Origin of the sequence: Aequorivita marina (assembly GCF_031631895.2) — a bacterium.
GTDB lineage: Bacteria > Bacteroidota > Bacteroidia > Flavobacteriales > Flavobacteriaceae > Aequorivita > Aequorivita marina.
The window spans coordinates 115,344-172,253 of sequence record NZ_JAVMBW020000004.1 but is presented as its reverse complement, the minus strand read 5'-3'; the positions used below and the strand labels follow the sequence as shown (position 1 = coordinate 172,253).

Genomic DNA, 56,910 nt, shown 5'->3' with positions numbered 1-56,910 from the left:
AAAAAGATACCCGTATTCGCGGGCAATAGCTATGAAGAAATATACAGATACAGGCAAAAAAGATACGCGTTCAGGTTTCGGTGACGGCCTTACCGAACTTGGCAAGAAAAACAAAGATGTTGTGGCACTTTGCGCAGACCTTACCGGATCGCTAAAAATGGGCGATTTTAAAGAAAACCATCCGGAGCGATTTTTTCAAGTGGGAATTGCTGAAGCGAACATGATAGGCATGGCAGCAGGAATGACCATAGGCGGAAAAATTCCGTTTACCGGAACCTTTGCTAACTTTTCTACAGGACGCGTTTACGATCAAATTAGACAAAGTGTTGCTTACAGCGGCAAGAACGTGAAGATTTGCGCCTCGCATGCAGGATTAACTTTAGGAGAAGATGGTGCAACTCACCAAATACTTGAAGACATCGGGCTAATGAAAATGCTGCCGGGAATGACCGTAATCAATACGTGCGATTACAATCAAACAAAAGCAGCAACCCTTGCAATTGCCGATTTTGACGGTCCGGTTTACCTTCGCTTTGGAAGACCAAAAGTTGCCAATTTTACACCAACCGATCAAAATTTTCAAATAGGAAAAGCAGTTCAGCTTCAGGAAGGCACCGATGTTACTATTGTTGCCACAGGCCATTTGGTATGGGAAGCATTACAAGCAGCTGAAACCTTAAATGAAAACGGAATAACCGCAGATGTAATAAACATTCACACCATAAAGCCCCTGGACGATGAAGCCATTATCAACAGTGTTAAAAAAACCGGTTGCATCGTTACTGCCGAAGAGCACAACTTCCTAGGCGGCCTGGGAGAAAGCGTGGCTCGATTATTAGCTACCCAGCATCCAAGCCCGCAGGAGTTTATTGCTACACAAGACACTTTTGGCGAGTCTGGCACGCCAGAGCAATTAATGGATAAGTACGGATTAAACGCCGCTGCAATTGTTAGTGCTGTTAAAAAAGTAATTGCGCGTAAGTAGGCTGCAAGACCTTAAACTGCTAAGTATAAAAAAGCCCCGTTCAGTCTGAACGGGGCTTTTTTGTAGTCTATATAATTTCAGAATACTTCTTAGATGGTATCATCTAAGTAATCAGGAATACCGTTATTGTTTGTATCTGGAAAGAAAATCTCGCCATCAATTATTTCAATTTCAAATTTTGTAAGTCGGCCGTCGCCATCATCATCGTCATCCAAGTAATTTGGTCTCCCATCACCATCTGTATCATCATCCATCAAATATTGATTATCATTCAGATCTTCCATATATGAAGGAATTCCATCGCCGTCGTGATCTGCAACTTCAGAGGCAAACAACTGAAACGAAAAAATAAGTTGTTCGTAGGCACCTAAATTTCCGGCAGGTGGATACTGATAGTAACCCAATCCAGATGGAATAAATACTGCCCCAATTCCAAAGTTTTCAAAAGAGAGGGTTCCATCGGGATTCTCTATAATATTTCCAGCTCCCTTAAACTCAATTAAAGCTTGTTGAAGTCCTCTAATTATACCAGGTGTAGCCTCAGAGTCAACCAAGCTAAACCTCACGGGAATTACCGAGCTATCAAATAAATCCAGGTTCAACAATCTACCGTCATAGGTATTGGTAGTGTAATCTGAAAAATGAGGGCGCTCCCCTTCACCTTCTCTAACTTTAAGATAGTAGAGTTTATACGTAACATCCATGTTATTAACATCCATTACTTCCTTAGAGGTAACTTGCTCTATCAAGGGAGTTTTATCAGCGTTGTCGCCTGCAATGGTGTCAAATACTATTTTAAAGTTATCTGGATCAGTCTGATATTCATCGTAATTATAAAAATGTGTTTCCAGAAATTCCTCAATCTCGGCCTGTGCACGGATTGCTTCTTCACCACGATCTCTTGGTGGCGGAGGTGGTGGTGGTCCATCATCATCCTTTTTACAGGAAACTGCAACACCCAGCATTACAATTAAAAGTGCAAATCCGTATTTAATTTTCATCATCCGTTGGTTTTTAAGGGCGCAAGATACAATTTTCCCCTATTTTTGCATACCACATTAACTTTGTTTTTAGGGTAATTATTATGAGGATTGATAAATATTTATGGTGTATTCGGTATTTAAAAACACGAAGCAAGGCTACTCAGGCTTGCAAAAAAGGTTCGGTACGTGTTAATGGCGATATTGTTAAGCCCGCACGCGATGTATTTCCGGGCGACAAAATTGTACTTCGGAAAAACCAAATTAACTATCAAATTGAAGTTTTAGACCTTCCTTCCAGTAGGGTAGGCGCAAAACTGGTTAATCTATACCGAAAAGATACCACTCCAAAAGAAGCTTTTGAAACCAATGAAATGTTGCAATATGCCAAAACCTATTACAGAAAGAAAGGTGTTGGCAGGCCCACGAAAAAAGACAGGAGAGATTTGGACGACTTTACCAGATCTACCGATGATGAAAACGAATCGTAACCCCAGCTAAAAAAAGATGTCCAGATGCAAGAAATAAATACAGTTATTTTAAATAAAAAACAGATAGCCCAAAAAATAAAGCGAATTGCATACCAAATCTATGAAGCCAATGTAGGCGAGAAAGAAGTGGTTATAGCCGGTATAATGAGCAATGGCTTTCTTTTTGCAAAAAAGATAAAGGTTGAACTAGAAAATATTTCGCCAATAAAAGTCTTGCTTTGCGAAGTAACAATTGACAAAAAAAATCCAATCGAAGCAGTTAGCACCTCTCTAAAACAGGAAGACTACAAAAATAAATCTTTGGTGCTGGCAGATGATGTGCTTCATTCAGGAACCACTTTAATCTATGGGGTAAAACACTTTTTAGAAGTTCCGTTAAAACAATTTAAAACTGCTGTCTTGGTAGATAGAAACCATAAAAAGTATCCTATCAAGGCAGACTTTAAAGGCATTTCGCTTTCAACCTCGTTAAACGAAAACGTTTCGGTTATTTTTGATAAGAATCACGACAGGGCAGTATTAGAATAGCTTTAAAACTATTTTTTCTACAATAGTGTCTAAATCGTCATTACCACAATTCATAATATATTCCGATTGATTGTAGTAATACACCCGTTCAAAAAGATGTTTTCGTATAAAGTCGTTTAGGTCTTCTTCCGTTTCTAGATGCGCCAATAGCGGTCTTTGGTCTTTTTCCTGAAACAACCTTGGAGCCAACACCTCAATTGGCAATTTTAAATACACCGTCTTTACATCTTCCCTGCCTAGCATTGCCGTCATATTGTCGCCATAGCAAGGCGTACCGCCTCCGGTTGCCAAAACGAAGCTCTCGGACTGCGCAAGCAATTGTTTAAGCGTTTCATGCTCCTTTTTTCGAAAGTATATTTCTCCTTTTTTTGAAAACAGCTCAGAAATTGACATCCCCTGATTATTTTCAATTTCGGAATCCATATCTTTAAAAGGAATCTTTAAAACTTCTGCAAGTTTTACTCCAACGGAAGATTTTCCGCTTCCCATATAACCAATCAATACAATTTTCATACGTTGTCTAAATTCAAAATTTATGCTTTTTCAGAATGAAATAATCGCCTAAAATGACCGTTTTTCCTTCCGAACGGCAAAACTAAGATAAAAACAGCACTTGTGAATACCTGTTTTTCAGGCATTTTAAAATTTATTGAATTTTTTTTCAATTTCGTTTTGAAAGTACAATTTAATGGTAGTATATTTGCACCCGCCTACCGCAAGATAGGCATACTAATAAAAAAGGACGACTTGGTAGCTCAGTTGGTAGAGCACCTCCCTTTTAAGGAGGTGGTCCTGGGTTCGAGCCCCAGCCAAGTCACAACTAGAAGTTGAAACTTCATCGAAACCCTGCTAATTTTATAATTGGCAGGGTTTTTTATTTTGGGTGATATTATGAATCAAGAAGGATCAAGGGATCAAGTCCAAAAGTTGTGGGATTTTAAGATTATGCAAAAATATTTGAGAGTCTAAAAAGGAAACATTCTATATTTCTAACACCTCTAAATTGTGTTCTGAAAGCGTTTATTTTAGCATTAAACGACTCTGCTGATGCATTTGTACTTCTATTGTCAAAATAGTTCAGTATGTTTTGGTAATGTATTGACATTGTCCGCGCGATTGTATTAAAGCTCTTAAAGCCTGCTTGTCTTACTTTCTCATCCCATTTGGCTAATCTAATTAACCCAGCCAAGCAACTATATTCCGCAGGCGCCTTCAATAGTAAGTAGAAAAAAGCCTATTCGTTTCTAGACAATAAAAAAACCCGCTATGGAGCAGGTTTAATAATTGTTATTTTGTAATATTGATTCTTAAAGCATTAGTTTTTGCCGTACATTTTTTAAGAGTTTAAATAATTTCAGCGCTTAAACCTGCTTCTAAAAGCATAGAGCATCTTGGCTCCAAATCATCAAATCCGCCTGTTTTTACCGTACATTTACCTTTATAATGAACTATTATAGAACATTGTTCGGCTTGTTCTGGCGTGTGCTCACATGCAAAAATCAAACTATTTATAACGTGGTCAAAAGTGTTTACTTCATCATTGTAAAGCACAATTTCATTTTGATTGCCTTCCTTTTCAGCAATCGCAATATCTTCCTGAATTTTTTCCTTGGTACTCATAACTATATATAAAATATTGACCTATGTAAATTACGAAATTTTAAACTTTGCCGCAACCCATCGGTTTTTCTCTTTGTTCTCAACGAAGCTCAACCCCAAATTATTGCAAGTTTCTGTAATAATAGGTAAGTCTTCGTTATAAAAACCACTTAAATAAAGTTCGCCGTTTTCATTTAGGCTCTTGATGTATGTAGCCATATCGTTCAACAAAATATTTCGGTTTATATTGGCTATAATTACGTCATATTTTTTACCCTTCAATAACGAAGCGTCTCCCAGATGCACTGCTATCTGCTCACAATTATTTCTTTGGATATTTTCTTTTGAATTTTCAAAACACCACTCATCAATGTCAATGGCATCTAATTTTGAAGCACCACGCATTTCAGCAAGAATTGCTAAAACGGCTGTGCCACACCCCATATCTAATACAGTTTTATTCTGAAAATTATTTTCCAAGATAAATTGAAGCATCATAAAAGTAGTTTCGTGATGCCCAGTTCCAAAAGACATTTTTGGTTCAATAACAATTTGAAACTCAAAATCTTTCTCTGGGTGAAACGGAGCCCGAACAGTACATTTTCCATCAACTTCAATGGGGTCAAAATTCTTTTCCCACTCTTCATTCCAATTTACCTGTTCTATTTCAGAACTTGAATACGAAATTTTAAACTCATCAGATTTTAAAACATGTATCGCGTCTAAAATCTTGTCATTCCAAGCCTCTTTTTGAATGTATGCACTTACACCGTCCTCGTTTTCTACGAAGCTCTCAAAACCTGCATATCCCAATTCGGCAATTAGAATCTCCGTGCCGGGTTGCAGCGGACTTACCTTAAAATCGTAACCTATATAAACTTGTGACATTAAAAAGCATTTACAATTTCCATAAAACTATCTACTTTTAGTGAAGCGCCACCAATTAAGCCACCATCCACGTCATCCTGACCAAAAATTTCGGCAGCATTATTGGGTTTCACACTTCCACCGTATAAAATTGAAACATCGTTGGCAACTGTGCTGTTATACTTTTCACTGATTGTTTCCCTAATGAATTTATGCATTTCCTGCGCTTGCTGCGGACTTGCTGTTTTCCCAGTTCCTATTGCCCAAACAGGCTCATAGGCAATCACTATATTCTTCCAAGATTCTTCTGAAACGTGGAACAGTCCTTCGGTTAGTTGGGCTTTAATCAATTCAAAGTAGGTTCCTTCATTTCTATCTTCTAGCTTCTCTCCGATACAAAAAATAAGAGTCATATCATTTTTAAGCGCGGTATTCACTTTTTCGGCTAGTACAGCATTGTCTTCTTTAAATATTTCCCTACGTTCACTATGCCCTAAAATAACCGTTTTAGCACCCACGCTACAAAGCATTTTCGCAGAAATCTCGCCTGTAAAAGCGCCATTGTCACTTTGATGCATGTTTTGAGCAACAACCGATACAGGGTGTTCTTTTAAGGAACTAAATGTTTGGTGCAAACTCGTGAACGGAGGCGCCAACATCACCAGTACATCTTCGGGGATTACTTGCTTTTTTAAATCGACTAGAAACATTTCAGTTTCTGCCAAATCATTATTCATTTTCCAGTTTCCTGCTACTATTTTTCTTCTCATGTTTGTTGTTTGTTATTGATAATTTGCACCTTAATTTACCGATAGACCTCAACCGAATGTACGGCCAGGCTACGACCTGTCTCTGCTGGTTATTGGACAGGTCACGACCTTCTCTGCTGGTTGATGGACAGGTCACTACCTGTCCCTACTGTCTGATTTTTGGGTCTAGCCACCCGTAAATTATATCTACAAAAATATTAATTATTATGAACAATGTGGCTATTACCAGGACGGCTCCCATTATTATTGGTAAATCTAAGGTGTTTAAGGCATTGACAATTTCTTTTCCCAGTCCGTTCCATCCAAAAATATACTCCACAAATACGGCGCCGGCAAGCATGGATGCAAACCAACCCGAAATTGCTGTTACCACCGGGTTTAATGAATTTTTAAGCGCGTGCTTTGTAATTACTTGATAAAAAGAAAGCCCTTTTGCCTTTGCGGTACGAATGTAATCCTGATTTAAAACTTCAAGCAGGGAGTTTCGCATTAATTGGCTTACTACTGCCAAAGGACGAATACCTAAAACGAGGGCAGGCAGTATTAAGTTTTTCCATTGAATATACTTTCCATTTCCGAAGTCATCTACTTCATACAGGCTTCCCGTCATGTTCAAGTTTGTGTATTTCTGAAGCACAAAACCGAAAATCCACGCAAAAATAATCGCACTAAAAAACGAAGGAACACTCATACCCAACGTACTTACTAACTGAATCATTTTATCAATAAACCCATCTTTAAAAAGTACGGAAACAATTCCGAGAAAAACCCCAATAATCATCGCGATTATAATTGCTGAAACCGCTAGAATAAATGTGTTGGGCAAGGTTTCGGATATCACTTGGCTCACTGCCTTTCCATTTTTTTGAAAGGACTCCCGCAAATAAGGTGTTTTTAAAACTACGCTGGTATTGCCAATTGAAAACAGCTTTGCCGCATTGTACTTATCTTCGGCGAGAAAGGTGTAGTCCGTTGAATTATCACTGTGAAATGAAATAGGCGACAGATCATTTAAATACCTTACGTACTGAATTGAAACCGGCTGATCAAAACCATATTTCTTTTTTACTACGGCAAGTTGTTCTGCAGTTTCATTTTGGCCGAGCATCATTCTGGCAGGATCTCCAGGAAGAATGGTAAATAGTAAAAATATTACCGTTACTACTCCAAATAAAGTGAGCAAAGCATAACCTAATTTTTGAAGCAAGTAACGCGTCACCTTATTCTTGGTTTATCTGTTCCATGGTTCGGGGCTCATAAACATAATCATCACCAAAAAGAATTTTTGAATAATCTTCTACTGTGTCTTCAAAACCTGCCTCAGCTCTTCTTTTGTTTACAGTTTCGGCATTTTCAATTGGCCAGATAAAGGAGCCACGTGCATCGTCATAAGCCATTCCTTGTGTGCCATAAATTTGAGGTTTTCCGTCTAACATTAAGTACCGATCTTCCATCATTGCAGCCGATGTTTTGGGTATTTCACCATCTTTGGCCGCTTGTTTAATCAATGGCAAGTAAAGTGGAATTTTATCTGGATTGTGCTGCAACACATTCCAAGCCACAAGGCTAGACTCCTCACCAACTACCGATTTACCGGGATAGCCTTTTCTAGCGAAATATTTTTCAACAAAAATCATGTTAACACTGTCCAAAACCCGTTGCATTTCGGTTAGATCTCCACTGTACTCAGCCTCAGAAAGACCCATGCTTTCGCCTAGTTTTTTACGCTCTTCCAGTGATCTTGCCTGCATCAACCTGCGGTATTTTTGATCTTGAACCGCAATACTATCCAAACGTTGTTTTAACGAAAGATCTAACTTTGGCTTCGCCGTTTCAACTACGGGAAGCTCAAGTTTATCGGCATCAGTCCAATGTAGTTTTTGCTTTATAGTACCCTTGTCAAGCTCTAAGATACCCGGATTACTTCGTACAATGGTTTTAAGGGTCGTTTCATCGCAGAAGTAAAACTTAAAGTTAAGCTTGTACTCTTCTGTAAGCTGGTTGGTTGTTTCTTGTGAGGATGCTGACAGACCAATCACGTTGTATCCGTTTTGCAAGGCTTTATCCGTAATTTCCTTTACAGGCCTGTATCCATCTTTTTCAGTATTGCCAAGGCTATATGCCACAATAACAATTAGATTTTCCTCATTTAAAAAGTGCGTCGTATAATCTTCGCCGTTGCGTTCAATTGTAAAATCGTGAATTGGAGGTGTGTAACCTTCCTGGATCATGGTTGTTTCGGTATCAATCAACTCGCCATCAACTTGTGGATAATCACCAGTAGTAGTTATTACTTTTTCTTCGCCATTAATATCAAATTTCCAGGCATACTCATAAATTGGACCGGGTGCTCCTTCGGGAACCGTCATTCCTTCGGTGATATTTGCATCAATTTTATAGGGTCTAAAATCAACTATAGGAAGGTGTAATAAAACGTAATATGTTATACCCAGGCAGCCTACAAAAGCAGCAAAAACAATAATGCTACGCACGCCTTTACTGAATATAGGCTGAATGTATTTTCTTCCGAAGAAAAGAATTAAAATCAACACCAGCAAGATGATATCCTTTGTAAAGGACTCCCATGGCGTTAATGGAATCGCGTCTCCAAAACATCCGCAGTCGGTGACTTTGTTGAAATAAGCCGAATAAAAAGTTAGGAACGTAAAAAACACAATCATCAACAATAAGGCCCAAAGCGTAAACTTTTTTAAATAGCCTAAGAGCAAGGCTATACCCACTAAAACCTCAAAAATTACTACGAATATCGCTATCAACAAAGCATACGGAACCAAAAAACCAAGGTCTAACACTTCCGGCGCAAAATAATCCTGAAGTTTAAACGCAAAACCTACCGGATCATTAAGCTTTACCAAGCCGCTGACGATAAACAGCAATCCAACAATTAATCTAGATATTCCTACTATTACTTTCATGAGTATTAAATTCTAACTTTAATTAAAAATTTCAAATTCCAAACAATTACTGCGAGAGCTATAACACTACTCAAACCTTATTATGATTGCTGATAACATTCTTCTGAGTTGTGCAATTCCTCAAACAACACATTAATTTCTTTATACTATGAGTCTCAATTCGTTTATAAACCCAGCCAAGAGACTCATTCTCTGGCTTCAGGCAAAAACACCAACCCTATTTTTCTTTTCTGAATTATTTTTTCGCTTCTCCTTCTTCTTTGCTCGCTTTGGCTTCATCTAGGTGAATCAATGCAAACACCGCATAATTAACCATATCCTGGTAATTGGCATCTATACCTTCAGAAACCAATGTTTTCCCGCTGTTATTTTCAATTTGCTTTACACGTAATATTTTCTGAAGAATTAAATCGGTCAACGAACTAACACGCATATCGCGCCAAGCTTCACCGTAATCGTGATTTTTATCAAGCATTAGCTGCTTGGTCGTGGCCACATGCTCGTCATAATATTGCGTGGCATCTTCTACCGAAAGATCTGGTTGCTCTACCACTCCTTTTTCAATCTGAATGAGCGCCATAATGGAATAATTAACAATTCCGATAAACTCACTGGTCTCATCTTCGGCGATTTTTTGTTCCGAATTATTTTGAAGCCCGCGAATGCGTTGCGCTTTTATAAAAATTTGATCGGTTAACGAAGGAAGTCGCAAAATTCGCCATGCACTTCCGTAGTCATGCATTTTGTTGATAAACAGCTTTCTACATTTTTCAATCTGATCGTTGTATTGATTTGAAGTATCTGCCATTAGTGGTTTGTAAGATTTTGCGTAAATTTCGCTTAAATAGTTCAAAGTTCAAAGTTGAATGCCCAAAGTTATTCGACAAACAACAGATTCACCAAAAGTTTTTGAATTTTGGGAACTAAAAAGTTTAAACAATTGCAGACCCTTAATTGCCACGGCAACCTCATAGACCTTTCCATTCCAAAAGTAATGGGAATTATAAACATAACCCCCGATTCATTTTATGACGGCGGAAAAACCTTTTCTGAAAAAGAAATTGTAAAGCAAGCTGAAAAAATGCTTTCGGAAGACGCAACGTTTTTGGATGTTGGCGGATATAGCTCGCGCCCAGGAGCAGATAAAATACCCGTACATGAAGAAACAAAACGTGTGGTTACAGCCATTAACACTATCCTAAAACATTTCCCCAATGCCCTAATCTCGGTAGATACTTTTAGAAGCGAGGTAGCCCAAAACGCTGTTAATGCAGGAGCATGCATGGTAAACGACATCTCAGGAGGCAGTTTAGACCCTGAAATGTACCAAAGTGTTTCAAAACTAAAAGTCCCGTATGTATTAATGCATATGCGCGGTACTCCAAAAACTATGGCTAAACTTACCAACTACCAAAATGTGAGCCTAGCGGTTATAAAAGACCTGTCAGAAAAAATAGCCCTCGCCCGTGCGGCAGGTATTAATGACCTTATTGCCGACCCTGGATTCGGATTTGCCAAAACTCCCGCGCAAAGTTTTGAGCTTCTAAACAATCTCGAGCTTTTTAAAAGCTTAGAAATTCCTTTTTTAGCCGGTATCTCTAGAAAATCAATGATATACAAGACCCTGGAAACTTCTGCCGAAAACGCATTAAACGGGACAACCGCCCTAAACACAGTTGCACTATTAAAAGGCGCTTCAATTTTAAGGGTCCACGATGTAAAGGAAGCTAGAGAATGTATTATATTACACAACCACCTAAAAAGTGGATATTGAAAAAGTGCATGAACAATACTCCGAAGCGTTTCAATAGAACAAATTTTTAAATTACATTTACTAAAAAAAGCAGAACCTTGGATTTTCTCGACATACGGATTTTAGATATTGTAGACATTTTGTTTGTGGCTTTCCTGCTTTATTATCTCTATAATTTGGTAAAAGGAACGGTTGCTATCAACATTCTGGTAGGAATCATCATTGTTTACGCCATTTACATTATTACCGAGCTTTTGGAAATGGAGCTTTTAAGTAAAATCTTAGGAGGATTCCTAGGGGTAGGAATGTTCGCCTTGGTTGTAGTTTTTCAACCAGAGATACGAAAGTTTCTATTAATGTTAGGATCTACAAACTTTAATGCTAGACGTAGGTTTCTAAAACAGTTTAATTTTTCTGGAGCCGAGGCTAGCTTCACAACCAATCTAGAAGGGATAATTGCTGCCTGTAAAAAAATGTCGAACACAAATACCGGTGCGCTAATTGTAATTCAACGCAACAACAGCCTGGATTTTGTAAAAAACACCGGCGACAAAATGAACCTAGAGGTCAACAAACCCATTATTGAAAGTATTTTTTACAAGAACAGTCCGCTACATGATGGCGCCATAATTATTGAAGAGAACAGAATTACGGCTACACGTGTTATCTTACCCGTTTCTAACGACCGAAATATCCCCCAGCGATTTGGTCTTCGGCACAGAGCCGCACTGGGAATTACTGAAAAAACAGATGCTGTTAGCTTAGTTGTTTCAGAAGAAAACGGACAGATTTCTTATTTAAAAGATGGTGATTTCGTTCTTTTTGAAGACACTGATGAGTTATTTAAACTGGTAAAAGAAGATTTAAGTTAAATTTAAACCGCTTCCTCTTTCATAAACTGCACTTCATAAAGGTTGCGATAAAAACCATTTTCCAATTGCAGTAATTCGTTATGGCTCCCTTCCTCTACTATCTTTCCGGCGTCCATTACAATAATCTTATCTGCTTTCTTTATCGTTGCCAATCGGTGGGCAATTACGATTGAAGTTCTACCCTTCGTGATTTTATCAGTCGCGTTTTGAATCATTTCTTCAGAATACGTATCTACCGAAGAAGTTGCTTCGTCTAAAATTAAAATACTCGGCTTACTCACGTATGCCCGCAGGAAAGAGATTAACTGGCGTTGCCCTGAAGACAGCATGCTACCGCGTTCTTTAACGTTGTAGTGATAGCCATTGGGAAGTGTTTCAATAAACTTATGCACCCCAATATCCTTTGCTGCCGCTATTACCTCTTCTTCGGTAATATCTGGATTATTGAGCGTAATATTGTTTAAAATAGAATCTGCAAACAGAAAAACATCCTGCAAAACCACTGCAATTCGGCTTCTGATGGTATCGAGTTTATATTCCTTTAAAGATTTACCATCAATCAATATTTCGCCACTATTGATTTCATAAAAACGATTCAACAAATTAATAATCGTACTTTTCCCTGCACCGGTAGCCCCTACAATTGCAACGGTTTCTCCTGGATTCGCTTTGAATGAAACTCCTTTTATCACTTCTTCATCTTCAACATACCCAAAGTGAACCTCCTTAAACTCAATTTTACCATTTGTACTGGAATAGGCAATGGTTCCAGTATCTGGAATATGAGCTTTGGTGTCTAAAATCCCGAAGACTCGGTTTGCAGCGACCATCCCCATTTGCAGGGTGTTGAATTTATCTGCAATTTGCCGAAGTGGCCTAAAAAGCATTTCGGAGTATTGTATAAAAGCAGTAATCATACCCAAGGTTACAACGCCACCGCCTATAACGTTTAACCCACCATACCACACTACTAATCCCGTTGCTATGGCACCAGACATCTCTGCAATGGGAAAGAATATAGAGTTATACCAAACGGTTTTTATCCACGCCTTTCTGTGCTTTTTATTTATTTTCTGAAAACGATTATACTCCGTTTTTTCGCGGGTAAAGATTTGCACGATCTTCATTCCTGTTATTCTTTCCTGAACAAAGGAGTTTAAGTCTGCAACTTGATTACGAACATCTTCAAACGCTACTTTCATTGCCTTTTGAAACACCCTAGTAGCATAAATAATAAACGGCAAAATTATAAAAACAATCAAAGATAGACGCCAGCTTTGCGTAAGCATAAACCCAGCAATAACAAGCATTTTAAGCAAGTCGCTAATAATCATAAAAAGCCCCTGACTGAAAATACTTGAAATGGTTTCTACATCGTTAACAGCTCGCGTTGTAAGCCTACCTACGGCGCTGGTATCAAAATATTTCATTTTAAAGCTCATCATCAAGCTAAAGAGTTTTTGACGCATATCGCGAATTACACTCTGCCCGAGCCAGTTGGTTAAAAAGATAAAAGCGAACTGAAAAATAACCTCTAGGAACAGTACAACAATCATTAAAATGACGTACTTCATAAACCCCTGGCCATCTTTTGGAACAATAGAGTTGTCTATAGCCAGTTTTAAGAGAAATGGTCGTAAAACCGCCAGTCCAGACATAATGATTGCCGCAAAGGCAACAAAATAAAATACCACGCGATACGGCTTGGTAAAAGCCAACAAGCGTTTAAATAGCTTAAAATCGAATGCGTTCCCTGTAGTTTTTGACACTTTATTTACTTTATTCTTCTTTACTCTCCTTAAATATCTGTGCGTGTACGTTACGCTCTGCTACTTTTTAAAAACAGCCTGCGGATATTCAACTTTGGTTAAATACAATCCTTTGGCAGGAGCCGAAGCACCAGCCTCTTCCCTACTTTTACTATTCAATATAGCCTTAAGGTCCTCCATTGAGGTTTTACCATACCCTACATCTAATAATGTTCCTACAATTGCGCGCACCATGTTGCGTAAAAAGCGATCTGCAGCAATCCTGAAAACAAGGCTATCTGTCGTGGCCTCCCAATGTGCTTTTGAAATTATACAATTGTACGTTTTTACATCGGTTTTTGAACGTGAAAAGCATTGAAAATCTCTATACTCCAATAGCAATTTAGCAGCTTGGTTCATTAAATCTACATTTGGAATATTATGAACCTGAAACGCAAAATTTTCTAAAAACGGATTTTTTTTAAACGAAATAGCATACTCATACTCTCTTTGGGTTGCGTCAAAACGAGCGTGGGCATCTTCATTAACGTTCAAAATATTTTTTATTGCAATATCCTTCGGAAGCAATGAGTTTAGCCTAAATGTTAATGCGTTTTTATCCGTAATGGTATCAAAATCAAAGTGCGCAAATAGCTGTTTGGCGTGCACTCCGGCATCTGTTCTTCCCGCGCCAGTAATCTTTATCTCACTTCGCAATATAGTTGATAGCGCCTCTTCCAGAACCTGTTGTACACTAATTTGTTCGGGTTGGCGCTGCCATCCATAATAGTTTTTACCGTTATAGGCTATTTCTAAAAAATATCGCAATCCATTCTTTTTAGGGAATCGACAAAATTACAACTTTAGTTTAGGAGTTTATGTCTTGGACGTTTAAAAGTTTAAACGGACGTTGCAGTTTCAAATTGTTTCGCGGCAGATTTCAAAATATTAAATATCTTCGCTACTAAGAAAAACCTCATCTTTATTTTGAAAAAAATCCTGCTCCTTAGCGACACCCACAGCTATATTGACGACAAAATTTTAAATCGTGTAAACCAGGCTGATGAAGTTTGGCATGCCGGCGACATTGGTGACCTTACTGTAACCGACCGCATAAAAGCCTTAAAACCATTACGTGCGGTATATGGCAATATTGACGGTACCGAAGCTCGATCAGAATTCCCACTCCACAATAGGTTTATGTGTGAAAATGTGGATGTTTGGATCACTCATATTGGCGGTTATCCCGGAAGATACAATCCTTCGCTACGACAGGAAATTTATTCAAACCCTCCAAAAATATTTATTTGTGGCCATTCGCATATATTAAAAGTGATGCGAGACAAAACCACAAAGCTACTACATATGAATCCTGGGGCGGTGGGGAAACACGGATTCCATAAAGTTAGAACCATGCTTCGGTTTACAATTGATGGAAGCGATATAAAAGACCTAGAGGTAATTGAGTTTGAGCGTCGGTGACAACAATCAGGGGTTAAACAGTGGTCGGTAGTCAGTGGTCAGTAGTCAGTAATCAGTAGTCAGTAGTCAGTAGTCGGTAGTCAGTAGTCAGTAGTCAATAGTTGGTAGTTCAATAAATCACAAACAGCAGAAGGGAATAGGTTTATTGCATTTATAAAAATCAAAAAACCCCCAAAGGTGGCTTCCTTTAGGGGTTTTGCACTAATATACCAAGATTGGTTTATCGTAAACGATCAACAGATTTTACAAGGTCCTCATCCCTTTTAATAGCCTTATTGGCCAGCACTAAAAATATGATAGAAATGATGGGAAGCAGGACCCCAATACCCTTCTCTGAAACAAAGGTTTCTCCGGATAAAGTGAGCGATCTGTATACGAAAACTCCCAGTAATACAAAATTTGATATAATATTTAAGCGATTAAGCACAAATTGCAATTGCCGCTTTTTAAAACTTAAGATTGAAATAATTGCCAAAGCAATAGATACAAAGATAAGCCCAAAAACCAAAGGCTCCGTACGCTCAATAATTACAGTACCATCGGCTCCCGTAACAACAGGAAACCATATAAACAATGCCCCAATAACGAGCGCTGAAATAATTAAATAAACGGTCTGAATACGCTGTATCATTCTTTAAAATTCAATTGAGCCGCAAAAATACATTATCTTTTTTAAAAAAAATAACAGTTGTTTTTAATTTATTATTGTATTATTGCAGTATCTATTCGTAACCAACTCAATCAAGGTTACTTAGTCTTCAAAAAAAATTTTCACCGTACTTACCTTTCTCAAAAGGAATATAACAGTATCAACTTAAACAATAGAATATTTTAAATGTTTGAAATTTCAGAACTAAAAAGTAAAAAGCTTCCTGAACTTCAGGGAATAGCTAAAGAACTCAATGTGCCTAAATTCCGCACACTAAAGAAATTAGACTTGGTATATCAAATTCTTGATCACCAAGCCGCAAACCCTAAAGCGGTTAAAGCAATTATTGCTGCAGAAAAAAAACCTTCAGACACTGCAAAAAAACCTACGGCCAAGCCAAGCACTCCAAAGAGCAAAAAAGACGATGCTCCAAAAAAGCACGCTCCAAGTAAAGACGCTCAAGACAAAAAATCGCAACCACAGCAAAAAAGTCACTCCAAGAAAAGTGATGATGACAAGAAATCTAAAGACGACCACAAGTCAAAAGATGACAAACGTTCTTCAGACGACAAGCGATCTTCAAAAGACAAAAAAGATAGTGAGAAGAAATCGCAGCATAAAAAATCGTCAAACGCTAACGACAATGACAATCGTCAAAAAAGTCAGCGAAAAGACAGTAGCTCAGATAGCAGAAACAAGCATCAAAGCCACAAACAAAAAGACAGCAATAGCAGCGATAAAAAAAGCAGAAACAATGGGAATAAAGATTCCCGCAACCGCTATCGTGAGCCAGATTATGAATTTGACGGTATTATTGAAAGCGAAGGAGTGCTAGACACCATGCAGGACGGCTACGGCTTTTTGCGTTCTAGTGACTACAACTACCTTTCATCTCCAGATGATATTTACGTTTCGCAATCACAAATTCGTCTTTTTGGACTAAAAACAGGCGATACGGTATTGGGTGAGGTTCGACCTCCGAAAGAAGGTGAGAAGTACTTTCCTTTAATTAAGGTAAATAAAATAAACGGCCTTAACCCCAATGTAGTCCGCGATCGTGTTTCTTTTGAACACTTAACTCCACTTTTCCCGCAAGAAAAATTCAACCTTGCTGATAAACAGAGTACCATTTCAACAAGAATCCTAGATCTTTTTGCTCCCATAGGAAAAGGACAACGCGGAATGATCGTTTCCCAACCTAAAACAGGGAAAACGATGTTGCTAAAAGATGTAGCAAACGCAATTGCAGCAAATCATCCGGAAGTTTATCAAATTATTCTGTTAATTGATGAAAGACCAGAAGAAGTTACCGATATGCAACGCAATGTTCAAGGCGAGGTAGTTGCCTCAACCTTTGACAAAGAAGCCACAGAGCACGTTCGTGTTGCCAATATTGTTATTGATAAAGCCAAACGATTGGTAGAATGTGGCCACGATGTGGTTATCCTTCTAGATTCAATTACCCGCTTGGCCCGTGCCTATAATACGGTACAGCCAGCAAGTGGTAAAATATTGAGTGGTGGTGTTGACGCCAACGCACTTCACAAGCCTAAGCGTTTCTTTGGAGCTGCCCGTAATATTGAAAATGGAGGCTCTTTAACAATTCTTGCAACCGCATTGACCGAAACAGGCTCTAAAATGGACGAAGTTATTTTTGAGGAGTTTAAAGGAACTGGAAACATGGAACTTCAATTGGATAGAAAAATTTCTAACCGTAGAATCTTCCCTGCTATAGACCTTACCTCATCAAGCACACGTCGCGACGACCTACTACTTGACGAAAACACCATACAGCGCATGTGGGTGCTACGTAAGTATCTTGCAGACATGAACCCCGTAGAAGCTATGGAGTTTATTAATGATAGGATTAAACAGACCAAAAACAACGAGGAGTTTTTGATATCGATGAACGGATAATAAAAATCTATCATTTTATAACCCAAAAAACTCGCTTAGAATTATCTAAGCGAGTTTTTTTATAGGTATAAGCCTAAGGCAGCGGATAAAACTTTTAAGCATCGCTACTGCATTCGTTGAACAAAGAGAAGCTATTGACCACTGCGTTCAACACATGTACACACAAACAACCTTGTTTTTCCAAACACAAAGAAATAGGTTGTGTGGCATAGACTAAATTAATGCAGATATCTACTTTCAGCTCACTAGAGGCTTACTTGTGTTTCTTACCCCCAAATTCTGAATGCGCTACAATCTACTTACGTGGAGACCTTAACAGTCTCCCAAGCTATTAACGTCTGACAAATACAAACGACCGTTTTGCTAAATGCCTTAAGACCTGCCTGACGTTCATTGGCAAGCAGGCGTACTACTAGAATTGCAATAATCTGATTATTAAGCTACCTCCATTTCATAGACTTTAAAAACGGTTATTTATAATTCGGAATTCAAAAGCAAGGTTTCCTTTTTTAAAAACACCCGAAAAGTGTACTATTAATGAAACAAGTAGGTTTTTAATTTTTTTAATCAGACACTACTATTTCCTAAGCAGTACCGAAGCCATAAACAGTCTAATACTAAGTAGTTAATTTCGTATTTGTAAGAGGCAAAACACTTTAAAACAAACAAAAGTTTAGACATAAGAAAAGCCCCAACCTTAAAAAGATTGGGGCTTTTAAAAAAGGTATTAAACCTTAAATAATTATTGCTTTACAATTTTCTGAGTATAAGCACCTAGGTTTGTTTCCAAGTTAAGGAAGTAAACTCCTGAAGAAAGACCAGAAACATTCATCTTACCGTTAGAGTAAGAAACTCCTGTGTTTTCACCAAGAATGCTAAACAAAGTAGCGCTCTCTACTTCAACATTTGAAGGAAGGCTAATGTTCAATACATCAGTTGCAGGACTTGGGTAAACAGAAACCTCAGAAAGTAGGTTGTCTCCAACACTCAATGGGTTACACTCACCAGAAACAGTCATTACGAAATCTGATGGAGTCTGTGGGTCTGCAAACGCATCTTTACCAGGAATCCAGAAACCTTCTGCGGCATCATACACATAAACTTCGTTTGGAGTTTCTACAACACTAGTAACTTCAAAGTAAGAATTTGCTCCTGTGTAAGAAGTAACAAAACCTACCCAGTAAACAGTACCGTCAGCTCCTGAAAAATCCATAGGATCAATATCAAAAACTATTCTTCTAGCGTCAAAACCAAATGCAGTTCCAACGATGTCATCAGAAACAACATCTATAGTTGAAAGGTAAGCGATTTCAGCACCTGGACCATCTCCTGTATCTTCATAAAAAATGATATCAGAATCATCAAGACTCACACCTGGCTCAGTAAGGTAGTTAAATCCAATTTGAGTTACTGTGAATGTTTCGTCAGCAGCTACCTCAAAATCATCTGCCCAGATAATATCAGGGTTGTTAGTTGGCCCCCAACCATTTTCATAGTTGTTAGAAGGTACATCTTGTTCACATGGTGCCAAAGATGGAGTTTGAGTTTCGTAAACAACAGTAGTTGCTGTTGCATCACCCATTTCCTTAGCTGTTTCGAAAGTACTTTGTGCAAAGCCTACCGAAGTAACAAGCACTAAGGACAATAAAGTTGTAATTTTTTTCATGTCTATTAAATTTTAATTATGATTATTTCTGCCAAAACTAATACTTTTTATGGATATTAAAAAAGCAGATTAGTCGATTCCGGTTTTTTTAACAAACATTAAGACACATTAACATGCTAATCAACACCTTACGAAACCTACAACAAGAAAACTTTAACCTTTTATCGGGGTAATTTTGATTTTTATTCAAAAACCACTCATCTAACATATTTATGCTTAAAAACTCTAAGTATTCTTATCAATATTTTGATATTATTTGGCTTTTAACCAATTAAATTTAATTCCACTTTGTTTTCAGGGCAGAAATCAACAATAAAATCATAGCAAAAAAGACACGGAATCAGTTTTACTATATAGTATCGCACTCACCAATCGCGATTGGTCTGCGTTAAAAATATAGAACCAAAGTGTTTGAGAATGGTATATTTGTTCAAACAAATTTATTAATCATGCAGCGCATTCTATTTTCTTTAATGCTACTTCTATACATGGGTAGTCAGGCACAACACACATTAACTTTTGAAAAAACCAACGGGGCAAAAACTGCCACCTACCAAGAAACAATTGATTTCTATTTAGCATTAGAAAAGATATCTCCAAAAGTGAGCGTTTTTGAAATGGGGCAAACAGATAGTGGTTTACCATTACACCTTGTTATTTTTGATTCTGAAAACCCTGCCAATAAATCTAAGAACATTTCCTTTTCAAAAAACGGGAAAAACCTGCTACTAATAAATAACGGAATCCATCCTGGCGAACCCGACGGTATAGACGCAACCATGCTCTTATTTAGAGATTTTGTTGAAAAGAAGATACCGCTTCCCAAGAAAACCATTATTGCCACAATACCAATTTACAATATTGGCGGCGCCTTAAATAGGAACAGTACAAGCCGAACCAACCAAAACGGCCCGGAAGAATACGGTTTTCGTGGCAACGCTCGTAATTATGACCTAAATCGTGATTTTATAAAGAATGACACTAAAAACGCACGCGCCTTTTCCGAGATTTTTCATTGGCTAGATCCAGACCTGTTTATTGACAACCACGTTAGTAATGGCGCAGACTATCAATATATCCTTACCCATCTTTTCACACAGCACAACAAGCTGGGCGGAAAATTGGGCAGTTATCTACACACTTCATTTATACCGCAAATGGAAGATGCACTCCATCAAAAAAACTGGGATATTACGCCTTACGTGAACGTTTTTAACCGAGTTCCTGAAAAAGGTTTTTCACAATTTATGGATTCACCACGTTATGCTTCTGGCTACACTACCTTGTTCAACACACTGGGGTTAACTGTAGAAACCCACATGCTAAAACCCTATAAACAACGCGTTGAAGGAACTCTTGAGTTGATGAAAAGCTTTATCGAGATTGCCGAAAAAGATGCTTCCAAAATTAAAAACTTACGACAGAAGGCAGGTAATAAGTATAAGGTGGGCAGCTACTACCCTATTTCATGGACTGTAGATTCTACAAAAACCACAACACTTAAATTTAAAGGCTTTGAAGGCAAAATGATTCCAAGTGAAATAACAGGAACAGAGCGACTAAAGTATTATCGTGACAAACCCTTTACCAAAGATGTTACTTATTACAACTATTTTAAGACGGCCGACTCCATACAAATCCCTTCGGCATATATTGTTCCCAGTGGATATTGGCATGTTATGGAACTCCTGAAATTGAACAATATTGAATTCTCTCAAGTGCAACGCGACTCCACCGTTTCTGCTGAAGTCTATCGTATAAAAAGTTATGAAACGGTTAAAAAACCCTACGAAGGGCATTATTTACACTACAACACCCAAACATCAAAAAGCACCGAAAAAGTAAGCGTCAAAAAAGGCGATCTAGTGGTAAAAACACAGCAACCGGGAGTTCGGTATATCTTAGCGACTTTGGAACCAGAGGCTCCAGATTCATTTTTTAACTGGAATTTCTTCGATGCTATCCTGCAGCAAAAAGAAGGTTTCTCGCCTTATATTTGGGAAGATATGGCAGTACAATTTTTAAATGATAATCCAACGATAAAAAGTAAATTTGAGGCAAAGAAAGCCAGCGACCCAAAATTTGCTAAAAACTGGTATGCCCAACTGGATTGGATTCATAAAAGATCGCCCAACTATGAAAAATCACACCTTAGGTATCCTATCATTCGGGTGGGTAGTTAAATATTCCTTGGGGAAGAGCAATTTTATGTTTTCATAGGAATCTGTCAAGGCTTTTTGCGACTTCTCAAAATTCTTCCACTTTGCCTTTTTTATACCCTCATTGATCTGGGGAGTTAGCGGGCCATCATAATCGCTATACATTTCGTACCAATACGTTATTTTAAGTCGGAATTTATTATTGCGTGTAAAAACGTGGTAAGTGGTCTTTAAAAAATCGCGAATTTCCAGATTTTTTACCCCAGTTTCTTCTTCAACCTCACGGATTGCGGCGTTACGATGGGTTTCCCCTTTCTCAATTTTCCCTTTTGGAAGGTCCCATTTTTTATTTCGTCTAATAAATAGAATTTCCTTTTTGTCGTTATACACTAGACCGCCAGCAGCTTCAACAACTTTAATTTTTTTCCGAAGAAAGCGCTCCAATTTCTCTGCATTTTTATGATACAGATTCACATAGAGCAGCTCGCCGTTGTTTATTTTTTTTACCAGCTTTTTAAAACGTGCTTGTTTTAAAGGAATGGTGGTATAGTGTTCCCCAATATTTTTCTCCGTTGAAAGAATTATAGGGATATCTTTAACAAAAACTTTATACATTTGCAGTATGATATTAAACAAAGAAACGGCACAAAAAACCGCTGCCTTGCTATTGCAAATTAATGCAATAAAATTACAACCGCAAAACCCATTTACCTGGGCATCTGGATGGAAGTCTCCAATTTATTGCGACAATCGCGTTACATTGTCTTATCCAACCATACGAACTTACATTCGGGAAAACCTAGCCAAGCAAATTGAAGAGCTTTACGGAAAGCCCGAAATGATTGCTGGAGTAGCCACAGGAGCAATAGGCATTGGCGCATTGGTGGCCGAATGTTTAAACGTTCCGTTTTGTTACGTTCGCCCAGAAGCAAAAGGCCACGGACGTCAAAATAAAATTGAAGGCCATTTAGAGCCAAACACAAACGTTATTGTTGTGGAGGACTTAATTAGCACCGGAAAAAGCAGCTTGATGGCCGTTGAAGCTTTAAAGGAAGCCAATGCAAACGTTAAAGGAATGATTGCCATTTTTACCTATGGTTTTGCCACGGCTGAAGAAAATTTTAAAAAGGCCAACATAACGCTAAATACCCTTAGTAACTATGAAGTATTGCTAGAAGAAGCCGAAAAATCGCGGTATATCAATGCCAAGGAAGCTACTTTGCTTGGAGAATGGCGCCAAAACCCAGCTGCTTGGGGCAAATAGTATTCAATAAGTAGTAAGCTAAAATAAATATACCAATCAATAAGAAATAAATTCCATGCAATTAAACAGTAAAAAAGTAAGCGTTCAAAAATCAGCTTCAGCCCTTTGTGATTATTTGGCCGATGTAAAGAATTTTGAAGAATTGATGCCAGAAAACATCAGCAAATTCGAAGTAATTAGAGATAATGCCTTTGTTTTTGCGTTAAAAGGAATGCCTGAGATTGCACTGGAAGTGAAGGAAGTTGATAAACCAAACAAAGTGGTACTCGGTGCCATTAGCGACAAACTACCCTTTACCTTAACGGGAGACATTGACGCGATTTCCGATGACACTTCAACGGTAGTGCTAAACTTTGAAGGCGAGTTCAACTCCATGATGGCAATGATGATTAAGGGCCCGATTTCAAAATTTATAGAAACGCTTTCCGCAAACATGGCAAAACTTTAAGAAGGCTTGCTATTGGCATTGATTTAGAAGAAGTATGTAGGCTAAAAGAATACAGGTTTTTACCCTGTTCCCAAACCCCAAGCTTAAGGGAGTAACGCTTAGTATATCAATCTTACTTCCTTTAGTTGAAACGCTCGCAACCCGTTGTTTTCGGTTTCTACTAAAAGTGCGCCAATGTCTGATGTGCCTTTTATAATTCCGTTAAACCGCGAACCATCGAGGGCTTCAAAAACAGATATTGCATCTTTTTGAAATAAATTTTTCTCATAAGCTGCTTTCAGATCATGAAAATTTTCTTGATTCAGGTTATTTAGCTTTTTAAAAACCTGAGTTGTTATTTTCTGAAGCACTTCCGCTAAGTTAAATTCGCAGCCGGTTTCCATTTTTAGGGAGCTCGCCTTAGGCAGATCATGAAAAACAGATTCATTAACATTCAACCCAATGCCGACAATGGTATATTTTAAAGAGCTGCCTTCAATTACGTTTTCAATTAGAATACCGCCAATTTTACTTTTAGCTGACAATATGTCGTTTGGCCATTTTATTGAAACCGAAGGAATATTTAAGGTGTTTAAAGCGTCTAAAACACCCAAGGAAGTTGCCATAGCCACCATAAATTGATGGTCTACTGGCACTGCACCAAGCGTCTTAAACATACTGAATGTTAAGCTTTGACCCTTTTTGGAGCGCCAAACATTACCCATTTGACCACGACCGGAAGTCTGGTGGTTTGTAATTGCAACAGTTTCATCTGGCAATTGGGTTTCTTTCGCCAATTCCTTTAGATAGGTATTGGTAGAATCGGTGGCATTAAGTTTGATTATGTTCAAATCAATAATTATGTTTAGTATTACATTTTTAAAAGCTTCACAAGAAACAAAAAAGTAATAACTTTGCGAAAATAGAAAAGAAAAATATTTAATGCAGAAAGAACAAGCAGAAACAGATCAACTTATCACCCAAATAATACGGGGAATTGAAGATGTTAAAGGGCAGGATATAGAGATTCTTGACCTTCGAGATATAGAAAATACCGTTTGTGACTATTTTATAATCTGCAATGGTACCTCAAACACCCAAGTGAACGCAATTACAGCTTCCGTTCAAAAATCCGTTAGTAAAGCGCTAAAAGAAAATCCTTGGCATGTAGAAGGCAGTGAAAACGCCGAGTGGATCTTGCTGGACTATGTGCACGTAGTTGTGCATGTATTCCAAAAGCATATTCGCGAATTTTACGATATTGAAGGACTATGGGGCGATGCAAAATCGGTTAAAATAGAAACAACAAACTAAAAAGAAAAATTGCCTTATGGCTCAAGAAAACAAAAATAAGAAGAACAATTCAAAGAAGCCGAAGGCTTCCTATTATTGGATATATATTGCTATTGCGCTTATATTTTTAGGAATAAACATCTTTGGTGGTGGCAGTTGGTCTCAACCGGAAAAAACCACCCAATCTCAATTTGAAACCTTTTTAAAAGATGGTGACGTTGAAAAGGTAGATGTAATTAATAAAAAAATTGCAAAGGTTTACCTTACAAGTGAGGCGAAAGCGAAAGAAACTCATGCTAAAGAAGATAATGCGCCCGCTTTTCTAGAACCAGGAGCCAATGATCCGGACTACCAGTTTGAATTTGGCGACCTTCAAATTTTTCAAAAAGATTTTCAAGAAATCAAAGCCGAAAATGATTTAACGACAACGCTTAATTTCCAAACTGATTCCAATATTTGGGGTGATATTTTAATGAGTATTCTTCCATTTGCCATTATTATTGCCATCTGGATATTTATTATGCGCCGTATGTCTTCAGGAGCCGGTGGTGGAGCCGGTGGCCAATTGTTTAATATTGGAAAGTCTAAAGCCAAACTTTTTGACGAAAAAGCCGAGATAAAAACATCATTTAAAGATGTTGCCGGTTTGGAAGGCGCAAAAGAAGAGGTACAAGAAATTGTCGATTTTCTGAAAAACCCTGAAAAATACACCTCTCTAGGAGGAAAAATACCAAAAGGTGCACTCCTTGTAGGCCCTCCAGGAACGGGTAAAACCCTTCTGGCAAAAGCAGTGGCAGGGGAAGCTAAAGTGCCTTTCTTCTCACTTTCAGGTTCCGATTTTGTCGAGATGTTTGTTGGGGTTGGGGCATCTCGTGTTCGCGATCTCTTTAAGCAGGCGAAAGATAAATCGCCAGCAATTATCTTTATTGATGAAATTGATGCCATTGGTCGTGCTCGAGGGAAAAACGCTATGTCTGGAAGCAACGATGAGCGTGAAAACACCCTAAACCAGCTGTTGACCGAAATGGATGGCTTCGGAACTAATACAAACGTTATTGTACTAGCAGCAACAAACCGTGCCGACGTTCTGGACAAAGCACTGATGCGTGCTGGACGTTTTGACAGACAAATATATGTTGATCTTCCAGATGTTCGGGAGCGTAAGGAGATATTTGAAGTTCACCTACGCCCAATTAAAAAAGAAGAAGACTTAGATACCGATTTCCTTTCAAAACAAACTCCAGGTTTCTCTGGGGCTGATATTGCCAACGTTTGTAACGAAGCAGCATTGATAGCCGCCAGAAATGGTAAGAAAGCTGTAGGAAAACAAGACTTTCTCGATGCTGTTGATAGAATTGTAGGCGGTCTTGAAAAGAAAAACAAAATTATGACCGTGGATGAAAAGCGCGCAATTGCCTTCCACGAAGCAGGACATGCAACCGTAAGTTGGATGCTGGAACACGCCGCGCCACTGGTAAAAGTAACCATAGTACCCAGAGGACAGTCCCTGGGCGCTGCTTGGTACTTGCCCGAAGAACGATTAATTATCCACCCCGAGCAAATGCTAGATGAAATGTGTGCAGCCTTAGGAGGTCGAGCCGCAGAAAAAGTAATCTTTAACCGTATTTCTACAGGCGCTTTAAGCGATCTGGAAAAAGTAACAAAACAGGCACGTGCCATGGTTACCATTTACGGTTTAAATGATAAAATTGGTAACCTTACCTATTACGATAGCAGCGGGCAATCAGAATACAATTTCAATAAGCCTTATAGCGAAAAAACGGCAGAATTAATAGACAAGGAAGTATCTGCACTTATTGAAGGCCAGTACCAACGTGCAGTAAACCTCTTGGAAGAAAACAAAGACAAGCTAACAGAACTTGCCAACGTTTTGCTTGAAAAAGAAGTGATTTTTAAAGATAACCTTCAAAAAATATTCGGAGATCGTCCTTTTGAAGTTCCAGAAGAGGCTACAAGACCGACAACTACATAAGCTGTCAGTTTTAACAAGCAGTTGTTAACTTTGTTTTTTTGATAACATAACTTCAGTATAGATTTTATATATTTGAAGGTCAACGGATTTATAAACTCCTCAATTATATATTAATGAGTCTATTTAAAAGACTTTTATTTTCTAACTATAAGTCGGACCAAAAGGTAAAACCTACTGATGATCCCGACAAGAGCAGCTTTTACCCTAAAGACAATCTCCCTATTGACGAAAAATTTACCTATAACTTTAAAAATAATGGAGGGAAATTTATTTATTGTGAGAATTGGGAAGAGATAATAGAGTCGTTCGATAATATCATGCTCGAGAATGATTGGTACGAGCAGGACGTTTTTTGTATTAACGAACAACTCAAACAAAGGTTTGAAGGCTTTAACCTCAACTTTGTAAAAAACTCAAATACAAGATTCTTCCTTTCCACTTGTGAAGCCCTTGTAGCTAACAATGGATCTATCCTGCTGTCATCAAACCAAGTGAAGGAGAAAAAACTGAGAGAATTTCCTTCAAATTTTATCATTTTTGCAACTACCAGTCAAATGGTAGATACCATCAGCGAAGGCTTGCGCACAATTAATAATCAAAGTTCGGGTTATATTCCCAGTAACATTACGACCATCCAAAATTTTGAAATTGAAAAAGAAAAGAATTTTATGAGTTACGGAAGTAGCACAAAAAACCTATATTTGCTGCTTCTGGAAGACTTATAATATGAAGGAAATTCTCGTACGGACCCTCTCGGGCGTATTATACATTTCGATCATCATCTTTGCTATGTTCACCTCGCGTGAATGGTTTATGGGTCTCTTTTTTGTACTTGCGGTTGTTACTTTAAGCGAATACTTAAAACTAGTACATCTTACTAGTTACTTGGCCTACTTTCTTCTAGCTGCTTGTTTGTATTTTTTTAGCTATAATATTTTCGATATAAATTCGGTGTATCTCTTGCTCATCATGTGTGGGTTTGTAAACCTATTTCTTCTTAAAGATGTTTTATGGGTAAGCCGAATACCGATGTTTGAAAAGAAAAAATATATTACAGTCGTTTTCTATATAATCAGCGGCTTTGTGTTTATAACGCTTATCCCAATGGTTAATGGCAAGTTTTTACCCGAACTTATCGTCGCTGTGTTTATTCTAGTTTGGAGTAACGATACTTTTGCATACCTTATTGGCAAGAATTTTGGAAAACATAAGCTTCTAGAGCGTATTTCGCCAAAAAAAACCATTGAAGGCTTTATAGGCGGTATGTTGGGCGCACTATTGGCAGGATTTATTATCTTTAAACTTTTAGAAGTCTATAGACCAATAGACGCGGTAAATTACCCGCTTTGGATGTGGATTGTAATGGCCATCATTGTTTCTATTTTTGGAACGATTGGCGATTTAATACAATCTAAGTTTAAGCGGCAAGCTGGAGTTAAAGACAGCGGAATTATTATGCCGGGCCACGGTGGCCTGTACGATAGGCTGGACAGTGTTATTTATGCCAGTCCATTTGTATATGCATTTTTACTAATTGTTGACAATGTTTCATAAAGAAGGATTTAAAATTATAATTTTAGCGCTGGTACTTGTTATCGGGCTCAGCCTATTGGCAAATGTTTTTATCGACCACCCCACCATTCGCGGTGGCGTAATTATTTCGCTAATTATACTTTTGCTTCTAGTGTTACAGTTTTTTAGAAACCCAAAAAGAAATTTCTTGGTCAACCCAGAACAAGTGCTTTCCGCTGTTGATGGTAAAGTTGTGGTAATTGAAGAAGTTTTTGAAAAAGAATACTTCAACGATAAAAGGTTACAAGTTTCAGTATTTATGAGCCCAATAAATGTGCACGTAACGCGTTATCCCGTTGGCGGAAAAGTAGTTTACAGCAAATACCATCCTGGTAAGTATTTAGTGGCTTGGCATCCAAAATCTTCCGAGGAAAATGAACGCACCACGGTTGTTGTAAACAATGAGGCTTTTGGTGATGTTTTATTTCGCCAGATTGCTGGTGCTATGGCCAAACGCATTGTAAACTATGCCGAAGTAGATCAAACTGTAGATCAAGCCACGGACAGCGGGTTTATAAAATTTGGTTCTCGCGTGGATATTTACCTCCCTTTAGATGCAAATGTAAAGGTGAAATTAAACGAAAAAGTTAAAGGAGGAATCTCAATAATAGCTGAAAAATAATGACTTCTGAAGAGTTAGACAAAGCTTTTAATGATGCCGTAAAAAGCATTAACGACCATAAGGAACCTTTTCCCGCTGATGTTTTATTGCGTCTTTATGCCTATTATAAACGAGCAACCAATGAGCATCAACATAGACCAAGCGGAGGCAAACCCCATATTTCGGCCTTTAAAACAAATGCACTTTTTCAAACCCGAGGCCTTACCAGCGACGAGGCTAAAGAACTTTATATTAAAGCAGTTAAGCAGTATTTTTTATATAGAAAGTAAAGGGTATAAAAATAAACATGACCTCAGCCCAGTAGTTTATTGGTATTAGCTTTGTTGTTGCGCCCTATTAAATTTTATTTCGTATTCCTCAATGGCCGCTGCAATTTTCTGCACATTTGTTGAAGCTTTCTCATGCGCTGCCTCCATTGCTTTTTCAAGGTCTTTATCTGGATTTTGAAATAAATCAGTAATTACATGATTTATTTTGTCAAGAATACTTTCTTGACTGTTCTTAACATCCTCCAATTTCTGCAGCATTGCCTGCATCTGATTATATTTTGCTTGATCCATAATTAATTTATTTGAGTACAAGATACAAGCAAAACAGTTAAAAAAGAAAGAATTAACGTCTATTCACAGCAAATTAGCATAGTTTTAAAGCACAAAACGGCCTTTCTCCTACCACCGAAATCAAAATAATTTCAAGGAAAAAAGCCGCTTTTACGTAAAGCTTTAGGTTATTGTAAACCTGAAAGGCTGGCCTTTAAAGTTTCTATCTTCGCCAGCGCATCTGCTTCCTTTTGCTTTTCTAAGGCTACAACTTTTTCAGGAGCTCCGTTTACAAAACGCTCGTTGTTAAGTTTGCCCTGTACACTTTTGAGGAAACCTTCAGTGTATTTAAGCTCTTCGGAAAGTTTTGCTATTTCTTCTTCCACATTTATGGCACCTGCAATTGGTATAAAAAACTCAGTGCTTTTTACACGAAAAGTCAACGCACCATCCAGTTTTTCGGAAATATAACTTAATTCTGAAATATTACCTAGCTTGGAAATAACAGCATCAAAATCTTTTGAAACCTTATCATTGTTTAAAACAGAAAGGTTGATAGTGTCTTTAAACGAAATATTTTTATCCTTTCGAATGGTTCTAATTCCTGAAATCACTTCAGAAGCAAACTCAAAATCTTTAATAATTTTGCTGTCATAAGTTTCTATTTTTGGCCACTCTGAAACAATTAAAGCTTCCGAAACATCACGCTGCGAAATGTGCTGCCATATTTCTTCAGAAACAAAAGGAACAAACGGATGTAGTATTTTTAGGTTATCTTCCATAATCGAAATTACTTCTAAATAAGTTTTTTCCGATATCTTTTCGCCATATGGTGGTTTTACCATTTCTAACAGCCAAGAGCAGAAATCGTCCCAAACAAGTTTATAAGTAGCCATTAAAGCATCGCTAATGCGGTATTTGCTGTAATGGTCTTCAATTTCTGCAAGTGTTTTCTGAAACTTACTTTTATACCATTGAAGAGCAATAATATCACTTTGCGATTGCTCCTTTTCCAAGGAAACCTCCCAACCATCAATCAATCGGTACGCATTCCAAATTTTATTTACAAAACCACTCCCCTGCTTGCACAGATCTTCCTCAAACATTAAATCGTTACCGGCGGGAGAGCTAAGCAACATCCCCACACGTACGCCATCGGCTCCATACGTATTCATCAATTCAATAGGGTCTGGAGAGTTCCCCAAAGACTTGCTCATCTTTCTGCGCTGCTTGTCGCGTACAATTCCTGTTAAATAAACATTTGTAAACGGTTTTTCATCGCGATATTCATACCCCGCAATAATCATTCGCGCTACCCAGAAAAATAATATTTCGGGGGCAGTTACAAGGTCATTGGTTGGATAGTAATAGTTTATTTCTTTGTTGTCCGGCTCTAAGATTCCGTTGAAAACACTAATGGGCCATAACCAAGAGGAGAACCAGGTGTCTAAGGCATCTGGATCTTGGGTTAAGTCATTAGCTGTTAGTTGATCGTTACCTGTTTTTTTCTGTGCTAGCTTTAAAGCTTCTTCCTTGGTTTCGGCTACTACAAAATCTTCTTTCCCATCGCCATAGAAGTATGCGGGAATTTGTTGCCCCCACAAAAGCTGCCGCGAAATATTCCAATCGCGCACATTTTCCATCCAATGACGGTAGGTATTAATAAATTTTTCGGGTACTAGATGCACCTCTTTTTCAAGAACGGCATCTAAAGCAGGTTGAGCAAGTTCCTTCATTTTAAGAAACCATTGATCGCTGAGTTTTGGCTCAATAACGGCGCCTGTTCTTTCACTCGTACCCACCTTGTGCATGTAGGATTCAACTTTAGAGACAACGCCCATTTCTTGAAGTTCCTTTACAATTTCCTTACGAACCACAAAGCGGTCTTTACCTTCATAGTGAAGGCCGTAGCTGTTTAAAGTACCGTCATCATTTAAAATATCTACAATTTCAAGATTGTGCTTATCGCCCAGCGCTTTATCATTTTCGTCGTGCGCAGGGGTTACTTTTAGACATCCTGTACCAAACTCTACATCTACATAGTCGTCTTCGATAATAGGAATTACGCGATTGCAAACCGGAACGATTGCTTTTTTTCCGCGAAGATGTGCAAAACGCTCGTCATTTGGGTTAATACAAATGGCAGTATCGCCCAAAATAGTTTCTGGACGCGTGGTGGCAATAATTAAACTATCATCGCTACCTTCTATTTTATAATTTAGATAATATAGGTTTCCTTGTTTTTCTTCATAAATAACCTCCTCATCAGAAAGGGTAGTTTTTGCCGAGGGATCCCAATTTACCATGCGGTAACCGCGATAAATGTTACCCTTATTATATAAATCTACAAATACCTTAATAACCGAGGCTGACATTTTTTCATCCATGGTAAAGGTTGTGCGTTCCCAGTCGCAGGATGTACCAAGTTTTTTTAGCTGCTCTAAAATGATACCGCCGTGTTTATGAGTCCACTCCCACGCGTGTTCCAAAAACTCATCGCGTGTAAGACTTGCTTTATCAATGCCTTCGGCTTTCAGTTTTGCAACAACTTTAGCTTCGGTAGCAATAGAAGCGTGATCTGTTCCTGGCACCCAGCAGGCGTTATAACCCTTAAGGCGGGCGCGACGCACCAAAACATCCTGCAAAGTATTGTTAAGCATATGGCCCATATGGAGCACCCCGGTTACGTTGGGAGGCGGAATTACAATGGTGTATGGCGTTCTTTCGTCAACTTCCGAATGAAAATATCGATTCTCCATCCAGTAGTTATACCACTTATTTTCAATCTGTTTTGCATTATACTTTGCTTCTAAAGCCATACTTTGGTCTGGTATTTGAGATATAAGTTGCAAAAGTAATTATATCTAAAGGATAATAAAAGTGAATAAGTTATTTTGCTTGTTCTTCAAAAGTTATTTACCTTAGCATATACTAAAAAACAAAATCATGAAAAAATTAGCTTTTATAGCTCTTGTTGCTGTTTTAAGTTTTACAGCCCAAGCACAACAAGCAGAAATCAGTTTTAAAGAAGACACCGTAGATTACGGTACAATCACCAAAAACAGTGACGGTCATCGGGTATTTGAATTCACCAATACAGGTGATGCGCCACTTATTATTAGTGATGTTAAATCTAGTTGCGGATGCACTGTTCCTAAAAAACCAGAAGGACCCGTAGCACCTGGCGAAAGCAGTTCTATTGAAGTAAAGTACGACACCAATCGTGTTGGTCCAATTAGAAAAACCATTACCGTTTATTCTAACGCCAGCAAGCCAATGGTGGCATTAAAGATTAAAGGCCAGGTTTTAAAAGAAGACGCTAGCATTTTAGAAAAAAGCTAAAACGCTTACTTTCCATTACTATTTTGATCCGGTTAAGGCATACGCTGCTTTAACCGGATTATTATTTTTTAGAATAAAGCTTCTAGGTAGAATTTCACCTTATTGATAAATCCATTTCTATTTACCTCCATGGTAATCCGTTTTCCCTCTTTTTTGGAAAACAAGTCAATAAGTTCAAACAATTTGTATTCATACGAAGGCTTTCCGTTTATTGAAACCACCTCATCGTTCTCCATAATTCCCGCCAACGCAGCAGGAGAGCCAGGCCTAACATTTACAACTACATATTTAGGAACTAGAGTAAAATGCACTTCAGTAGTTATAGAAACACCTTTTCTTGCTAAGCTTTGGTTTTGATTGTCTTCGTCTAAATTAACGATGGCTTGTTTTTCCTCTTTTACAAGCTCCATTCCCTCGTGCTCCAGGGTAATGCCGCTCATATTATAGTGAAACGGATCTTTAAACATTCTGTTTTTCTTAAAACGCATCAACTTGTTTCCATAGTCAAAAGTAACGGTAAACCGCTTTAAAAATCCACCTCCCAGACTTCCGTCGCGATCTTTAAACAATCTCGCTTTTAGCACGGCCTCAGCTTCAGGGAAAGAAGTGTTTACATCTTCCAAGGTGTATTCTCCCACTAATACTTTTGGAATTTTGGCACGCCTTCCATGAATATCACCACTAAGCCCCAACCCCAAAAAGTCGTAAAAATAATTTCTTGGGTTTTCTTGAATAAAATCTTTTTCGTCAAAAAGCCACAATACATCGCTAGAACCAGAATCTACCAAAAGCGTTACCGTTTCTTGTCTTGTTTCTGAAGCGGCCTGAAGTTTTACATAAGGTTTATCATCAACAAATTTCAATGGCAAATCTTCACATCGTCTACACCGTTTTAACGTATGTTTTTCTGGATCGTAGATTACAATTACTTCGGATGAATACTTCATCTTAACGATAAAGTTCTTAAAAAACGAATTGCCCAATATACCATGGATGGGAATTCCCATGCGAGGAGAAAAGTTTAGCGCGCTATCAAAAATTATATAAAGCGAATGACTTTTATCAACCGCATCGCCAACCTTTACATGATTATTCAAGCTTTTTAATGCAGCCAAGGAACCTTCGGCGCCGAGTCCTTGAAGCATCACTGGGGAAGTGTTTCGCACTTGCAGACTATCGGCGTCTTCCAAACTAAAAAGAATAGTAGATTTTACCCCAGTGTCAAGAATAAATGAGAGGGGCGTACCGTTAATTTCTACCTGAATAATAGGCAGGTTATTAACAAGTTGAAATGGAACACGATCACGTTTTCTTTTATTCTGAAGTGCAAAGCCCGATTGCCCCACCGCGGAAGCGGAAAAGCTAAAGAGAAGTATAAATAGCAGTGGTTTTAGCAAGGTTTTAAGAGTTATACAGAACACTTATTGAAGATATAAAAAAAAGCTGAATGTTGCGCTAGCAATAGGGAATTATAAAATATATTTTGCAACTTTGCCACAAAACAAATTTATTATGCCTTCAGTATCTAACAAAGGGAAAAACATGCCGGAATCACCAATCCGTAAATTAGTACCCTATGCCGAAAAAGCTTATAAAGCGAACAAAACCGTTTATCACTTAAATATAGGACAGCCCGATATTAAATCGCCAGACGTTGCGATGAATGCCGTGGCAAACCACCATATTGAAACCCTCGCATACTCTCGTTCTGAGGGCTCTGAAGAATACCGTGAAAAAATAGCTCAATATTATCACAGAAACCAAATACCTGTAGAAGCAGAAGATATTATTGTTACTACCGGTGGTAGTGAAGCGCTTCTGTTTGCTATGAACAGTATTGCCGACGCGGATGATGAAATTATTATTCCGGAGCCATTCTATGCCAATTACAACGGCTTTGCAACAGCTGCAGATGTTAACATAGTACCAGTTATCTCTAAGTTTGAAGATAATTTTGCGTTACCTCCTATTTCTGAATTCGAAAAGTTGATTACCCCAAAAACCAAGGCCATTCTTATTTGTAACCCTGGAAATCCAACGGGATATCTGTATTCAAAGGAAGAAATTAAAGCTTTGGCGGAACTTGTAAACAAACACGATTTGTTTTTGGTAGCAGACGAAGTATATCGCGAATTTACGTATGACGGCTCTATACACCATTCCATTCTTGCCGAAGAAAGTCTAGCGGAGAACGGTATTTTGGTCGATTCCGTTTCAAAAAGATACAGTATGTGCGGTGCGCGTATTGGATGCTTGGTTTCCAAGAACAAAGAAGTTATGACTACGGCATTAAAGTTTGCCCAAGCGCGATTGAGCCCACCAACTTTTGCACAGATTGCAAGTGAGGCCGCACTAGAAACTCCGCAAAGCTATTTTGACGAAGTTAAAGTAGAATACCAAGACCGCAGAAACACCCTAATTAAAGCTTTACAAGAAATTCCCGGCGTTAAAGTTGGCGAACCAAAAGGAGCTTTCTATTGCATTGTCCAGCTTCCTATTAAAAACAGCGACGACTTTGCGAAGTGGCTGTTAGAAGACTTTGATGATAACGGTGAAACTGTAATGGTAGCACCTGCTGCAGGTTTTTATTCCAGCCCAGGAGTAGGCTTAAACGAAGTGCGAATTGCATACGTTATTAAAAAGGAAAGCCTAATTAGAGCAGTCGAAATTTTAAAGATTGCATTAGCGAAATATAAAGACTAATGCGGTTTGAAGAACATAAATCGTTAAAAAACCTCAACACCTTCGGAATAGATAGCAAGGCTCGCTATTTTGTTTCGGTAGAAACGGTTGAGGAACTAAAAAAAGTGCTTTTAGAAAAACCTTCTAAAGCACTTTTTTTACTTGGCGGCGGCAGTAATATGTTGCTCACTGATAATCTGGATGCTTTTGTTCTTCATCTCAATTTAAAGGGAATTGAAATTTTAAAAACTACCGAAGACAGCGTATTTATAAAAGCTATGGCAGGCGAAAACTGGCATGAATTTGTACAATACTGCATTGAAAACGATTTCGGCGGAATTGAAAACCTATCCTTAATTCCTGGAAACGTAGGCACTGCGCCCATTCAAAACATTGGAGCCTACGGGGTTGAGCTAAAAGATACTTTTGAAAGCTGTAATGCCTTAGCTATTGAAACCTTAGAAGAAAAAGTTTTCACCAAAGCCGAATGTGAGTTTGGATACCGAAATTCAATCTTTAAAAATGAAGCGAAAGGAAAATATATTATAACCAGTGTTACCTTCAAGTTATCAAGAAACAATCATAAAAAAAACATTTTATACGGCGATATTCAAAAAATACTGGACGATAAAAATATTAAAACTCCAAGTATTAAAGATATATCGGAGGCCGTAATCGCCATTCGCCAATCAAAACTTCCAGACCCGAAAACACTAGGCAACAGTGGCAGTTTCTTTAAAAATCCTATTGTGGATGCTGCAACCTTTAAAAGGTTTAGCAAGAACTTTCCCGAAGCTCCCTTTTATAAAATATCACCTACTGAATATAAAATCCCCGCCGGTTGGCTCATTGAACACGCCGGATTTAAAGGAAAACGTTTTGGCGATGCAGGGGTTCATAAAAAACAAGCTCTAGTATTAGTAAACTATGGAAATGCAACGGGAAAAGAAATTTGGCAACTCGCAATGAAAATTCAGGAAAAAGTAAAAAAGATCACCGGAATCTGTATTGAACCCGAAGTGAATGTTTTTTAACATGTTTGTAACTCCACAAGCTACATTTTGCCAAGCTGTTAGCCCTCGATTAATTCGTTAAGAAGACCTAAAGTTTATAGAGCGTTAAAATCTTTATAATCGGGACTAAAAACACTTAAATTGTGAGCAGAACTACAAGAAAGATTGTATTTTTGCACTGTAATCCAGAAAGATGAAATCCAGCTTAAAAATTGATCAAATTAATATGGTCTTTTAAAAGGTTTTCATATTTCTACTTATTTAATATCAATGAAACTTCTACTTATAACATTACTACTATTATTACTGGGTGTTGCAGGAATTGCAATTAAAATCTGGGCTAAAAAAGACGGTAAATTTGCAGGGACTTGCGCCAGCCAGAGTCCATTTTTAAATAAAGAAGAGCAACCTTGTGGTTTTTGCGGAAAATCTCCTGATCAATTTGACACCTGTACACAGGACAGTCACGAAGTTGAAACTTCTACTAAATAGTTTTTCCTTTTAAACCGCCTTTTGTAAATCAATCTACAATCATAGATCTGTATGGTGCTACTTTACGTTTTCGGCGCAGTTGCGTTGATTAACTGTGCTTATTATCTTCTCTTTTCAAAATTTTCCGCTTTAAAAGCTTCAAAAAAGTACAATCCAGAAAAACATCCAATTTCGCTAATTGTTTGTGCTAAAAATGAAGCGGAGAATCTTAAAAACCACATTCCAATTTGGCAGGCGCAAAACTACCCCAACTTTGACATTATCTTAATTAACGATGCCTCTAGTGACGACACACTTGAGGTTATGCAATCTTTTGCTGAAACCGACCCGCGCATTCAAATTGTTAATGTAAAGAACAACGAAGCGTTTTGGGCAAATAAAAAATATGCGTTAACCTTGGGTATTAAAAGGTCAAAAAACACGAGATTTGTTTTTACCGATGCCGATTGCTATCCGGCTTCAAAAGACTGGTTAGGCCTTATGGTTTCTAATTTTTCGGATGAGAAACAATTAGTTTTGGGCTACGGAGCCTACCAAAAGCAGCCTGGGTTCTTAAACAAAATTATTCGGTTTGAAACCTTGATGACGGCCCTGCAATATTTTTCATACGCCAAGGCTGGAAGCCCGTACATGGGTGTAGGTCGCAACCTTGCATACACTAGCACGCTTTACTATGAAAACAAGGGGTTTATGAGCCATATTAAAATTCCATCGGGCGATGATGATCTCTTTGTAAACGAAGCCGCTACCGCAGAAAACACAGCAATTTGTGTTGCTCCCCAAGCTTTCACCTATTCCATTCCGAAGCAAAAAATGAAGAAATGGTTTCTTCAGAAAAAAAGACACTATTCAACCGCAAAACTTTATAAGCCAAAGCACCGTATACTATTAGGGGCTTATTATTTCTTTAACTTACTTTTTTGGCTTCTTCTGCTTATATTACTCTTTACCAGTTTATGGCAATTCACCCTAGGTATACTATTTTTAAGGTTACTTTTTCAGTACATCATTGTTGGTAGAGCTGCCAAAAAACTCAAAGAGCAAGACCTGATTCCGTTAATTCCTTTTTATGAATTGTTTTTACTCTTCAGCCAATTAAGTATCTTTATTTCCAATAGCAAGGAAAAAAATTCGCGATGGCGATAACTTCAGAAGAAATCACAAAACAAATAAACAAGGCAAAACAGAACAAGCAAAGTGCTTTCAAGTTTCTGTTAGATTATTTCTGGAATAGGGTTTACAGCTTTCAACTTAAAAGAGTACAAAACGAATACGAAGCCGAAGATATTACCATTGAGACTTTTGCAAAAGCTTTTGATAAAATTGAAACCTTTAATGCAAAGTATAGTTTTTCAACTTGGCTTGTAACTATTTCAAAAAACATTCAGATAGATCGTACGCGTAAAAAAAATGCTTCTATTTATTCGCACACCACTGATACTTCAAACGAGCAAGTGCAGAAAATAATTGATCATTCGCCAACTCCTGAAGACAGTCTAATTAGGGACCAGAACTTGGCTGAGTTGCTGCTGTATATTAAACAGTTGAAACCGCCCTACCAAGAGGTAATAAACCTTCGGTATTTTCAAGAAATGAGCTATAGTGAAATTGCTGAAAAATTAGAAGAACCCTTAAACAACGTGAAAGTTAGACTGCTGCGCGCACGCAAACTTTTGGCGGAGATTATTTCGCAAAAGCAATAGGTACTTTCGTAAATTAGCCCTTCTATGCTTAGATTTTAGGAGGCTTTTTTTTGTACTTTTGTTAAAATCACATTGTTAGAAACATTCAAGCATGCCATACACTACCCTAAAGACTCTCACGTTTTTCTCAAACAAACAAACAACTCCCTACCAACCATATATACAGCACCTAACCGCCTTATACCTACTAAAAATTTTGCGTAATGGATAAAAAAATAACTATAGGCATCAATGGTTTTGGTCGTATTGGCCGAAACCTTTTTAGATTACTTCTTAAAAACCCAAATATAGAAGTAGTTGCAGTAAACGATCTTGCCAGTGCAAAAACCCTTAGTCACCTCTTAAAATACGACAGCATACATGGTGTTTTACACGAAGATGTTTCATCTGGTGACGACTACATTGCTGTAGCGGGAAAGCGTATTAAATTCTCTTCGGAAAAAAATATTGAAAATATTTCTTGGGGAAATATAGATATGGTGGTTGAAAGTACTGGAAAGTTTAAAACTAAGGTTCAGCTTGAAAACCACCTGAATAATGGAGCGAAAAAGGTTATTTTGTCAGTCCCACCGCTAGAGGACGATATAAAAACTATAGTGCTAGGTGTAAACGACTCCATTTTGACACCTCAGGATAACATTATTTCCAATGCGTCTTGCACTACAAATAACGCCGCCCCTATGCTAAAAATAATCCATGAGCTTTGTGGCATTGAACAGGCGTATATTACCACGGTCCATTCTTACACTACAGATCAGAGCCTGCACGACCAGCCGCATCGCGACCTACGTAGAGCTCGTGCTGCTGGGCAATCTATAGTGCCTACCACCACTGGCGCAGCAAAAGCGCTGACAAAGATATTTCCAGATCTAGCAGATGTTATCGGTGGTTGCGGAATTCGTGTTCCAGTGCCAAATGGTTCCTTGACAGATGTAACACTTAACGTAAAAAAAGAAGTTTCTATAGAAACGGTCAATGCCGCCTTTAAACAAGCTGCAGAAACCTCCCTAAAAGGAATTCTCCAATATACCCAAGACCCTATAGTTTCCATTGATATTGTGGGCAACCCACATTCTTGTATTTTTGATGCCGAAATGACTTCGGTAATAGGAAAGATGATCAAGATAATTGGATGGTATGATAACGAAATAGGCTATTCGTCTAGAATTATAGACTTAATTGATCGATTATCTGAGAAATAGCTATATTTAGTGGCACTATAAATTAGCCCATGCTAGTATTGTTTAAAAAATATACGTTTTTTGGAATATTCTTTTATTGTGCTTTGTTTACCACAGCTTCTTTTGGAAAGCAAACACAAATAAAAGACACTATTTTAACCATAAAACAACTGCGGCATAAGGCTACAAAAGCTATTGAACGAGATGACTTTTTAGAAGCCACAAAGAGTTTAAAGGATGCCAGAAAATTAACTATGCTTCCAAAATACCAGAGCTATAACCCAGATATAGAGCTTGGTATTGCCACCCTTTACTACAGTCTAAATTACTTTGAAAAGGCTACGGAGCATGTTGATAATGCGATAATAAAAGCAAAGGAGTTTAACAATGATCCAAAATTGGCCGAAGCATATAATCTTTATGGCACTATCCTTATTTCAACCTCCAATTATACCGATGCAAGAGAATATCTAAAGAGTGCCGAAGCTTTATATAAAGTATTAGAAGATGAGGACGGTAAAACCAAAATAACCTATGCTAGAGGTCTTTTGGCTCTGCGTCTGGGAAACTATAAGGCAGCAATTGAATATTTTAATCCGGCCATAAAGTATTTTAAGAACCAAGGTTTAGTATATCAGGAAGCGGCTGCATATATTAATCTTGCCGATGCACTTTCGCTTATAAATTTAGAGCTATACCAAAACGCAATTATTGAAGCAAAGCAAGCTGCTGCATTTGCCAAAAAAATTGCATTCGCCAATGGCTTTGTTTATATTTTAGTTGAAAACCATCGTGTTAATTCCCAAATCCATATCGCTGAGCAAAATAGTCTCTTGGCAGAAAAAGAACTAAGGTTTTATTTCCAACAAAAGGATTCATTAAGGCAGACCCACCTAAATGCAATAGAAGCAGGTATTCAAGCTGAATCGGCAATAGGAGACTTAAAAAAAACTATTGCCAGCCAAAAAGACGATATAAGCAAAAAGGAAAAAACCCTTTTTTTTGGAAAGCTTACGGGGTGGTTGAGTATTGCGCTAATACTAATTCTTTCCTTATTGACTTTGTCTTTGTATAAAAATAATAACTTAAGAGCTAAGGCCAACCAGTTGTTACAAGATAAAAACGCCGAACTGCAGGAAGCAAAAGAAAAAGCAGAAAGAGCTTCAAGAGCAAAGGCACAATTTCTTTCAACTATAACGCATGAGCTGCGAACCCCAATGTACACAGTAACAGGGCTCACACATTTGCTATTGGAGGAAAACCCAAAACCGAAACAAAAGGAACATTTAAACTCACTCAAGTTTTCTGGAGAGTATCTTTTGTCGCTTATCAACAATCTTTTAGACCTCAACAAACTGGAGGCCAACAAAGTTGAAGTAGAGAATATACCTTTCAACTTAAAGAAAAGAATAGACGGTGTAGTAATTGGGTTAAGAGACTCCGCAGATACAAAAAACAATATCCTGCATTATGAATACGATTCCAGTCTACCAGAGTATGTAATAGGCGACCTTTTAAAACTATCACAAATCTTGATAAACCTAATCAGTAACTCTATAAAGTTTACGAAAAATGGTGATATTTGGTTACGTGTAAAGAAGCTTAAAGAAACTACGAGCACCGTAGAGGTGCTTTTTGAAGTACAAGATACAGGAGACGGTGTTTCAAAGAAAAATCAAGCTTCAATTTTCGATTCTTTTACACAGGGTTCACTCCAAATAAACCGAAAATACGGCGGCACAGGCCTGGGCTTGTCTATTGTAAAAAATCTCCTGGAATTAATGGGTAGCAAAATACAACTTGAAAGTAAACTAGGCCAAGGCTCTAAGTTCTGGTTTACTTTAAACTATAACATTTCTAAAGCTGAGGATAATAGAATTGACAAAGATGAAACTGATATTATTGACAATGATGAAATTCTAAGAAACAAAAAAATCCTTATTGTTGAGGACAATAAAGTCAATCAGCTAATAACCAAAAAAATACTAGAAAAGAAACACATGCATTGTACGGTGGTTGATAACGGAACAGATGCTATAAAACAGATTGATAATGAAAGCTTTGACATTGTTTTAATGGACATTCATATGCCAGGAATCAGTGGAGTTGAAGCCACTAAAAAAATTCGCGAATTCAATAGTGTAATTCCAATTATTGCATTAACGGCAATCACCATTGAAGATGATTTAGAACGTTTTTATAGTGCTGGTTTTAACGACTTTATTTCGAAACCATTTAAAGCTGAAGACTTTTTTGAAAAAATAACTCGAATATTTCAAAACACATGATCTTTGACAAAGTAGTTTTTGCTTATTAATCTACCAATCCTACCTTCTTAATGACCTTAGCTTTAAAGTCAAGTTCCGCCTCATTTAATAGAATTGTTGTTATTGGTAAAAAGTAAATCTCGGTTTTATCGGCCAAGGGCCTTAATCGCATAAAGTCCTTTTCAGTAGTTAATATCAATTCGTGCTTTTCTAATTGCTTAATTTCAACTGAAGAGAAATTGTGATGGTCTGGAAAAGATTTTGTCTCAAACTGCAAGCCTTCTTGTCGTAAATACTCCACAAATGGTTTCGGATTCGCAATTCCAGTTACCAACAGAAATTTTTTATTCTTTAGGTAAGTCAATGGTTTTGAACCTGTATTATTCTTTATTTGGGAGCTGTAGCCTATTTTTGAAAAATAAACCGCTTGATGGGGTTTTAGGCTTAGTTTCCTTTTTATTAACTCCATTTTTGGAGCATCAATGTTCTCTGGACATTTAGTAACTACAACTATCTGTGCTCGCCTGGCACCAAACCGAGGCTCTCTCAAGTTTCCGGCAGGCAACATACAATCCTTGCTATATAAGTTGTTATATGGAGTAAGCAAAATATTTAACGAGGCCTTTACCTTTCTGTGTTGAAAAGCGTCATCCAGCAAAATGACCGCTGCAGAAGTCTTAAGTTTTTCAATCCCCGTTTGTCTATCTTCACAAACAGCAACGCTTATTTCGGGAAATTTTCGTTTAAACTGAAGCGGTTCATCACCAACTTCTTCCACAGTACTATCTACCAAAACCGTTTTAAACCCAGACGTTTTTCGTTTATAACCTCGGCTTAAAACCGCAATTTCATGGTCGGTTTTTAAATATGACACCAGAAGCTCAATCATAGGCGATTTGCCAGTGCCGCCAGTAGAAAGGTTGCCCACGCAAATTATTGGAATATCATAAGTCTTACTTTTCAACACCCCTTTATCGTATAACAAATTACGAAGTGCCGTTATACCACCGTATAAAAGTGAAAAAGGAAAGAGCAATTTGCGCAATAAGTTCATTTGACGAAAGTACTAATTCCAATGAAAACGACGATTGCTTTAAAATAATTTTAGCGTCCGTAAGAATGCTACAAACCATTATCTTTACGAAAAATTGTAACAAATGACGGTAAAAGATGTAATTTCACTATTAGAAGAACTAGCCCCACTCTCCTACTCCGAAGGTTTTGACAACACAGGTTTGCTTGTAGGAGATGCTAAAGCTAAGGTTTCAGGGATATTAGTAACCTTAGACACTTTAGAAGAAGTGGTAGATGAAGCCATTGAAAACAACTGCAACCTCATCGTGAGCTTTCACCCCATAATTTTTTCGGGATTAAAGAAAATCACAGGAAGCACCTATGTGGAGCGCGTTGTGCTAAAAGCCATTAAACACGACATCGCCATATTCTCAAACCATACTGCACTTGACAATTCCTGGAATGGTGTAAACGCAATGATCTGTGAAAAACTCGGTCTTAAAAACCGTAAAGTCTTAATTCCACAAGCCGAAACAATTAAGAAACTCATCACTTTTGTTCCTTCAAAAGATGCCGACAAAGTTAGAAATGCACTTTTTGAAGTTGGTGGCGGAAATATTGGTAATTATGAAAATTGCAGTTTTAATATTGAAGGAAGCGGTAGCTTTAAAGGAAACGACGCTTCAAACCCTGTTATTGGCGAAAGAGGAAAACTACATTTTGAAGAAGAAATACAGATTGGAATTACATTTTCAAAACACCTTCAAACACATGTATTAAAAGCACTTTTTAAAGCACATCCTTATGAAGAAGTGGCTTATGAAATAACCACCCTAGAAAACCATGATCAACACATTGGTATGGGTATGATTGGCGAGTTTGACACAGCCATGCAAGAAACAGATTTCCTTGAGTTTCTTAAAAAAACCATGAATACAGACTGCGTTCGTCATTCTGCCTTACTGAATAAAGACATTAAAAAAGTTGCCGTTCTAGGCGGCAGTGGAAGCTCAGCAATTAGCATGGCTAAAAGTGCCGGCGCATCAGCGTTTGTCTCGGCAGATTTTAAATATCACGACTTCTTTCAGGCCGAAAAAGCAATACTTTTAGCAGATATTGGACATTATGAGAGTGAACAATACACAAAAGATCTTATACATTCTTTCCTTAAGAAAAAAATCACTAATTTTGCAGTCCTTTTATCACAAACAAATACCAATCCTATTAGCTATTTATAATTTATGGCAACGAAAACCGAAGTTACTATTGAAGAGAAGTTAAGAGCGTTATACGATCTACAACTTATTGATTCCAGAATTGATAAAATTAGAAACGTTCGCGGTGAACTACCCTTAGAAGTAGAAGACCTTGAAGACGAAGTAGCAGGAATGAACACCCGCCTGGAAAAGCTCAATGCCGATCTTGAAGTAATTGAAGATCAGATCAAGGAGAAGAAGAATAATATTGAGGAGTCAAAAGCCCTTATCAAAAGATATTCTGAACAACAAGACAATGTTCGTAACAATCGCGAATACAACTCTTTAAGCAAAGAGGTAGAGTTTCAGGAACTTGAAATCCAACTTGCAGAAAAGAATATTAAGGAGTTCCACGCTCAAATAGAGCAGAAAACGCAAGTTATTGAAGAGACAAAAGATCGCTATAACGAACGTACAGAGCACTTAAAGCACAAGCAAAATGAGCTTGATGAAATTTTAAAAGAAACGGAAAAAGAAGAGCAGGCACTTATCAAAAAATCAGAGAGTTTTGAAGATAAAATAGAGCCTAGACTTGTTAAGGCTTACAAACGCATACGAACCAATGTGAAAAATGGTTTGGCTGTAGTTCCTGTTGAGCGCGGCGCATCTGGAGGTTCTTTCTTTACCATTCCACCGCAAGTACAGATGGAAATTGCCGGTAGAAAAAAGATCATCACCGACGAGCACAGTGGTCGTATTTTGGTAGATTTAGATTTAGCAAATGAAGAACGGGAAAAGATGGAAGCCTTGTTTACTAAACTCAGATAAGCTTTCCCAAATAATTATAACAAAGCCTTCACATAATAGTGAGGGCTTTTTTTGTACTTTAAATGAAAGGTTTTTATCACAGTACAGACCAATTTTTAAAAAAGAACAAATGAAGAAAATATCAATTGTAATATTCAGTGTTTTTCTATTCTCCCTTCAAGCGGCTTGTAAACCCTCTAATGAACGAAATAAAGCTGCCGAAGCAATCGCCCAAAAAGAACAACTCCCTGTGCAGACACAAACTCAAAATGGTTTAAAAAAGGCCTATTTTGCCAGTGGATGCTTTTGGTGCTTAGAAGCGATTTATGAAAGTGTTATTGGTGTAGACGAAGCAATATCAGGCTATAGCGGTGGTAAAGCACAAAACCCTACCTATGAAAATCACGCAGATCATGCCGAAGCCCTTGAAGTTATTTACGACCCAGAGATTATAAGTTTTAGCCAATTGGTAACTGTATATTTTGGTTCGCAAAACGTAACTCAGGTAAATGGCCAGGGACCAGATCGCGGATCATCATACCGATCCATAGTTTTCTATCAAAATGATTCTGAAAAAAAAATAATCGATGCGAAAATCGCAGCCCTAAACCAGCAGTTAGGAGGCGATAAAGTTGCAGCGCAGGTACTGCCGTTTCAGAAGTTTTGGAAAGCCGAAGCTTACCATCAAGATTATGAAAAAAATAATCCGGGCAATCCATATATCCAAAATGTTTCCATTCCACGAATAAACAAGTTTAAGGCAAAGTATCCCGAGTTATTAAAAGAAAATAAAAACCATTAAACTTTAGAAAGGTTTAAATTATCTTATTTCACTTCAACCCAATTCTTTAAAATCACAAAGCCCTTTCCATATTATTAATCTTGAGAGGGCTTTTTCTTTTGATCATCTGCCAAAATCGATTTCCACTCGGGGTGTTTATCGATGTAATTCTTAATAAACCCACACTCAGGAATCACTTTTAACCCGCGTTGCTCAATTTGCATCAAGGTTTTTTCAGTCATTTCACTGGCAACACCTTGGCCAGAAAGCGCCTTATCAACCTCGGTATGGTTTAAGGACAAAACACCGGGAAGCATTGAATATTCAATAAAGGCATCGTGGCCATCGACTTTAGTTTCAAACCGGCTTTCTTCTTTATTATCAATTACATTCATTACAATATTTTTTTTAATCTGCTTTAAAATTACAAAAAATATAAAAGCGAAAACTATTTCTTACTTTTACTCTAAAATTAAACATTATGAAATTTAAAATCTTCGCCATTGCCGTATTGTCCGCTTTCTTTGGGTGCAATGACACACAAAACACTTCAGAAAAACCAAGTTTTGAATTCGAAAACTCACAAAAAGAGTCAGTTGAGCAACTAGACACCGCTCACAAAATTGCAAATGCAAATGGTTTTGAAAATTGGAATGACGTCAACACCATCGCCTTTACTTTTAATGTAGATAGAAACGGCGAGCATTTTTCTCGATCATGGATCTGGCAACCAAAAACTGGAGCTGTAAAAATGAGGTCTGGAGATGACATCGTAAATTACAATCGTTCAAAAATGGACAGCGTAGCCATGAAAACCGATGCTTCCTTAATAAATGATAAATATTGGCTATTGGCACCTTTCCAAATTGCTTGGGACGAAGGCACTTCCTTCTCCGAAAAACAAAATGTTGTCGCTCCAATTTCAAAAGACACCTTAAACCAATTAACTATAGTTTACGGTAATGACGGCGGTTATACTCCTGGTGATGCGTATGATTTATTTTATGACGACAATTATAAAGTAAGAGAATGGAATTACAGAAAAGCCAATGCCCCAGAGCCTTCACTCAGTACCACTTGGGAGGCTTATAAAAACTATAACGGAATTGAGGTTTCCACCATGCACAAAGACGAATCTGGCAGCTTTAAGCTATATTTTACAGATATTACGGTAAAATAATGCCGAAACACTTCTTTTAAGTGAATAGGTAACGACTAGCCAATCTCAATCTATTGCATGGCATAATGACAAAATAACCCAATATAAATTCCTATTTTTGTGAGAAGCGCAATAAAACTCACCCACCATAATGTTTCAAAACACTTTAAAATACGCTAAACAGCAAGATGCAGACGATCGTTTGGCATCTTTCAGAAATAAATTTCACATACCTAAAAATGCTTCAGGAGAAGAACTTGTCTATCTCTGTGGTAACTCCCTAGGCTTACAGCCAAAAATCACTTCAGAATATATAGATGAAGAACTGAAAGATTGGGCAAATCTAGGAGTTGAAGGTCACACAGACGCCAAGCATCCATGGCTTCCCTATCATGAATTTTTAGCTGAAAACATGGCAAAAATTGTTGGTGCAAAACCTTCAGAAGTAGTTGTAATGAACACCTTGACCACCAACCTGCATTTAATGATGGTCTCCTTTTATCAGCCTACAAAAACGAAGTATAAAATTGTGGTGGAGAGCGACGCTTTCCCGAGTGACAAATACGCAGTTGAAAGCCAGTTAAAGTTTCATAATATTGACCCTGAAGATGGCTTAATTCTTTGGAAACCCAGAAACGGTGAGGAGTTGTGCCGTTATGAGGATCTGGAAGAAATACTAAATACCCACGGTGACGAAATTGCCCTGCTGATGATTGGCAGTACTAATTATTACACGGGTCAATCGTTTCCGCTAAAAAAAATTACCGAATTAGGCCATCAACACAACTGCATGGTAGGTTTTGATTTGGCTCATGGCGCTGGAAATATTCAACCTAACCTCCACGAAACAGGAGCAGATTTTGCCGTTTGGTGCACCTATAAATACTTAAACAGCGGCCCTGGAAGTTTAGGCGGCTGCTTTGTACACGAGCGTCACGCAGACAATAGCGAACTAAAGCGTTTTGCTGGTTGGTGGGGTCACAACAAGAAAACACGGTTTAATATGCGTAAAGATTTTGATGCTTTACCGGGCGCCGAAGGATGGCAACTCAGTAATCCGCCAATATTATCAATGGCGGCCATTAGAGCGTCTTTAGACACCTTTACCGAAGCAGGTTTTGATAATATTCGGAAAAAATCTGAAAAACTAACCGGCTATTTAGAGTTTTTATTAGACGAAATGGACAACGACGCCATTACTATAATCACCCCTAGAAACCCAGAAGAACGTGGATGCCAGCTTTCAATTCAGGTGAAAAACGCCGATAAAAAACTACACACAAAATTAACTGAAGCTGGAGTAATAAGCGATTGGCGCGAACCTGATGTAATCAGAATAGCCCCAGCTCCACTTTACAATAGTTTTGAAGACGTTTTTAGGTTTTCAGAGAAATTGAAACAAGTTTTGAAAAATTGACATAAGACTGAATGGACTTACGGCTTACGATTTACAACACAAAACAATATAAATGTAGAACGTTATAGATCAAATCGTCTTAGGCCTTTACAAATAAATAAAAATGAATAAAGACATACTAATAATAGGTGCCGGACTTTGTGGAAGCCTTCTCGCATTGCGTTTAGCACAACACGGATTCAATATAACCTTAGTTGAAAAACGACCCGACCTTCGCAAAGTAACCCTAGACGCCGGACGTTCTATAAACTTGGCCCTAAGTGACCGTGGATTACGCGGGTTGCGGCTTGCTGGCGTTGAAGAGGCAGCCAAATCGCTTTTAATTCCGATGACAGGGCGAATGATTCACGAAAAATCCGGAAACACATTTTTAAGTCCGTATAGCGGGAATGAAGATAAGTTCATCAATTCGGTTTCACGGCCAGGTTTAAATAAGCTTTTGTTGAACGAAGCCGAAAAAATGCCAAATCTGAAAATAATTTTCAATCAAACCTGCACTGAGGTTAATCACGAAACCCCTTCCGCCACCTTTGAAGATTTTGAAACCGGCAAAGAAACTACATACACCGCAGACGTAATTTTTGGAACAGATGGTGCTGGATCGGTAGTTAGGGCGAGCATGATAAACGACAAAGAGTTCCTTCTTAATATCTCTCAACAATGGCTTAGCCATGGGTATAAAGAACTTGAGATTCCGGCTGCCGAAAACAAGGGGTATAGAACCTATAAAAACGCACTTCATATTTGGCCGCGTGGCGAAGACATGCTAATTGCCCTGCCCAACTTAGACGGAAGTTTTACAGTAACCCTATTCCTACCGTATAAAAACAGCGATTACTGTTTTGAAACTCTTACCACTCCTGAAAAAGTTGAGACATACTTCAAAAAAGAATTTCCAGATGTTTTGGATTTAATTCCAAACCTTACCGAAATATTCTTTGAAAACCCAACCGGGTCAATGGGAACCGTAAAGTGCGATCCCTGGCACCGCTACGGAAAGGTATTATTAATGGGTGATGCCGCGCATGCCATGGTTCCTTTTTACGGCCAGGGCATGAATGCTAGCTTTGAAGATGTTGCCGTTTTTGATGAAGTTTTAAACCAACATAAAGACGGTCTCGCTTCTGGAACGAGCTCTTGGCAGACAATTTTTGATGAATATGAAAAAATTCGAAAAAAAGATGCCGATGCCATTGGCGAATTGGCAGTTGATAATTTTGATGAAATGAAGGCTCATACCGGAATGGAGCTCTTTCAGAATAAAAGAAAGTTAGAAACAGCCTTCGAAACGGAATTCCCAGGCGAGTATTACAGCAAATATTCTTTGGTTACCTTTAATGAAAATATTTCCTATTCTGAAGCCAAAAAATTAGGGCGAGCCCAAGACAAAGCCATTCTAGGAATGTTACACGACGGGAAACTTTCAGAAAACATGTCGTTAAAAGAAAAGTTGAAAGCTGTAAAAGAGCAAACACGGGTTATTCTTAACACAAATGAAATGGCCGATTATTTAAAGTATTAAAAATATATTTTCTTATTTTAAGATTTACGATAATACGATTATCAAAAAAAACAGTTCAATAATGGAAAACAAAAGCAAATTAGTTGAAGGAAAAGCAACTCCTAGAGGTGCATATCCGCATGTAAAGCGTGTGGGAGATTTCATATTTATTAGCGGCACCAGCTCCCGTCTGCCAGATAATACCATTGCCGGTGTAAATAAAATTGATGAAATGGGAACCATGCATTTCAATATTGAGGAACAGACCCGGGCCGTTTTAGAAAACATAAAAGATTATCTGGCCACTGAAGGCGCAACCATGGCAGATGTTGTTGATGTAACCACCTTTTTAGTAAACATGAACGATTTTGGTGGCTACAACAAAGTGTATTCAGAATATTTTAATAAAGAAACCGGACCAGCACGTACAACAGTTGCCGTTCACCAATTGCCGCACCCACAATTGATTGTTGAAATAAAGGCGATGGCGTATTTTCCAGTTAAGAGTTAAGAGTGTAGAGTGTAGCGTTATGAGTGATAAAGAATTTAATATCAAATCTTCGACTGTTGAAAAAGGGCTTGAATTGGCTCAAGATTTTTTGGGCAAGCTTATTTTTCCGGCTATTGAAGAAGTAGGATTATTAGTGGCAGATAATGTAAAAGTTTGGTCATTTTAGTCAATAGTCATTGCGCAGTAGTTAGCTCCCTGCAAGGTGTTGCCGACGAATAAGGCCTACTTGTAGGTCTTTGCGTGATGAATAGTGCTTTTATTAAATACGAAGCCGTTTAAAAAATATTGAACTCGTTAAAGACTTTTCACGAAGCTTATATTTTTGGCAATTGGTTGTCAGTACAAAGTAAAACTAAATCCGCGCAGGTTTTTGAAGCCAGTGGGATTTACAAAACATGATAAATTGAAAATCCTAAATTACATAAACGGCGAATACGTTGCGCCAGTTTCAGAAAAATGGTTGGATAACTACAATCCTTCTAATGGCGAGGTGTATTCGCAAATAGCAGATTCAAATCAAGAGGATGTTGAAAACGCTTATCAAGCTGCAAAAGATGCCTTCCCGGAATGGAGCAATACCAACATTGATGAACGCAGTAAGATATTACTAAAAATAGCAGATTTAATTTCTGAAAACTTGGTCGATCTTGCCGAGGCGGAATCTATAGACAACGGAAAGCCACTCAGTTTAGCCTTAACCGTTGATATACCTAGGGCATCAGCAAATTTTCGGTTTTTCGGGAATGCAATTACTCAGTTTTCAAGTGAAGCCCATGAAAATGTAGGCCTCAACACCATGAACTTTACCTTGCGTGAACCTCTTGGCGTTGTAGGCTGTATTTCGCCTTGGAACTTGCCTCTTTATTTATTTACTTGGAAAATTGCACCCGCTATTGCAGCTGGGAATACGGTAGTTGCAAAACCGAGTGAAGTAACCCCTATGACCGCATTTCTTTTAGGCGAAATATGTACCAAAGCTGGCCTACCAAAAGGGGTTTTAAATATTGTTCACGGTACAGGACCGTCGGCAGGACAAGCAATTGTAACCCATGAAGCTATAAAAGCAATTTCCTTTACGGGAGGAACCAAAACAGGGCAACATATTGCCAGAACGGCGGCGCCAATGTTTAAAAAGCTATCATTAGAATTGGGCGGAAAAAATCCAAACCTCATCTTTGCCGATTGTGATTACGATAAAATGTTGGCAGTAACGGTTCGGTCATCCTTTGCCAATCAGGGTCAGATTTGCCTTTGTGGGAGTCGTATTTTTGTAGAAAAACCGATTTACGAAAAATTCAAAAAAGATTTTATTGAAAAGGTAAAGCAGCTAAAAGTTGGTGATCCCTTAGATGCTAAAACAAATGTTGGGGCTTTAGTATCAGAACCACATTTAGAAAAAGTAGAATCATATATTAAACTTGCCGAAAAAGAAGGTGGGAAAATACTCTTTGGCGGTAAGCGGGTTGTTGTAAATGAACTTGAAAATGGGTATTATCTTGAACCTACCGTAATTGAAGTTTATGATGACCAATGTCGAGTAAACCAAGAAGAAATTTTTGGTCCAGTAGTAACCATTATGCCTTTTGAAACTGAAGCAGAAGCCTTGCGTATGGCCAACTCGGTTAAATATGGTCTATCTGCTACACTTTGGACTTCAGACCTAAACCGAAGTATGCGTGTTTCAAAAACCATTGAAGCAGGTATTGTTTGGGTAAACACCTGGTTAAACCGGGATTTACGCACCCCTTTTGGCGGTGTAAAAGATAGTGGCGTAGGCAGAGAAGGTGGTTTTGAAGCCTTAAAGTTTTTTACCGAAGCTAAGAATGTTTGTATAAAATACGAATGAAATTAAAATTGAAATCGATCACTGAGATTACAAATACTGAATACTGAATACTGAATACTGAAAAGATATGAATTTAGACTTAACAAATAAAAATGCGCTGGTTTGCGGAAGCACTGCCGGCATTGGCAAAGCAACGGCTATACAGTTGGCAAAACTTGGAGCAACGGTTACTTTGGTGGCTCGAGACCAAGCAAAATTAAAAGAAACCTTAATAGAGCTGGCTCATGATCAAGGGCAAAAACACAATTATTTTGTAGCAGATTTCACCAATCCGCAGCAGTTAAAGGAGAAGGTTGATATTGCAGCTTCAAATAAAATTTTTCACATCTTAGTCAATAATACGGGCGGCCCAAAAGGAGGACCTATATTTTCAGCGGGTACCGACGAATTTGAGAAGGCTTTTTCCATGCATTTAATCTGTAATCAGATTTTGGCTCAAGCTTTAGTGCCAGGAATGAAAGAAGCCGACTACGGACGGATTATCAATGTAATCTCAACCTCTGTAAAACAACCAATAGACAATTTAGGCGTAAGCAACACCATTAGAGGCGCAGTGGCTAGCTGGAGCAAAACAATGGCTAATGAACTGGGGCAATTCGGGATAACCGTAAACAATGTGCTTCCCGGGTTTACGGCTACCGACAGATTGGCTTCGGTAGTTTCCAGTAGAGCCAAGCGCATGAATGCTTCAGAAAAAGAAGCTAGTGATGCCATGCAAAATTCAGTTCCAGCAAAACGTTTCGCGCAGCCGGGTGAAATTGCAAACGCCATAGCCTTCTTGGCAAGTGAGGCCGCGAGCTATATTAACGGAATAAACCTTCCCGTTGATGGCGGACGAACCAAAAGTTTATGATTTCATTGCCTACTTCCGTAAGGTTTTCAAATCATTGTAGGTCTAGATTAGTGAAATTTGTAACTTTAACCTCAAAGTATTAATTAAAGAGATCCCCGCCTTTGCGGAATATAATTATGAAAAGAAAACTTCGCATTAATGGTCACTCCCACCTACTCCCCTACCCTGAAGACATTCCACAGTTTATGCAGGACAAGGGAATTTTTTGGGTAGATAAAGATAGAAAGTATATGCTTCAAAAAGATTGGAGCCGACCTGTTACCGATTCCAGTTTTTTCTTAGATGAGAAACTAGAATGGATGGAGCGTTATAACATTGACCATGCCGTTGTTCTTAACCTTTCACAGTTATATGGAAATGGACTTCGCGTTGAGGAGATGAAGAAAGCGCTTCGATTTCAAAATGATTTTAACGCAAAAGTTCAACACGACAACCCTTCAAAATTCACCTGTGGCTTTGTGGTACACCCCGGTTTTGTTAGAAGTGCACTTTGGGAAATTGAGCGCTGTGTAGAAGAGTTGGGGCTACAATTACTGTGTTTACCCACACATTATATGGATACCATTGGTACCTGGCGTTGTATTTTTGACGAAGAGAACGAACCTATTTTTGAACTGGCTTCAAAGTATAATCTAGCAGTAGAAATCCATCCATACGATGGTGAAAAATTTATAAAACTTGAAAATACCGCTTGGCGTTTTCATTTAATCTGGATGTTAGCACAATGTGCAGATGCGTATCATTTTCTAACCCTGAACGGCTATGCGGACAAGTACCCAAATATGCGTACCTGCTTTGCGCACGGTGGACAATTGGCACAGATAAATTTAGGAAGAAGAATACAAGGTTTTGACGGCCGCCCAGACCTATTTGAAGGAAAAACCCACCCGAGAAGATCTGTTGGCCATAAAAATATATTTTTTGACACCTTAGTACACGACACGGGATCCTTAGAGTTAGTAGTAAAAAACCAAGGTGCAGAGCAAGTGCTGGTTGGGCTAGATGATCCGTATCCGTTAGGAGAAATGGAAAGTGCCGTACAATCTTCCTATCCTGGAAAGATATTAGATCTTGCGGTAGAACAAAATATTATTACCGAAGTACAGTCTGATGCTATGTGGGAAGACAATGTAATCCAATGGCTGTGTGGTGATGATAAAGCCGCTAAGAAAAAACTAATTGATAGAATCCTCAACAAAAAATAAAACCCAATTTATAAAAATGGATTTTCTTCCTGAAAAATTAAACGATTACGTTGAGCAACACTCGCAAGCCGAACCTGAATTGTTACAAGATTTAAATCGGGAGACTTGGCAAAAAGTATTGGCCCCAAGAATGTTAAGCGGCCATTTACAAGGAAGGATTTTAAGTATGTTGTCAAAGTTAATTCAACCCAAATACATACTAGAAATTGGTACGTACACTGGGTATTCTGCCTTGTGTTTGGCAGAAGGCATGCAGGAAAGTGGCGAGCTCCATACCATTGATGTCAATGAAGAGCTCTACGATTTTCAACGAAAGTATTTTGACAAATCAAATTACGGGCAGCAAATTGTCCAGCATTTGGGTAATGCAATGGAGCTAATCCCAAAAATGGATATATTTTTTGATTTGGTTTTTATTGATGCCGATAAATTTAATTATCCCAATTACCTTGAGATGATTCTTCCAAAGCTAAAAAGTGGATCAGTAATTTTAAGTGATAATGTTCTTTGGAGCGGAAAAGTCGTGGAAACTGTAAAAGGCGATGATATGGACACGAGAGCGCTTCTTCAGTATAATGAAATGCTAAACAACCACCCAAGGCTGGAATCAGTTGTGCTTCCCATTCGCGATGGATTGACTATTTCAAGAGTGAAGTGATTTATTACTACTGAAAATTTGGGCGTTTAGAACTTTCGCTTAATTGGGCCGGTTACCTCGTCAACATCTTCTTTTACTTGGTCTATTTGCTTTTGAACATCAGAGGTAATATCAACGTCCACACCGTGTTTTTCGGCACCTTTTGTAATTTCAGACTTAATATCATTGGTGGCATTCTTAACCTGCCTGATGGTTTTACCCAAACCACGCGCTATTTCCGGTACTTTGTCTGCACCAAAAACAAGAAGCACGATGAATAGGACAAAGCCAATTTCGGCACCGCTAATAAAAAGAAAGATTGCCTGTGAAATCATAGTGCAAATATAGTAATGAGTTATGAGTTATGAGGGGTGAGTGGTGAGTTTTTCTAAAAATGAAGTCCTAACATAACTTTTGTGCCTAAAAGATAAAAAGTGCTCGGTTTGTCCTGACAAGATTTTCTGATGATCAGTTGACAATAGGTATTATCCTTGCGTTATTATTTTAATTCGTTGAACAGAACTTCTTTCTTAAATTCAATTTTTGAAATATGTTTCGTTTTGTTATTCCAATCGAGCGGTGTCCAGTATTTCGGGTATTTTAAAGTTACCTCCTTTCCAATTAATTTCTTCTTTAAGCCTTCTAATTTCAAACCGGTTTGTAAACCTCTGTTTATATAAAACCTGCGGTCATTACCCTGCAATTTAAAAACAATATCACTTCCTCCGTCATCGTAGATAGCTACAACCACGCCTTTTTCTATAATAGCCTCATCTTCATGTATTTTGGGAACTGGTCTTAAAATTGAAAACGCCACTACTAAAACGATAAGACCGAATACGATTAAAAAATTTTTTCTTAAAACAGCGATAAAAACTGAGCGGAATATATACAATTAAAAGAGGCCGCTACTACAATCAGCCACTCTAAACGTAAACGATTTTTTCTCAGTCATTTGAAAAGAGAACCTCAATCTAATCGCTTTTCTTTTTCTTCTTAAATTTTTCAAAAGCGCCGAGTTCTTTCTGCTTTGGCCACGAGTTGTTTGAGGTATCAATATCGGCTGTTTCTTGATCTGGATCAACTTCTATCTTTACAATTTCCTTTTCTGAAGCGATTACCTTTTTAATCAATTCGTCATTTTTTCGCCATATCTGGGCTGGATAAACAATCCGCTCAGATGTTCCGTCTTTATAGTTGTATTGCGCAATTATTGGCATTGGGATTCCTCCAGGTTTTTCAAAGCTCACTTTATAAAAATAATTAGGATGCTTTAAGTTTGCCCGTTCTTCAGGGGGAATATTTTCGTTTATATATTCCTTTAAGGTCTGTATTTCGTCTAGCTTTGACGTCAATTCGCGCTCATCAAAATCTTCACTACCTTCTTCAACCATATACACCATTGGTGGCAAATCGCTTTCTTGAATACCACGATCTTCCAACATTTTTTGAACTTCCTTGTTCATTTTTGAGGTTACATAAAACTTTTTCACATCCTTAACACCAATATCTACATAGTCTGTGGTATAAAACCACTCGCGCCAATACCAATCTAGATCTACTGCCGAGGCATCTTCCATAGTTCTGAAAAAATCTTCTGGAGTTGGGTGTTTAAACATCCAGCGATGCGAATAAGTTTTAAAAGCGAAGTCGAAAAGTTCGCGCCCCATAATAGTTTCACGTAAAATATTTAAAGCCGTTGCAGGTTTTGCATACGCATTTGCGCCAAAATTATAGGTGTTTAGGCCTTTGGTCATAATGGGAGCCATTGTACCTTGATCGCCTGCCATATAATCCACAATATTCTTGGCCGGCCCTCTACGCGACGGATATTTTTTATTGGGGCCGATAGCCTCGGGATAGGTTTCTCCAAAATCCTGTTCGGCTACGTATTGTAAGAATGTATTTAAACCTTCATCCATCCATGTCCATTGTCTTTCATCGCTATTCACGATCATCGGGAAGTAGTTATGTCCTACCTCATGGACTATCACGCTTATCATTCCAAATTTTGTTCTGTCACTTATATAGCCATCCTTATCAGGTCTTCCATGGTTCCAGCAGATCATTGGATATTCCATTCCTTGATTCTTTGCACTAACCGAAATAGCTTTAGGGTATGGATATTCAAAAGTCATTCTAGAATAGGTTTCCAAGGTGCTTGCAACGGTTCGAGTGGACCAGTCTTCCC

59 protein-coding genes and 1 tRNA gene (1 of these 60 cut by a window edge) are annotated in these 56,910 nt (G+C 38.1%); 37 read left to right on the top strand and 23 right to left on the bottom strand.

Features of this window, described 5'->3' with window-relative positions; all coding sequences use genetic code 11:
• Positions 1-31 precede the first annotated feature (31 nt).
• Complete coding sequence (locus tag QPK98_RS07990; protein WP_310992648.1) at positions 32-985, top strand: transketolase family protein; 954 nt, start codon at positions 32-34, stop codon at positions 983-985.
• Positions 986-1,074: 89 nt separating this feature from the next.
• Here QPK98_RS07990 and QPK98_RS07985 read toward each other — a convergent pair whose 3' ends face one another.
• Positions 1,075-1,989, bottom strand: coding sequence for an FKBP-type peptidyl-prolyl cis-trans isomerase (locus tag QPK98_RS07985; protein WP_310992647.1), 915 nt, complete (start codon positions 1,987-1,989; stop codon positions 1,075-1,077).
• 80 nt (positions 1,990-2,069) lie between these two features.
• Between QPK98_RS07985 and QPK98_RS07980 the strand changes: the two genes are divergently transcribed.
• Both QPK98_RS07980 and QPK98_RS07975 read left to right on the top strand, forming a co-directional pair.
• Positions 2,070-2,456, top strand: coding sequence for an RNA-binding S4 domain-containing protein (locus tag QPK98_RS07980; RefSeq protein WP_310992646.1), 387 nt, complete (start codon positions 2,070-2,072; stop codon positions 2,454-2,456).
• A 24-nt stretch (positions 2,457-2,480) separates the two neighbouring features.
• Complete coding sequence (locus QPK98_RS07975) at positions 2,481-2,984, top strand: phosphoribosyltransferase family protein (protein WP_310992645.1); 504 nt, start codon at positions 2,481-2,483, stop codon at positions 2,982-2,984.
• Here QPK98_RS07975 and QPK98_RS07970 read toward each other — a convergent pair.
• Positions 2,976-3,497 carry a shikimate kinase gene (locus QPK98_RS07970; RefSeq protein ID WP_310992644.1) on the bottom strand — a complete coding sequence of 174 codons (522 nt, stop codon included), beginning with the start codon at positions 3,495-3,497 and terminating at the stop codon, positions 2,976-2,978. The genes QPK98_RS07975 and QPK98_RS07970 overlap by 9 nt on opposite strands.
• 231 nt (positions 3,498-3,728) lie before the next feature.
• On the opposite strand from QPK98_RS07970, the gene QPK98_RS07965 reads away from it, so the two are divergent.
• Positions 3,729-3,801 (top strand) — tRNA-Lys (locus QPK98_RS07965).
• 126 nt (positions 3,802-3,927) lie between these two features.
• Here the strand turns inward: QPK98_RS07965 and QPK98_RS07960 are convergent.
• From QPK98_RS07960 to QPK98_RS07930, 7 genes are all read right to left on the bottom strand, one after another.
• Complete coding sequence (locus tag QPK98_RS07960; RefSeq protein ID WP_310992643.1) at positions 3,928-4,173, bottom strand: transposase; 246 nt, start codon at positions 4,171-4,173, stop codon at positions 3,928-3,930.
• Between the two features lie 155 nt (positions 4,174-4,328).
• Entirely contained in the window at positions 4,329-4,604 is a 276-nt protein-coding gene (locus tag QPK98_RS07955) for an ATP-dependent Clp protease adaptor ClpS (protein ID WP_310992642.1), read from the bottom strand.
• A 30-nt stretch (positions 4,605-4,634) separates the two neighbouring features.
• Positions 4,635-5,471, bottom strand: coding sequence for a 50S ribosomal protein L11 methyltransferase (prmA, locus tag QPK98_RS07950; protein ID WP_310992641.1), 837 nt, complete (start codon positions 5,469-5,471; stop codon positions 4,635-4,637).
• On the bottom strand, positions 5,471-6,220 hold the full coding sequence (tpiA, locus tag QPK98_RS07945; RefSeq protein WP_310992640.1) for a triose-phosphate isomerase: 750 nt from the start codon (positions 6,218-6,220) through the stop codon (positions 5,471-5,473). Before tpiA ends, prmA begins: the two co-directional genes overlap by 1 nt.
• Before the next feature lie 145 nt (positions 6,221-6,365).
• Complete coding sequence (locus QPK98_RS07940; protein ID WP_310992639.1) at positions 6,366-7,439, bottom strand: ABC transporter permease; 1,074 nt, start codon at positions 7,437-7,439, stop codon at positions 6,366-6,368.
• 1 nt (position 7,440) lies between these two features.
• The gene (locus QPK98_RS07935) at positions 7,441-9,156 is read right to left on the bottom strand and encodes a BT_3928 family protein (protein ID WP_310992638.1); all 1,716 of its coding nucleotides are present in this window, start codon (positions 9,154-9,156) and stop codon (positions 7,441-7,443) included.
• Between the two features lie 235 nt (positions 9,157-9,391).
• Positions 9,392-9,964: a DUF1599 domain-containing protein gene (locus QPK98_RS07930; RefSeq protein ID WP_310992636.1), complete on the bottom strand. Its 573-nt coding sequence runs from the start codon at positions 9,962-9,964 to the stop codon at positions 9,392-9,394.
• Between the two features lie 186 nt (positions 9,965-10,150).
• Between QPK98_RS07930 and folP the strand changes: the two genes are divergently transcribed.
• Both folP and cdaA read left to right on the top strand, forming a co-directional pair.
• A complete protein-coding gene (gene folP / locus QPK98_RS07925) occupies positions 10,151-10,930 on the top strand; it encodes a dihydropteroate synthase (protein WP_310992664.1) in 780 nt (259 codons plus the stop codon).
• 77 nt (positions 10,931-11,007) lie between these two features.
• Positions 11,008-11,781 carry a diadenylate cyclase CdaA gene (gene cdaA / locus QPK98_RS07920; RefSeq protein ID WP_310992635.1) on the top strand — a complete coding sequence of 258 codons (774 nt, stop codon included), beginning with the start codon at positions 11,008-11,010 and terminating at the stop codon, positions 11,779-11,781.
• Between the two features lie 2 nt (positions 11,782-11,783).
• Here cdaA and QPK98_RS07915 read toward each other — a convergent pair whose 3' ends face one another.
• Positions 11,784-13,550, bottom strand: a complete 1,767-nt coding sequence (locus QPK98_RS07915) for an ABC transporter ATP-binding protein (protein ID WP_310992633.1) — start codon at positions 13,548-13,550, stop codon at positions 11,784-11,786.
• A gap of 60 nt (positions 13,551-13,610) precedes the next feature.
• Entirely contained in the window at positions 13,611-14,357 is a 747-nt protein-coding gene (gene truA / locus QPK98_RS07910; RefSeq protein ID WP_310992632.1) for a tRNA pseudouridine(38-40) synthase TruA, read from the bottom strand.
• A 159-nt stretch (positions 14,358-14,516) separates the two neighbouring features.
• Between truA and QPK98_RS07905 the strand changes: the two genes are divergently transcribed.
• Positions 14,517-15,011, top strand: a complete 495-nt coding sequence (locus QPK98_RS07905) for a metallophosphoesterase family protein (RefSeq protein WP_310992630.1) — start codon at positions 14,517-14,519, stop codon at positions 15,009-15,011.
• A gap of 220 nt (positions 15,012-15,231) precedes the next feature.
• Here the strand turns inward: QPK98_RS07905 and QPK98_RS07900 are convergent, their stop codons facing one another.
• The gene (locus QPK98_RS07900) at positions 15,232-15,642 is read right to left on the bottom strand and encodes a DUF4293 domain-containing protein (protein WP_310992629.1); all 411 of its coding nucleotides are present in this window, start codon (positions 15,640-15,642) and stop codon (positions 15,232-15,234) included.
• A 204-nt stretch (positions 15,643-15,846) separates the two neighbouring features.
• Here QPK98_RS07900 and rho point away from each other — a divergent pair, with 204 nt between their 5' ends.
• Positions 15,847-17,577, top strand: a complete 1,731-nt coding sequence (rho, locus tag QPK98_RS07895) for a transcription termination factor Rho (RefSeq protein ID WP_310992627.1) — start codon at positions 15,847-15,849, stop codon at positions 17,575-17,577.
• Positions 17,578-18,319: 742 nt separating this feature from the next.
• Here rho and QPK98_RS07890 read toward each other — a convergent pair.
• Positions 18,320-19,243: a T9SS type A sorting domain-containing protein gene (locus QPK98_RS07890; RefSeq protein WP_310992626.1), complete on the bottom strand. Its 924-nt coding sequence runs from the start codon at positions 19,241-19,243 to the stop codon at positions 18,320-18,322.
• Positions 19,244-19,692: 449 nt separating this feature from the next.
• Here QPK98_RS07890 and QPK98_RS07885 point away from each other — a divergent pair, with 449 nt between their 5' ends.
• Complete coding sequence (locus QPK98_RS07885) at positions 19,693-21,426, top strand: M14 family metallopeptidase (RefSeq protein ID WP_310992625.1); 1,734 nt, start codon at positions 19,693-19,695, stop codon at positions 21,424-21,426.
• Here QPK98_RS07885 and QPK98_RS07880 read toward each other — a convergent pair.
• Positions 21,388-22,017, bottom strand: a complete 630-nt coding sequence (locus QPK98_RS07880) for an NUDIX hydrolase (RefSeq protein WP_310992624.1) — start codon at positions 22,015-22,017, stop codon at positions 21,388-21,390. The genes QPK98_RS07885 and QPK98_RS07880 overlap by 39 nt on opposite strands.
• 7 nt (positions 22,018-22,024) lie before the next feature.
• Here QPK98_RS07880 and pyrE point away from each other — a divergent pair, with 7 nt between their 5' ends.
• Both pyrE and QPK98_RS07870 read left to right on the top strand, forming a co-directional pair.
• Complete coding sequence (gene pyrE / locus QPK98_RS07875; RefSeq protein ID WP_310992623.1) at positions 22,025-22,666, top strand: orotate phosphoribosyltransferase; 642 nt, start codon at positions 22,025-22,027, stop codon at positions 22,664-22,666.
• A gap of 55 nt (positions 22,667-22,721) precedes the next feature.
• Positions 22,722-23,114, top strand: coding sequence for an SRPBCC family protein (locus QPK98_RS07870; protein WP_310992621.1), 393 nt, complete (start codon positions 22,722-22,724; stop codon positions 23,112-23,114).
• A gap of 98 nt (positions 23,115-23,212) precedes the next feature.
• On the opposite strand, the gene QPK98_RS07865 is transcribed toward QPK98_RS07870, so the two are convergent.
• Positions 23,213-23,944: a biotin--[acetyl-CoA-carboxylase] ligase gene (locus tag QPK98_RS07865; protein WP_310992620.1), complete on the bottom strand. Its 732-nt coding sequence runs from the start codon at positions 23,942-23,944 to the stop codon at positions 23,213-23,215.
• Between the two features lie 91 nt (positions 23,945-24,035).
• On the opposite strand from QPK98_RS07865, the gene rsfS reads away from it, so the two are divergent.
• The 6 genes from rsfS to QPK98_RS07835 all read left to right on the top strand — a co-directional run bounded on the left by rsfS (position 24,036) and on the right by QPK98_RS07835 (position 28,842).
• Positions 24,036-24,407 carry a ribosome silencing factor gene (gene rsfS, locus QPK98_RS07860; RefSeq protein WP_310992619.1) on the top strand — a complete coding sequence of 124 codons (372 nt, stop codon included), beginning with the start codon at positions 24,036-24,038 and terminating at the stop codon, positions 24,405-24,407.
• Between the two features lie 16 nt (positions 24,408-24,423).
• Positions 24,424-26,379 carry an ATP-dependent zinc metalloprotease FtsH gene (ftsH, locus tag QPK98_RS07855; RefSeq protein WP_310992617.1) on the top strand — a complete coding sequence of 652 codons (1,956 nt, stop codon included), beginning with the start codon at positions 24,424-24,426 and terminating at the stop codon, positions 26,377-26,379.
• Between the two features lie 113 nt (positions 26,380-26,492).
• Entirely contained in the window at positions 26,493-27,104 is a 612-nt protein-coding gene (locus QPK98_RS07850) for an LUD domain-containing protein (RefSeq protein ID WP_310992616.1), read from the top strand.
• 1 nt (position 27,105) lies between these two features.
• Positions 27,106-27,933, top strand: coding sequence for a phosphatidate cytidylyltransferase (locus QPK98_RS07845; RefSeq protein ID WP_310992614.1), 828 nt, complete (start codon positions 27,106-27,108; stop codon positions 27,931-27,933).
• Complete coding sequence (locus tag QPK98_RS07840) at positions 27,923-28,573, top strand: phosphatidylserine decarboxylase family protein (RefSeq protein ID WP_310992613.1); 651 nt, start codon at positions 27,923-27,925, stop codon at positions 28,571-28,573. The genes QPK98_RS07845 and QPK98_RS07840 overlap by 11 nt, the downstream gene beginning before the upstream one ends.
• Complete coding sequence (locus QPK98_RS07835) at positions 28,573-28,842, top strand: acyl-CoA-binding protein (protein ID WP_310992612.1); 270 nt, start codon at positions 28,573-28,575, stop codon at positions 28,840-28,842. Before QPK98_RS07840 ends, QPK98_RS07835 begins: the two co-directional genes overlap by 1 nt.
• Before the next feature lie 45 nt (positions 28,843-28,887).
• Here the strand turns inward: QPK98_RS07835 and QPK98_RS07830 are convergent, their stop codons facing one another.
• Both QPK98_RS07830 and QPK98_RS07825 read right to left on the bottom strand, forming a co-directional pair.
• Entirely contained in the window at positions 28,888-29,133 is a 246-nt protein-coding gene (locus QPK98_RS07830; protein ID WP_310992610.1) for a hypothetical protein, read from the bottom strand.
• A gap of 167 nt (positions 29,134-29,300) precedes the next feature.
• On the bottom strand, positions 29,301-31,931 hold the full coding sequence (locus QPK98_RS07825) for a valine--tRNA ligase (RefSeq protein WP_310992609.1): 2,631 nt from the start codon (positions 31,929-31,931) through the stop codon (positions 29,301-29,303).
• 127 nt (positions 31,932-32,058) lie between these two features.
• Between QPK98_RS07825 and QPK98_RS07820 the strand changes: the two genes are divergently transcribed.
• Positions 32,059-32,454, top strand: a complete 396-nt coding sequence (locus QPK98_RS07820; protein WP_310992607.1) for a DUF1573 domain-containing protein — start codon at positions 32,059-32,061, stop codon at positions 32,452-32,454.
• 68 nt (positions 32,455-32,522) lie between these two features.
• Here QPK98_RS07820 and QPK98_RS07815 read toward each other — a convergent pair whose 3' ends face one another.
• Positions 32,523-33,851, bottom strand: a complete 1,329-nt coding sequence (locus QPK98_RS07815; RefSeq protein ID WP_310992606.1) for a pepsin/retropepsin-like aspartic protease family protein — start codon at positions 33,849-33,851, stop codon at positions 32,523-32,525.
• A gap of 115 nt (positions 33,852-33,966) precedes the next feature.
• Between QPK98_RS07815 and QPK98_RS07810 the strand changes: the two genes are divergently transcribed.
• The 7 genes from QPK98_RS07810 to QPK98_RS07780 all read left to right on the top strand — a co-directional run bounded on the left by QPK98_RS07810 (position 33,967) and on the right by QPK98_RS07780 (position 41,813).
• Positions 33,967-35,157 (top strand): pyridoxal phosphate-dependent aminotransferase, encoded by a 1,191-nt coding sequence (locus QPK98_RS07810; RefSeq protein ID WP_310992605.1) that lies wholly within the window; start codon positions 33,967-33,969, stop codon positions 35,155-35,157.
• Positions 35,157-36,170, top strand: coding sequence for a UDP-N-acetylmuramate dehydrogenase (murB, locus tag QPK98_RS07805; protein WP_310992604.1), 1,014 nt, complete (start codon positions 35,157-35,159; stop codon positions 36,168-36,170). Before QPK98_RS07810 ends, murB begins: the two co-directional genes overlap by 1 nt.
• Before the next feature lie 249 nt (positions 36,171-36,419).
• Positions 36,420-36,641, top strand: a complete 222-nt coding sequence (locus tag QPK98_RS07800) for a membrane or secreted protein (protein WP_310992602.1) — start codon at positions 36,420-36,422, stop codon at positions 36,639-36,641.
• Between the two features lie 51 nt (positions 36,642-36,692).
• On the top strand, positions 36,693-37,787 hold the full coding sequence (locus QPK98_RS07795) for a glycosyltransferase (RefSeq protein ID WP_310992601.1): 1,095 nt from the start codon (positions 36,693-36,695) through the stop codon (positions 37,785-37,787).
• Positions 37,778-38,344 carry an RNA polymerase sigma factor gene (locus tag QPK98_RS07790; protein ID WP_310992600.1) on the top strand — a complete coding sequence of 189 codons (567 nt, stop codon included), beginning with the start codon at positions 37,778-37,780 and terminating at the stop codon, positions 38,342-38,344. Before QPK98_RS07795 ends, QPK98_RS07790 begins: the two co-directional genes overlap by 10 nt.
• A gap of 203 nt (positions 38,345-38,547) precedes the next feature.
• Positions 38,548-39,546 carry a type I glyceraldehyde-3-phosphate dehydrogenase gene (gene gap, locus QPK98_RS07785; RefSeq protein ID WP_310992598.1) on the top strand — a complete coding sequence of 333 codons (999 nt, stop codon included), beginning with the start codon at positions 38,548-38,550 and terminating at the stop codon, positions 39,544-39,546.
• Positions 39,547-39,575: 29 nt separating this feature from the next.
• Positions 39,576-41,813, top strand: a complete 2,238-nt coding sequence (locus QPK98_RS07780) for a response regulator (protein WP_310992596.1) — start codon at positions 39,576-39,578, stop codon at positions 41,811-41,813.
• Positions 41,814-41,838: 25 nt separating this feature from the next.
• Here QPK98_RS07780 and lpxK read toward each other — a convergent pair whose 3' ends face one another.
• Positions 41,839-42,846, bottom strand: coding sequence for a tetraacyldisaccharide 4'-kinase (gene lpxK / locus QPK98_RS07775; RefSeq protein ID WP_310992595.1), 1,008 nt, complete (start codon positions 42,844-42,846; stop codon positions 41,839-41,841).
• 103 nt (positions 42,847-42,949) lie between these two features.
• Between lpxK and QPK98_RS07770 the strand changes: the two genes are divergently transcribed.
• The 3 genes from QPK98_RS07770 to msrA all read left to right on the top strand — a co-directional run bounded on the left by QPK98_RS07770 (position 42,950) and on the right by msrA (position 45,611).
• On the top strand, positions 42,950-44,044 hold the full coding sequence (locus tag QPK98_RS07770) for a Nif3-like dinuclear metal center hexameric protein (RefSeq protein WP_310992594.1): 1,095 nt from the start codon (positions 42,950-42,952) through the stop codon (positions 44,042-44,044).
• A gap of 3 nt (positions 44,045-44,047) precedes the next feature.
• The gene (locus tag QPK98_RS07765; protein WP_310992592.1) at positions 44,048-44,830 is read left to right on the top strand and encodes a zinc ribbon domain-containing protein; all 783 of its coding nucleotides are present in this window, start codon (positions 44,048-44,050) and stop codon (positions 44,828-44,830) included.
• Positions 44,831-44,939: 109 nt separating this feature from the next.
• Positions 44,940-45,611 (top strand): peptide-methionine (S)-S-oxide reductase MsrA, encoded by a 672-nt coding sequence (gene msrA / locus QPK98_RS07760; RefSeq protein ID WP_310992591.1) that lies wholly within the window; start codon positions 44,940-44,942, stop codon positions 45,609-45,611.
• Between the two features lie 74 nt (positions 45,612-45,685).
• Here msrA and QPK98_RS07755 read toward each other — a convergent pair whose 3' ends face one another.
• Positions 45,686-45,985 carry a GNAT family N-acetyltransferase gene (locus QPK98_RS07755; RefSeq protein ID WP_310992590.1) on the bottom strand — a complete coding sequence of 100 codons (300 nt, stop codon included), beginning with the start codon at positions 45,983-45,985 and terminating at the stop codon, positions 45,686-45,688.
• An 86-nt stretch (positions 45,986-46,071) separates the two neighbouring features.
• Between QPK98_RS07755 and QPK98_RS07750 the strand changes: the two genes are divergently transcribed.
• The 9 genes from QPK98_RS07750 to QPK98_RS07710 all read left to right on the top strand — a co-directional run bounded on the left by QPK98_RS07750 (position 46,072) and on the right by QPK98_RS07710 (position 54,740).
• Positions 46,072-46,770, top strand: coding sequence for a hypothetical protein (locus QPK98_RS07750; protein ID WP_310992588.1), 699 nt, complete (start codon positions 46,072-46,074; stop codon positions 46,768-46,770).
• Between the two features lie 130 nt (positions 46,771-46,900).
• Entirely contained in the window at positions 46,901-48,166 is a 1,266-nt protein-coding gene (gene kynU, locus QPK98_RS07745) for a kynureninase (protein WP_310992587.1), read from the top strand.
• A 103-nt stretch (positions 48,167-48,269) separates the two neighbouring features.
• Complete coding sequence (locus QPK98_RS07740) at positions 48,270-49,688, top strand: FAD-dependent oxidoreductase (protein WP_310992585.1); 1,419 nt, start codon at positions 48,270-48,272, stop codon at positions 49,686-49,688.
• A gap of 61 nt (positions 49,689-49,749) precedes the next feature.
• Positions 49,750-50,178 (top strand): RidA family protein, encoded by a 429-nt coding sequence (locus QPK98_RS07735; protein ID WP_310992583.1) that lies wholly within the window; start codon positions 49,750-49,752, stop codon positions 50,176-50,178.
• Positions 50,179-50,197: 19 nt separating this feature from the next.
• Complete coding sequence (locus QPK98_RS07730; protein WP_310992582.1) at positions 50,198-50,344, top strand: hypothetical protein; 147 nt, start codon at positions 50,198-50,200, stop codon at positions 50,342-50,344.
• A 237-nt stretch (positions 50,345-50,581) separates the two neighbouring features.
• Positions 50,582-52,024 (top strand): aldehyde dehydrogenase, encoded by a 1,443-nt coding sequence (locus tag QPK98_RS07725; protein WP_310992581.1) that lies wholly within the window; start codon positions 50,582-50,584, stop codon positions 52,022-52,024.
• A 67-nt stretch (positions 52,025-52,091) separates the two neighbouring features.
• Positions 52,092-52,877, top strand: coding sequence for an SDR family oxidoreductase (locus QPK98_RS07720; RefSeq protein WP_310992580.1), 786 nt, complete (start codon positions 52,092-52,094; stop codon positions 52,875-52,877).
• 116 nt (positions 52,878-52,993) lie between these two features.
• The gene (locus QPK98_RS07715; protein WP_310992579.1) at positions 52,994-54,082 is read left to right on the top strand and encodes an amidohydrolase family protein; all 1,089 of its coding nucleotides are present in this window, start codon (positions 52,994-52,996) and stop codon (positions 54,080-54,082) included.
• Positions 54,083-54,098: 16 nt separating this feature from the next.
• On the top strand, positions 54,099-54,740 hold the full coding sequence (locus tag QPK98_RS07710) for an O-methyltransferase (RefSeq protein WP_310992578.1): 642 nt from the start codon (positions 54,099-54,101) through the stop codon (positions 54,738-54,740).
• Between the two features lie 26 nt (positions 54,741-54,766).
• On the opposite strand, the gene QPK98_RS07705 is transcribed toward QPK98_RS07710, so the two are convergent.
• The 3 genes from QPK98_RS07705 to QPK98_RS07695 all read right to left on the bottom strand — a co-directional run.
• Entirely contained in the window at positions 54,767-55,054 is a 288-nt protein-coding gene (locus QPK98_RS07705) for a twin-arginine translocase TatA/TatE family subunit (protein WP_310992577.1), read from the bottom strand.
• A gap of 164 nt (positions 55,055-55,218) precedes the next feature.
• The gene (locus QPK98_RS07700) at positions 55,219-55,536 is read right to left on the bottom strand and encodes a hypothetical protein (RefSeq protein WP_310992575.1); all 318 of its coding nucleotides are present in this window, start codon (positions 55,534-55,536) and stop codon (positions 55,219-55,221) included.
• A gap of 157 nt (positions 55,537-55,693) precedes the next feature.
• Positions 55,694-56,910, bottom strand: partial view of a M1 family metallopeptidase gene (locus QPK98_RS07695; protein ID WP_310992573.1) — the 3' portion only. Its footprint extends 1,090 nt past the window's final position; the window shows 1,217 of its 2,307 coding nt (coding positions 1,091-2,307); the start codon falls outside the window, past its right edge; it ends in the stop codon at positions 55,694-55,696.

What these genes read in the sequence shown, in the direction of transcription:
- QPK98_RS07990 (WP_310992648.1), top strand. Translation starts at nt 32, where the DNA reads ATGAAGAAATATACAGATACAGGCAAAAAAGATACGCGTTCAGGTTTC.
- QPK98_RS07985 (WP_310992647.1), bottom strand. Translation starts at nt 1,989, where the DNA reads ATGATGAAAATTAAATACGGATTTGCACTTTTAATTGTAATGCTGGGT.
- QPK98_RS07980 (WP_310992646.1), top strand. Translation starts at nt 2,070, where the DNA reads ATGAGGATTGATAAATATTTATGGTGTATTCGGTATTTAAAAACACGA.
- QPK98_RS07975 (WP_310992645.1), top strand. Translation starts at nt 2,481, where the DNA reads ATGCAAGAAATAAATACAGTTATTTTAAATAAAAAACAGATAGCCCAA.
- QPK98_RS07970 (WP_310992644.1), bottom strand. Translation starts at nt 3,497, where the DNA reads ATGAAAATTGTATTGATTGGTTATATGGGAAGCGGAAAATCTTCCGTT.
- QPK98_RS07955 (WP_310992642.1), bottom strand. Translation starts at nt 4,604, where the DNA reads ATGAGTACCAAGGAAAAAATTCAGGAAGATATTGCGATTGCTGAAAAG.
- prmA (WP_310992641.1), bottom strand. Translation starts at nt 5,471, where the DNA reads ATGTCACAAGTTTATATAGGTTACGATTTTAAGGTAAGTCCGCTGCAA.
- tpiA (WP_310992640.1), bottom strand. Translation starts at nt 6,220, where the DNA reads ATGAGAAGAAAAATAGTAGCAGGAAACTGGAAAATGAATAATGATTTG.
- QPK98_RS07935 (WP_310992638.1), bottom strand. Translation starts at nt 9,156, where the DNA reads ATGAAAGTAATAGTAGGAATATCTAGATTAATTGTTGGATTGCTGTTT.
- QPK98_RS07930 (WP_310992636.1), bottom strand. Translation starts at nt 9,964, where the DNA reads ATGGCAGATACTTCAAATCAATACAACGATCAGATTGAAAAATGTAGA.
- folP (WP_310992664.1), top strand. Translation starts at nt 10,151, where the DNA reads ATGGGAATTATAAACATAACCCCCGATTCATTTTATGACGGCGGAAAA.
- QPK98_RS07900 (WP_310992629.1), bottom strand. Translation starts at nt 15,642, where the DNA reads ATGATACAGCGTATTCAGACCGTTTATTTAATTATTTCAGCGCTCGTT.
- rho (WP_310992627.1), top strand. Translation starts at nt 15,847, where the DNA reads ATGTTTGAAATTTCAGAACTAAAAAGTAAAAAGCTTCCTGAACTTCAG.
- QPK98_RS07890 (WP_310992626.1), bottom strand. Translation starts at nt 19,243, where the DNA reads ATGAAAAAAATTACAACTTTATTGTCCTTAGTGCTTGTTACTTCGGTA.
- QPK98_RS07885 (WP_310992625.1), top strand. Translation starts at nt 19,693, where the DNA reads ATGCAGCGCATTCTATTTTCTTTAATGCTACTTCTATACATGGGTAGT.
- QPK98_RS07880 (WP_310992624.1), bottom strand. Translation starts at nt 22,017, where the DNA reads ATGTATAAAGTTTTTGTTAAAGATATCCCTATAATTCTTTCAACGGAG.
- pyrE (WP_310992623.1), top strand. Translation starts at nt 22,025, where the DNA reads ATGATATTAAACAAAGAAACGGCACAAAAAACCGCTGCCTTGCTATTG.
- QPK98_RS07870 (WP_310992621.1), top strand. Translation starts at nt 22,722, where the DNA reads ATGCAATTAAACAGTAAAAAAGTAAGCGTTCAAAAATCAGCTTCAGCC.
- rsfS (WP_310992619.1), top strand. Translation starts at nt 24,036, where the DNA reads ATGCAGAAAGAACAAGCAGAAACAGATCAACTTATCACCCAAATAATA.
- ftsH (WP_310992617.1), top strand. Translation starts at nt 24,424, where the DNA reads ATGGCTCAAGAAAACAAAAATAAGAAGAACAATTCAAAGAAGCCGAAG.
- QPK98_RS07850 (WP_310992616.1), top strand. Translation starts at nt 26,493, where the DNA reads ATGAGTCTATTTAAAAGACTTTTATTTTCTAACTATAAGTCGGACCAA.
- QPK98_RS07845 (WP_310992614.1), top strand. Translation starts at nt 27,106, where the DNA reads ATGAAGGAAATTCTCGTACGGACCCTCTCGGGCGTATTATACATTTCG.
- QPK98_RS07840 (WP_310992613.1), top strand. Translation starts at nt 27,923, where the DNA reads ATGTTTCATAAAGAAGGATTTAAAATTATAATTTTAGCGCTGGTACTT.
- QPK98_RS07835 (WP_310992612.1), top strand. Translation starts at nt 28,573, where the DNA reads ATGACTTCTGAAGAGTTAGACAAAGCTTTTAATGATGCCGTAAAAAGC.
- QPK98_RS07830 (WP_310992610.1), bottom strand. Translation starts at nt 29,133, where the DNA reads ATGGATCAAGCAAAATATAATCAGATGCAGGCAATGCTGCAGAAATTG.
- QPK98_RS07825 (WP_310992609.1), bottom strand. Translation starts at nt 31,931, where the DNA reads ATGGCTTTAGAAGCAAAGTATAATGCAAAACAGATTGAAAATAAGTGG.
- QPK98_RS07820 (WP_310992607.1), top strand. Translation starts at nt 32,059, where the DNA reads ATGAAAAAATTAGCTTTTATAGCTCTTGTTGCTGTTTTAAGTTTTACA.
- QPK98_RS07810 (WP_310992605.1), top strand. Translation starts at nt 33,967, where the DNA reads ATGCCTTCAGTATCTAACAAAGGGAAAAACATGCCGGAATCACCAATC.
- murB (WP_310992604.1), top strand. Translation starts at nt 35,157, where the DNA reads ATGCGGTTTGAAGAACATAAATCGTTAAAAAACCTCAACACCTTCGGA.
- QPK98_RS07800 (WP_310992602.1), top strand. Translation starts at nt 36,420, where the DNA reads ATGAAACTTCTACTTATAACATTACTACTATTATTACTGGGTGTTGCA.
- QPK98_RS07795 (WP_310992601.1), top strand. Translation starts at nt 36,693, where the DNA reads ATGGTGCTACTTTACGTTTTCGGCGCAGTTGCGTTGATTAACTGTGCT.
- QPK98_RS07790 (WP_310992600.1), top strand. Translation starts at nt 37,778, where the DNA reads ATGGCGATAACTTCAGAAGAAATCACAAAACAAATAAACAAGGCAAAA.
- gap (WP_310992598.1), top strand. Translation starts at nt 38,548, where the DNA reads ATGGATAAAAAAATAACTATAGGCATCAATGGTTTTGGTCGTATTGGC.
- QPK98_RS07780 (WP_310992596.1), top strand. Translation starts at nt 39,576, where the DNA reads ATGCTAGTATTGTTTAAAAAATATACGTTTTTTGGAATATTCTTTTAT.
- lpxK (WP_310992595.1), bottom strand. Translation starts at nt 42,846, where the DNA reads ATGAACTTATTGCGCAAATTGCTCTTTCCTTTTTCACTTTTATACGGT.
- QPK98_RS07770 (WP_310992594.1), top strand. Translation starts at nt 42,950, where the DNA reads ATGACGGTAAAAGATGTAATTTCACTATTAGAAGAACTAGCCCCACTC.
- QPK98_RS07765 (WP_310992592.1), top strand. Translation starts at nt 44,048, where the DNA reads ATGGCAACGAAAACCGAAGTTACTATTGAAGAGAAGTTAAGAGCGTTA.
- msrA (WP_310992591.1), top strand. Translation starts at nt 44,940, where the DNA reads ATGAAGAAAATATCAATTGTAATATTCAGTGTTTTTCTATTCTCCCTT.
- QPK98_RS07755 (WP_310992590.1), bottom strand. Translation starts at nt 45,985, where the DNA reads ATGAATGTAATTGATAATAAAGAAGAAAGCCGGTTTGAAACTAAAGTC.
- QPK98_RS07750 (WP_310992588.1), top strand. Translation starts at nt 46,072, where the DNA reads ATGAAATTTAAAATCTTCGCCATTGCCGTATTGTCCGCTTTCTTTGGG.
- kynU (WP_310992587.1), top strand. Translation starts at nt 46,901, where the DNA reads ATGTTTCAAAACACTTTAAAATACGCTAAACAGCAAGATGCAGACGAT.
- QPK98_RS07740 (WP_310992585.1), top strand. Translation starts at nt 48,270, where the DNA reads ATGAATAAAGACATACTAATAATAGGTGCCGGACTTTGTGGAAGCCTT.
- QPK98_RS07735 (WP_310992583.1), top strand. Translation starts at nt 49,750, where the DNA reads ATGGAAAACAAAAGCAAATTAGTTGAAGGAAAAGCAACTCCTAGAGGT.
- QPK98_RS07730 (WP_310992582.1), top strand. Translation starts at nt 50,198, where the DNA reads ATGAGTGATAAAGAATTTAATATCAAATCTTCGACTGTTGAAAAAGGG.
- QPK98_RS07720 (WP_310992580.1), top strand. Translation starts at nt 52,092, where the DNA reads ATGAATTTAGACTTAACAAATAAAAATGCGCTGGTTTGCGGAAGCACT.
- QPK98_RS07715 (WP_310992579.1), top strand. Translation starts at nt 52,994, where the DNA reads ATGAAAAGAAAACTTCGCATTAATGGTCACTCCCACCTACTCCCCTAC.
- QPK98_RS07710 (WP_310992578.1), top strand. Translation starts at nt 54,099, where the DNA reads ATGGATTTTCTTCCTGAAAAATTAAACGATTACGTTGAGCAACACTCG.
- QPK98_RS07705 (WP_310992577.1), bottom strand. Translation starts at nt 55,054, where the DNA reads ATGATTTCACAGGCAATCTTTCTTTTTATTAGCGGTGCCGAAATTGGC.